We start from the raw sequence: 57,671 nt of genomic DNA, 5'->3' as shown, positions 1-57,671 counted from the left end.
TGTGGTGCGGGCGACTCCTGAGAAAATAAATCCGACGATGAAGTACGTGGTAAAAATAAGTGCCATCAACACGCCATGGGCGGTCAAAATTTGATAGTAATTTGTCCAGCTCGGCAGTTCCATGATTCCACCGCGAACCATGCCCTGTACCATCCCTGCCACTGCTGCCAATCCGAATGCAATATAAGCTACCCACACATAGGCCAAACTAAGTGTTGCCGCTGAACGCTGAACCGGAACATGGGGGAGTGTATCGTCGATCTTCCGTGCGATTACCATAGAATTCACCTACCTTTATTTCACAATAATTGTGGTCGCCATTACCTGATGACCTGCGCCACAGTATTCGTTACAAAGGATCAAATACTCGCCTGGCTTGTCAAACGTATGTGTCGCCGAACTGATGTGTCCAGGCAGAACCATGAAGTTAATGTTGGTCTCTGGAATCTGGAAACCGTGAATAACGTCTGGACTCGTGACGTGGAAATTCACCGTTGCGCCAACCGGTATTTCCATCTTGGTCGGAGCGAAGCCGAACGCAAATGCTGTCATGTAGGCGTCATATTCGTTGTCTCCTACCTGTTTCAAGCCTGGTTTATCAAAAGGAGGCGTCTCCGTAACCTTCTCCGGATCAATCATTTCCATATTACTTGGCGGAGCCATCCCCATGGCAAACGCATTGACGCACAACAATACAATAAATAAGGCCAAACCGCCTGCGCCGAGCATCAACCAGATTTTTTCATATCGATGCAAATGCATAAGTACCCTCCTTTACTTCCTTATTACGCCCTATCCAGAAAAAGCCCGAATACACCCAACCAACCGACTAAAATGATACCTCCGACGATCAGAACCGCGACAAACGTTCCCTTCAAGTCTTCCTGGTCCGTTTGCAGCTTGCTGGATTTAGATTTCTTGCCTTTCTCCGCCTTGTCAACTTGCGTCTCCATCGCGCTCATCTCCTTTCCTACGTGCCTCATGGGCGCGGTGTAGTTTTCACGCCTTCATTCTACCGCTGGAACCCCTTGGAAGTAATTCGGGGAAATCCCCTAAAATGTTCCGGGAAACCCCTGATTTCGACCGTTTTATGACCGTTTTTGGTCACAGGTTCGACACAAAAAAAGACGACCCCGTATTGGGATCGTCCTTATTCAAAATCCAGCCAGCCCTTCTTAATCGCATACCGCACCAAATCAGGCCTCGTACGCAGGTGGAGCTTTTCCATAATGTGCGCTTTATGCGATTCTACCGTCTTGACGGAAACAGTGAGCTGCTCGGCAATTTCCTTGTTGCTGAAGCCCTTTGCAATCAAGACCAGCACTTCTTTTTCCCGATCAGTCAGGATGTCGTACTTGGCCTGCTCCTCACCGTTCTTGACCATTTGCAAAAATTCCTCGATCAGAGATTTCGTCGCAGATGGATACAAATACGCCATGCCCTGATTGACCGAACGGATTGCCGTAATCAAATCGAGGTCAGGGGCGCTTTTTAATATATAGCCGGCAGCACCAGCTTGCAGTACCCGAAACAAGTATTCTTCGTCATCATGCATCGTAAGCACGAGCACCTGAATGTCTGGTGCAGTTTCCTTCAGTCTGGCCGTTGCCGTCAAGCCGTTTTCCCCAGGCGGCATGCTCAAATCCATCAGGACGACGTTGGGCCGGACTTCCAATGCTTTTTCACATGCCTCTTTTCCGTCAGCTGCATAACCGACGACTTCCATGTCCTCCTGGGCGTTGATCAGCATCCCCAGCCCAGAGCGTACAATCGCATGATCATCAGCGATCAAGACGCGAATGCTCATCCTCTACCCCCTCCTTCGGCACCGGAATTCGGACGATCACCGTCGTTCCTTCCTCGGGTGCGGAGCGAATATCAACGGTTCCACCAAGCAGTTGGGCACGCTCCTTCATGCCAAACACACCGAGACCTTTGCCGATTTTCAATGTTTTCTCTACTTCAAACCCTACTCCGTCATCCACAATCGTGACGACAATTTCCTTCTCCCGATTCTCAAACATGATTCCCAGATGGCTCGCCTTTGCGTATTTTGCCGTATTGGTCATAGCTTCCTGTACAATCCGGTACAACGCCGTTTCCATCGCAGCAGAGTATCTGCGTTTCTCCCCCTGAACATGCAGCTCCACCTGGATATGAAACGTCTTTTCTACCCGTTTCATCAACGAACGTAAGGCAGGCAGTAAACCGAGATCATCCAGTGCAGACGGACGCAGCTCCAGCGCCATGCGCTTCACTTCCTCCATCGCCTTGGAAGTCATATTTACCAATTCCGAGACATGCTGCATAACCGGCTCGCTCAATTCTCGTTGTCTGACTACGTTTAGTCCCACTAAAATACTATAAAGCGCCTGCCCTACGCCATCATGCAGCTCTCGGGCGATGCGCTTTCGTTCTTCTTCTTGTGCTTGGATTGCAAAATTCGTCAGCTTGTACTGGTAGCGCTCTTTTTCCACTCGCTGTTGCGCCGACATATCACGCAAAATCATGACCAGCTTCCCCTGCGAATCATCCTCTAGTCTCGCAGAGCTGGCAGCGACAGGGTAATCCACACCTGATTTCGTTCGGAGCCTCATCTCGAATGAAGGCATTTGCACACGCTTAAAAAAGCAATCCGTGCAGCTCGTTTCTTCCATACACGTTGCCATTCCGAGACACAGCTCGCAAATATGTTTATCTCGAATCAGCTCTTCTTCCGTCCAGCCCGTCATCTGCTCCAACGCAGCATTGGCCTTTACGATTCGTCCCTCCTGATCAATCACCAGGATCGCATCGCTGACGTTGGCAAAGATGGACTGCATCAGGGAAAGCACTTCACTCGACGTACCCATGGCTCCTCCTTTTGAGACAATCATCCTAACGTTATTGTAAAGTTTCCATAAAAGAAAGTGTATCAGGGAATTCCCTGAACATCATGAAAGGAACATAAGAAAACGGGACAGCAAATGCCATCCCGTTCTTTCTCTTACTCTACTACGATTTTCTCAGCTGTGCCGATAGGCGGCAGGCTCTTCGTCATCATTGGACCATAGAAGGCCACTACTTGCATATCCTCTTTCAGCTCAGCTGGAGAGAGTACTTTGTTATTTCGTGCATTGATGATCACCGTTTTCTCGGTAATGTTCAGGTTGATTTTTTCTTGGGAGGTGGCGGTAATACCGCGACCCTCTACGAGCATCTTGTAGTTGCCATCTTTATCAGCAGAGATGCTCGCTACTTTTCCCGCTGTTCCCAGGACGTCCTGAGTCTCCAGACCGCCTTTTACCGTGATGCTGAGCACACTCGTTTGTGGCGGCAAGCTCATCGCCATGAATTTTTCGGTTGTAGCATCTACCGCCATACCCAGCTTCAAGTCTTCTGGCTTCAGCACTTTACCAGCTTCATCCGTAATTTTTGTGTCTTCTGTCAGGTGCAGGATGATGCCAGACTCATAGATGTTCAGTGTAACCGAGTAGCCTTTATCGGATTTATTGATGTTCGTAATGGTACCCGTGCGCATAGGAGCGATTTCGTCCTCCACTACAGTCACTGTATCATCGGTTACATTCACGTCTGCTTGCAGGATTTCGTCTACGAATTTAACTGGTACATAGGTGCTGCCATTCAGTACGCGCGGCTCTGCTCCCAGCGTTTTGTACATTTTTGCGAAAGGATAGCGATCCTCTCCTTCTTTTGCAAAGCTGGTGATCGCGCCTCTTTGCACCTCTGCTGCTTTTTCCTTGTCGTTCCAGCTTACTTTGAAACCGAGGGCTTCAGCTACGGGACGAAGTGGAACCAGTACGGTTTGTTGGCCTTTATCGAAGATCGCATCTTGTGCGATTGCTTGACCGTTAATGTTAACGGAAAGTTCTTTTACTGGTTCGGAGGTTGCAGATACTACGCTAGTTCCCAAAACGGCCAGTGCCGCGATTGTCATCATGCCTGTACGAATTGCTTTCATATTGTTTATGCCTCCAATGTTCTTGCTTGTTTTTGTGTGTCTCTATTCATTGGACGGCACCCTTTCAGAAACGTTTCAAAAAAATTTTCATAGATGTGTAAATCGTTCGCGTATATACGAGAAACATCACGGCTGGCTGGGGATTTCGTTGTTTTGCAGCATCGGCACATCAGGCTTTCCTGACGGGTTATCGTACAAATAAGTCGGTACCTTGCCGACGATCAGGGCTTCGGAGACCGGGATTTGTGTGGTGACCGTCTGTTGCTTGGTCGCAAACGGGATAATGACCCGCAAATCGACCTCGACGTAGATGTAGACAGTCACCAGCACCATGTTGATCCCGGCTTGCTTCAGACCTGTTTCCAGCTTCGTTTTGACGGCTCCAATCGGAACGAACGACACCGGAATTTCAGGCCCAAAGTGCTCCAGAAAGACGTTTTTGGTAGCCAAGCCTAGTGGTATGCTTGTCTGGACGTGCTCCTGCTCGAATTCCTTCAGGCGATTTTGAATACGAGCTGTCGTTTCCCCCACAATCCGGGAGTACTCTTTGAAATTAAAATTCACCGCTTTGATGCTGCCATTCTCGTCCTTCTCCATGATGACAACTTCGTTGACGTCGACACCCTGCTGGGTCATCCGTTTGGTGACTGCATCGGTAATGGCGAGCTTGGCGACCTGCTCTGCCTTGGCCTGGGCAATCACCATCAACGTCGGCTCTACCCTGCGTTCCACAACGATAAACAAAACGATCAACACGACAATCATCATCAGTGTCCATGCAAAAATTCGCCTACTGCGTCTTTTCCATCCACCCCTTCTCAAGCGCACGATGGCTCCCTCTCCCCTTTGGCGACTCGGTTAGTCAGGTCGAACCGTACGCATAGCTGGGCGTTTCTCTTTGCCTGTGCGCTGTCTGCCGCTGGTAAGCACCCCACCGATGCCTGCGACAAACGTAGGAACTCCCGCTGCGACCAAAATTAATGCCCAATCGCGCAGATTTAGATCCGTTGTTTTGAAGATTGGCTGAAGCGCCTCCATGTATACGACACCGATCACGAGCACGATCGACGAAAGCACGGCCCAGACGAGGTATTTGTTTTCAAATACATTCCGATGAAAAACGCTGTATTGACTCCGGCAATCGAAAACGTGAATCAGCTGCGCCATAACCAACGTGACGAAAGCGACAGTCTGGGCGTGCACCAAGTCATTCGGATTATCTTTGAGAGTCAGCCAGAAAGCCAAGAGCGTCATGGCCCCGATGAGAAAGCCGCGGCTAATAATCTTCCAGCCCAACCCTCGGCTGAATATGTTCTCTGCCTTGTTGCGCGGCTTCTGATACATCGTATCTTTCTCCGCCGGATCGATGCCCAGCGCCATGGCCGGCAAACCATCCGTCACGAGATTGACCCACAAGATCTGGATCGGAACCAAAGGCAAAGGAAGCCCGAGGAGCATTGCAAAAAACATGACGAGAATCTCGCCTACGTTGGACGCCAGCAAATAACGGATGAATTTTCGAATGTTGTCATAGATGTTGCGCCCTTCCTCGACAGCAGCGACAATCGTAGCGAAGTTATCGTCTCGGAGCACGAGATCGGCCGCTTCCTTCGTCACATCCGTACCGGTAATCCCCATCGCGATCCCAATGTCTGAGGTCTTGATCGCAGGAGCATCATTGACACCGTCTCCGGTCATGGCGACAACATGTCCTTGGCTTTGCAGGGCACGGACGATCCGCAGCTTGTGCTCAGGAGACACACGGGCATAGACAGTGACGCGCTCCGCATACTCTGCGAGCTGCTCATCTGACATACTATCCAGCTCCCGCCCCTCCAATACTTCACCGTATCCACGCATCAAACCAATCTGCCGGGCGATTGCTTCTGCTGTTACCTTGTGGTCGCCTGTAATCATGACCGTCTTGATTCCTGCTTGATGGCACAGATTGATCGCTGGACGCACCTCTTCACGCGGCGGATCGATCATCCCGGCCAATCCGACAAAGACGAGATTGTTTTCGAGGGAGCCGATTGGCTGTCCTGGGCGATAGCCTTGCAGCGTCTTATACGCGAAGCCCAGTACGCGCAGCGCTTTGCCTGCCATCCGCTCCGTTTGCTCCAGTACTTGGTGACGAAGCGTCGCGGAGAGTGGTATGAGCTCTCCTTTCCACAAAATGTGCGTCGATCTAGCCAGCAATGCCTCCGCCGCGCCTTTGGTCAGCAGGGAATACACACCGTCTGTCCCCTTTTCGACGACCGACATCATTTTGCGGTCAGAATCAAAGGGGAGCTCCTCCACACGCTGTCCCTGACTCTTTTGGTTGCTACGCTCTGTATTGCCGCCCAATGCCTTTGCGGCAAGCACCTTGAGAGCACCTTCTGTCGGGTCGCCTATGACTTGCCAAAAGCGTGACGTCTTGCCCATCCCGAGCAGATTGCGCGTGCTTTGCTCCTCGCAAGTCAAACGGGCGTTGTTGCATCTGTCTGCGATTCGGATAATTTGCGTAAGCGCTCCGTCACGGGAAGGAGATACCATTTTCCCTAGGTAGTGAAAGGATCCCTCCGGTGCGTAGCCGCTACCGCTCACCTCATACGTGGAATCGCTGTGCCAAACTTGGGTAACGGTCATTTTATTTTGAGTCAGAGTCCCTGTTTTATCAGAGCAAATAACAGAGGCGCAGCCCAATGTCTCGACTGATGGGAGCTTGCGTACGATCGCATTGCGGCGGATCATCCGCTGGACGCCGAGCGCTAGCGCGACAGTCACAATCGCCGGCAAGCCTTCCGGAATTGCCGCAACTGCGAGGCTCACCCCGGCGAGGAACATCGTAAACAGCTCATGACCATGCCAGACACCAGCGGCAATGACTACAATCGTCAACAGCAGTGCAACGACCACGAGAATTTTGCCCATTTGCTCCAATCTCAGCTGCAAAGGGGTTTCTGCTTCTTCTGCTGTATTCATCAGGTGCGCGATTTTCCCAATTTCCGTGCTCATCCCTGTCGCTACGACGATACCGCTCCCTGTTCCTCCGGTCACCATCGTGCCCATGAACGCGAGATTTTTTTGGTCGCCAAGCGGTACAGTGGAGGCCTGGGCTGTCTCCAGTTTTTTCACGTTTTTTCCGACGGGGACAGACTCCCCTGTTAACGCAGACTCCTCTACCTCTAGCCGATTGGCCGAAAGCAAACGTAAATCTGCGGGAACACGGTCCCCGGCCTCCAATTGCACCAGATCACCAGGTACCAGCCGCGAAGCCGGTATCATGGAAATGTGCCCACCCCGGATGACGCGCGCCATCGGGGATGCCAGCTCCTTTAGCGCCTGCAAGGATCGCTCAGCCTTGGCCTCCTGAATAAATCCGAGGATCCCGTTAATAAGGATGATCGCGATAATCGCAATCGCATCCAGGTACTCTCCGAGGAAGTACGAGATCAGTGTTGCAATGAACAGGATGAGTACCATAAAATCCTTGAACTGATCAACAAAGACCGAGTAGAGAGGCTTTCGCTTCTGTTCAGCCAACTGGTTGGCACCTTGTTTAGCCAGTCGCCGCTCCGCCTCCTGCTGAGTCAACCCTTGCGCAGCATCACTATGAAGGGCTTCGGTCACGTCGGCCGCCGCCAGCGTGTACCATTTTCGAATTGGCTGTGTATCCACCTACATCTCCTCCATCCACATCTCACTCATTTTCATGTGTATGCAGACGAGCTAGAAAATAAAACAACCCGTCCATTTATCTGGACGGGTTCCATATTTTTGGTATAAATCACTACTTCAAGCTTTTGGCTACGCCAATGCAAATCAACAAAATCGGCGGCAGCCAGGTGAGTCGCGTCAGCCATCTGGCCTTTCCGGCGCGCCTGCCGAGGGCAATTCCTATCACAAGAAGCAAGGCGCTCATCACCGCAATACAGAGAGCGACGAGCAATGGCGAGTATCCCAAAAATGTAAGGCTAATGCCTGCCCCGAAAGCATCCAATGACAGGGCAAGCCCCAACATGACGGCCTCCCAGCCCATAATATGCCCAGAACGGTCAGCATCGGCTTTGGACGGATCTTTTAAAATCTGAATCATGACACCAAAAATACGGAACTGCGACAATAATACGATGGGTTCCTGCTCTTCCTGTTTTTCTGTGGCTACAACGGCGTTGCTGCTGTCAGCAGTAGACTCCTGAGCCTCTGTTCCCGACCTTGTCGCAATGAGCCGCCACAAAGTAAACAACCCCATGAGAATCAAGACAGCAGCACCAATATACTTGCCGATTTCGGGTGTTAACCATTCAGTGAGGGATGAGCCTACGAGCATGACACCATAGACAACAGCAAACGAACAACCAGAAACGACGACGAGCGACAAAAAGGGCATCTTCATGTTCCGTAAACCATACGTCAATCCTACACTGACACTGTCCATGCTGATGGCCAGGGAAACGAGCAGGAGTGCGAGCCATCCGCTCATATGTGGTCACCTCTTTCCCATTGCCTATTAGGTATACGCGAAAAGCTCCGCTGATGTGCAAAAACGAATCATTGCCATCTCGATTGGAGAATGCTACCATTAAATTAAACAACGTTTAAAACGATGTTTAACAAAACGTTTTTGCTTCCAAGAAAAAGGAGGTTGGTCATGTCACAGGTAGATAAAAACAGCGAAACGAAAGCGAAAATTTTGCAATCGACACTGGATTTGATCAAGATGGAAGGCTTCGAGAGTGTGACGGTGCGGAAAATCGCAGCGGATTCCGGTACCAACGTAGCTTTGGTTAACTACTATTTCGGTTCCAAGGATAAGCTCATTAATGAAGCCCTCAGTGCTTTTCTAGGCAGCTTTACAGCTACATTTGATCTCTTGGATAACACATCTCTACTTCCCCAAGAACGACTCAAGCAGTTTTTAATGAGTTACGTGCAGATCATCCAGCAATATCCCGAGCTGGTTTCACGAATCTTTTCGCTGGGTGGCGCTGTATTTACCTCGCAATATGAGTACGGCCAATTTCTCAAAAGCATTGGGTTTGTGAAAATTGAGGGAGTTTTGAAGGAAATTACCCACGAAGAAGACCATGAGGTTCTCATGATGATGATCATGCAGCTGTTTGGAGCGATTTTTCTGCCAGCCTTGCTCAAGTCGATATTGTCTACAGGCGCTGGCATCGAGGTCGCTTCCGTCGAGCAACAGATTGATTTGTTATTCGCACGCTATTTTCATGAAAAATAGGAAATAGGGGGAGACACAAATGGACTTTTTGCGAAAATATTGGTCAGACCTTGGTGTGTTGGTGGCAGTCGGCGTAGGGCTGTATCTCATGCTGCAATGGAGTACCATTCCTGCTATTGAGCGGCTATTGTGGCTAAGCTTCATCGCCATCCTTGTTCATCAATATGAAGAGTACCGTTGGCCGGGATATTTTGCCGGACTGTTTAATGGTTTGATTTTCAAAAGCAGCCATCCAGAACGATTCCCGCTGAATCCACAGTCTGCGATGATCATCAACCTCGTCATTGCCTATGTCTTTTATCTGGTTCCCCTCTTGTTCCCAACGGTCGTCTGGCTCGGCTTAGCACCGATTCTCATGGGCTTCTTCCAGTTTATCTGGCATGGAATTTTTGCGAATCTGAAAGCAAAAACCTTCTACAATCCGGGCTTATTCGCCGTTATCCTTTTCCACCTCCCAATCGGGGTATGGTATATCCGGCATATCATCTCCACTGGCATGGTAACCACATCAGACTGGATCATTGGGACGGGCTACTTCATCGTTGCGGTGTACATTCTCATTGTGAAGGGGAATATGTGGCTAAAGGACGAAAATTCCCGTTATACCTTTACTCGTCAACAGTTAGGGCCTTACGCTCACAAATCATAAAAGAACTAGCTCCTGTAACAAAAAAGAAGAGGCCCCTGTCGGCCTCTTCCTTTTCTTTGTACTATTTGATTTCAAAAGGTACTTCCCACTTCACGTCGTGTTCCACCATATAGGTAGCGTAGGATACCGTGAGCTTTTTCGGTTGTTGCTTCAAGCGCGGAATCGTGATCTCACCTTTGATCTGTACCCGCCCGTCCTTGTCTCTGGTGCTTTCCGTACTCACTGACGCAGGGTAAGTCTTCCCATTTTCATCCTTTACAGACCAATCGCGGTTCTCGACTATGCCTTTTCCTAATGTCCCCTCTATGGTCATTACGGCCTCACCTAGATCTTCGCCGTTACCTGGCTCCCATGCAAAAGAAGAGAATGTAAAGGTACTGCCTGTCTCATCCTTGAAAGTCGCAGCTTTCTTGTCTAGTTCTGTTGGAACCAGATCAAATTTAGGCGAAGCCAGCTTTTTCTCATAAATTTTCTTTAGCTCAAGCTTTAATTTTTGTTCTCCCTGTATCGGGCCAAATGTATGCCACCAATTCAAGACATAGCCTTCTGGTCTTTCTTCCGCTTCTTCTTCTGTTCTTGGTGTGAAAAGAACATTCTCCTTTTTATCAAGCCCATCATCCAATGATTTCATATCCCAAGCTGCTACCACTTCCCCTTTTTCATTGGTGATTTCGTACATCATATTCTCTCCCGAAAAAGCAGGATCACGCTCTTTTTCTGTGATAATGGCCCCTTGCGGATTTTTCCGATCGTACAGGATCGACGTTCGTTCAACCTCCAAATAAGCTGATTTTGGGAAAGTGGTATCCAGCATGACCCGGGTCGCACTCGGGGAAAATTCGATATTTTTCAGCTCAATCCCGAGCCCTTGCGGCGATTGAAAAGCCGTATCCTTGAAGGCAACCGTTTTCGTCGCTTCCTTGGCTTTCTTCATATCAATCGGAACTTCAAATGACCATTTTCCTGTCTTATCAGCGATTTCTGTCTGTTCTAAATGTAAGGTCAGTTGGTCAGGAGTCGCCTCAGTTGATTCGAAGATTTCGTTCAAAAATCGCTCTGTGATAAAAAACTCTCCATGACTTCCCGAATTATCTCCTCCATCATCCTCGAACCAATCTTTTCCGTTCTGATCAATCAGCTTCGCATTCAAAACATTGTCTTCAATCTTCTTGCCGCTCTCGTCGTACACATCATAGATGACGGCGATCCTCATCGAGTCAGCCAACAGCTCTTTTAACTCGACAGTAATTCCTTGATCGGTCGCCTTTTGCTCCAGCTTTTGAACAAGGCCTTTATGGACGGCGTTTTTCATACCGCTATCCGCATCCTTTTCAATCTGGAACATGCTATTCACATAATTCGCAAACGTAGGTGATACAACCGTTCCTGTCACCACCAACGCCGTAAGTCCTGCTACTACCAATCCTGTCTTCTTCACAATATCCCAACCCCTTTGTCTTCTAGTTAGGGAGGAGCGCTTTCGCTTAGAACGTGGAGGAATTGCATCAGACAGCTTATCCATGACCTCATCTGTAAACGCATCGGATACAGGAGCCTCCAGAATGGTGGAAAAATCCTCTTCCTGAATGCCTTCTACCCACTCTTGCAGTTGCTTCTGGCATTGTGGGCAATTTTCCACATGTTGCTCCAATCCTTTGCTCTCGGCAGGGGCCAGCTCATCGTTTACGTATAGCTTCAATTGATTAAACATGAAGCATTTCATAAATAGCTCCCCCTCCCATCGTTTTCGCCAGGCTGTCTCTCATCTTTTTGCGGGCGCGGAATAAACGCATCTGAATGGAACTCTCCGAGAGAGACAGTTGCTCGCTGATTTCCCGATACGACAGACGATGGATGTAAAACAGGACGAATACTTCGCGATACTCCTCATCCAGCAGCATGATGCTGCGTTCCAGCTCGGTGTCCCGTTCCTTTTTCAACAAAGTCGTCTCAGGCGTGTCTAGATCAATCAGCTGCTCCTCATCGATTTCTACTTGCTCTGTCCGTTTGCGTTTTCGCATTTCATCGAAACAATGATTGCTCGCAATTCGATACAGCCACGACGAAAACCTGTACTCAGGCCGATAGTCATGTAAACGATAAAAGGTTTTGATAAACACGTCTTGAGCCAAATCCTGTGCGTCTGGCATGTTGCCGATCATCCTGTACAAATAGCCAACGATCTTGCCCTTATACCTGTCAACAATTTGTCTGTACTGCTCATGATCGCCAGCCAGGATTTGCTCGATTAGTTCCTGATCGTCCGGCATTTTGCTACTCCTCCATCTATCACAGATCAAGCCAGCGGGGAATGCTGCGCAGCTTCCGTTTTGGTTGATTCATAAGCTATTACGGATTTTCTGGAAAAACCTTTCTCTACTTTTAAAAAATTCTATAATCACTTTTCGAAATAAAAAAGAAGAGGCCTCTGTCAGCCTCTTCCTTTTTCTGTGTTTCATCTATTTGATTTCAAATGGCACTTCCCAATTTACGTGGTGCTCTACCGTATATTCAGGATAGCAAATAGTAAGCCTTTTCGGTGCTTGCTCCAATTTCGGAATGACCAGCTCACCTTTGAAATGTACACGTCCATCTTTGTCTCTGGTGCTTTCTGGATTCAATGTCGCGTAGTAAGTCTTCCCATTTTCATCCTTTACATACCAATATCTGATGGAGACCACGTCTTTTCCTAGTGTACCTTCTACAATTATCACAGCCTTACCTTTTTCCTCCCCGCTAGCAGGTGTCCACGAAAAAGAGGAGAATGTAAACGAACTGCCTGTCTCATCCTTGAAAGTCGCTGCCTTCTTGTTTAAGTCTTCTGGAATGAGGTCGAATTTGGGAGAAGCCAGTTTGTTCTCATAAACTTTTTGGAGCTGAAACTTTAACTTTTGTTCACCCTGTAGCGGGCCAAATGTATGCCACCACTTCGTGATATCGCCTTCTTGTTTACTGGACAGTCCAGAGACGTAAAGAACATTCTTCTTTTTCGCGATTCCTTTATCTAATCCAAACATATCCCGAGCTGCCACGACCTCACCTTTCTCGTTGGTAATTTCGTACGCGATATCACCTCCTGATAGAGTAGGTTCGACTTTTTTGTTTGTGATGTGGACTCCTTCCGGATGATCCTTATCATACATGAGCACTGCCCGTTCAAACTCTACGTAAGCTGATTTTGGAACCGTTGAATCCAGCATAACCCGTGTCGCACTTGGGGAAAATTCGATTTGTTTCAGTTTAAGCTCAAGCCCTTGTGGTGATTGATACACGGCGTCTTTGAACGCAACCGTTTTGGTCGCTTCTTTCGCTTTCTTCATATCGACCAGAATTTCCAATTCCCACTTCCCTGTCTTGCCTTCGATGTCTGTTGGTACGATTTTCAAGGTCAGTTGGTCAGGAGTAGCCTCCGCCGATTCGAAAATATCGTTCAAGCTCAGCTCAGTGATGAAAAACTGCCCATGACTACTCCCAGACTCCTCTCTTCCATCCTCCGCCAACCAATCTTTTCCGTTGGAATCAATTAACTGAAGCTTCATAGAGTGGTCTTCTATTTGCTTGCCATTCTGGTCGTACATATCAAAGATAATTGCAATCCTCATCGAGTCAGCCATCAACTCTTTTGCTTCGAAAGTAATCCCTTGATCGGTTACCTTCTGCTCCAGCTTTTGGACAAGGCCTTTATTGACAGCATTTTTCATACCGCTATCCGCATCCTTTTCAATCTGGAACAAGCTATTCACATAATTCGCAAACGTCGGCGATACAGCGGTTCCTGTCACTACCAACGCAGTAAGTCCTGCTACTACCAGTCCTGTCTTCTTCACAATATCCCAACCCCTTTGTCTTCTGGTTCGGGAGGAGCGCTTCCGTGCCGTACGTACGGGAACCTCTTCGAACAGTTTACTCATGACCTCGTCCGTAAAGGTATCGGGTACAGGAACTTCCGGATAGGCGGAGAATTCCTCTTCCAGCATGTAATCTACCCACTCTTGCAGCTTGATTTGACATTGTGGGCATTCTACTGCATGCTGCTCCAGTCCTTTGCTTTCGGCAGGGGGGAGCTCGCCATTTGCATAGAGCTTCCATTGATTAAACATGAAGCATGTCATAAATATCTCCCCCTCCCATTGTTTTCATCAGGCTTTTCTTCATCTCTTTACGAGCACGGAACAAACGCATTTGAACAGCGCTCTCCGTAAGAGACAGTCGCTCGCTGATTTCCCGATACGACAGACGCTTCAAGTAATGCAGAACGAACACCTCGCGATACTCCTCATCCAGCAGCATGATACTGCGCTCCAGCTGGGCGTCTCGCTCCTTTTTTAACAGAGTGGTTTCTGGTGTCTCTGGATCAACGATCTGTTCCTCCACAATTGCGGTCTGCTCCGTCCTTTTGCGTCTTCGTATTTCATCGAGACAATGATTGCTCGCGATTCGATACAGCCATGAAGAAAACTTGTGCTCAGGCCGATAGTCTTTCAATAGGTAAAAGGTTTTGGTAAACACGTCTTGAGCCAAATCCTGTGCGTCAGGCATGTTACCGATCATTTTGTACAAGTAGGTCACGATCTTGCCCTTGTACCTGTCGATAATCTGACTGTATAGCTGGTGATTGCCAGCCAGGATTTGCTCGATCAATTCCCGATCGTCCGGCATTTTTGCTACTCCTCCGTCTATCAGCGATCAGCCTTTGGGGAATGCTGCGCAGCTTCCGTTTTGGGTGATTCAACACTAATACGAATTTGCTGGAGAATCCTTTCTCCTTATTTTTGAAAAATTTATTTTTCTGTCAAAAGAGGGGCTTCAAAGCTATTTGTTTGAGTCAACATTGTGGAGGAGAAGAAAAAGCACAGTTCTCTTCGACTCTGACACGCCAGCAGGGGGGATTGACTGTCCGTCTCCACTTTAAAAAGAGGAGCGTCGAGCCAAAGCCACCCTACGGGCGGATGTTTCTCAGGGAAGAAGTGTTCGACAAGCGTGGTCCTCTTTTTAAAGTGGAGACTGGGTAGGCGTTGTCAAGGTCTGCGAGCCCTGTGCTTTTTCTTCTCACCGGCTTTCTTGGCTAATCGGTACCTTTTAAAACTTAGGAAGATCCCCAAAAAAGAGCTCGACAGCCTGAACGAATCAGAACTGTCGAGCTCACTCGCTATCGAAACTATTTGATAGATGGGAGGGCTTTAGCACGTGCAGCTAGTGCCCGGGCCAGCAACTCTACCAGCTTCTGCGCATACTCGCCAGTAGTATCCCTTGCTCCTGAGAATTCCGTCACTTCCATACTTGTCACGCGCGAATCTCGCAAGACAGTTGCTAGTAATGCCTCCGCTTCGGACAGCGACAATCCTGTCTCGCTTGGCGAATAGGCAGCTGCCATCGCGTCTTTGTGCATGATATCTACGTCGAAATGAACGAGGATTTTGGCATCAGGCGGGATCGATTGGAGCATATGAGAAACTCGTTCCACTAGGCTTCCCTCTGTGAGCTGAGCCAAGGTCATGACGTCAACGCCGAAAGTCTCTGCTGGCATCTGCTGGCAGCCGACAAGGCGGATTCGCTCTGCATTCCAGCCGCTTGGCTCGATCCATTGTCCGCGATCCTGAAGCAAAAACCACAATCCCATCCCTGCCGCACCAATACAGCGAGAAGCCGATGGAACTACTGCATCGAGATGACCGTCAAGCACGAGCAGATACGCTTTTTCGTGATACCGAGACTGATGAGCCTGTGCCGTTGCAACGACCAAGCTGCAATCGCCGCCGAGCATCAAGACAAAGTCGTCTGTATCGAGCCACTCTTGCGCGTCCTTTTGCAGCAAATCCCAGAACATGCGCGGTGCCGGCCAGTTGCGAACTGGTGGAATATTGTGGCGAGGCAAATCATCCGGAAGCTTCAGATTCCCTACGTCCTGCACGCTCAGACCACGCTGCCGCAACTGCTCGATCAATCCTGCGCTCCGCAATGCATCTGGAGCAAGCTCTGTGCCCGAAATGTAAGCCCCTGTGAAATGCGGGATACCAGCTACTTTTACTTTGATAAAAAGTCCCTCCCAAGGAAATTCATCGTATGACCATCCCTAAAAGTATATCACAGCTTGGCTTGCAATAATTGGATGAGATCATTGACGGACGGCCGCAGCCAACGATCCGGCAAGGAAGCTTTTTCCCCGCGCAGCAATTGGCAAGCAAGCGCATTCGGATGGACATCCGCACTTAAAAAATACACTTGGTGCACAGGCTGCGGGAGAGCGTCCATGACCTCCACACATTTGCTGACATACGTTTGCAGCGCGTCCCGATAAGCGGGAGTCGTTAATGCCGCACCACACCACACATCAATTCCGGTTAACGCCTTGGCATGAGCTGCATCCAAGCTTTTCGCGAGCGAGCAGACAACGAACAGCAGCTTCTCTGGCGCCAGCTGGAACCGCTTCTGATACTGCTTGGCAAAACGGGCAAGCGTTGCATTCCAGGACGGAGTATCGTAGCTGCCGAGATCAGGGATGCATTTGAGTGCCCCGACTAGCTGCTCTTCCCTCTTTATAAACAAGAGACCGTCAATCACTTGAAACGAAAGCCCGGTCAACTGCCTGGACAAAAAATCACCCACCCGCTCATGCATGACGCGAGAGATTCGCTGTGAGGATTTGCGCTTTAGCTTTTGCCGTATGCGTACCTCTTCTTCCTCCAGGTAGACCCGTATCAGCCTGGAAAACAAATCTGCCTCCGTAGTTGGCTCTAGTATCAGGCACTCCAAACGGCTATAGGCGTCTGCCACGCTTTGATCCCATTGCCCTTCTTTTTCTGTGCCCATCATTACCCTCCCTCACATCATATCGGGTGCGTGATCAGCCACGACCAGCACATCCATGTGTCGGACCTCCCGCAATAATCGCTGGATGACCGAGCCTTCGAGAATTTCCTTCCAGCGGGTCCGCGCCGACTGCCCGATGACGACCTGCGTCGTTCCTTTTTCGTTCATATGCCAAACCAGCCGGGTAAAAACCTTGCGTCGGGAAGGGGCTTCGTACCGTTCGAAGCTGCCACCGAGCCTCTCTGTCAGTGCCTTCAGCTTCGCCAGCTGTGTCTCTTCCTCTTCCGTCAGCGACAGATGATCCTGCACGTAAGCTACATGCCACGACGCCTTCAGCCGATAGGCAATTCGAAACCCTCGGCGAATCAATCGTTCACTGTCTGCGCGCAAATTCACACAGACAAAAATAACTTCCTGCTGCCGCCAAGGCCCGCGCAGCGTTCGTCGTTCCCATGCCTCCAAGCGTTCGTCGACGTCGTCCGCCACTTCCCGCAAGGCCAGCTCTCTTAATGCGATCAAATTCCCTGTTTTGAAAAAGTTGGTCAGCGATTGCTCCACCTTTTCCATCGCGTAAATATTGCCCTCCCGCATCCGCTGACGCAGTGCTCTGGGTGAAATGTCAATCAGCTCTACCTCATCTGCCTGATGCAGAATATGGTCCGGCACCGTCTCTCGCACGCGAATTCCCGTGATTTGCTCGACGCTGTCGTTTAGGCTCTCGAGGTGCTGAATGTTCATCGTAGATATGACAGAAATACCCGCAGCCAAAATCTTCTCCACATCGTGGTAGCGCTTCTCATAGGCGCTCCCCGGCACGTTCGTATGTGCCAGCTCATCCACCAGTACGACCTCCGGATTTCGCCGGATAATTTCGTCCGTGTCCATTTCTTCTAGCGTCACATTTTTATACGGAATGCGCTTGCGCGGAATAAGAGGAAGTCCCCCTACCTGCTCAATGGTTTCTTTTCGTCCATGCGTTTCCAAAAGCCCAATCACCACGTCGATGCCATTTTCAGCGAGCTCGTTGCCTTCGCGGAGCATCGTGTACGTCTTGCCGACACCAGGTGCGGCTCCTACATATACTTTTAGCGTCCCGCGCTTGATTTTACCGATTTCTTGCTGCATCTCCTCATCGGAGAGCCGTCGGTACGGATTGGGCGTTTTCGCTTTTTCTCGTTTGGTCGGCATGACGCGCTCACCGTCCCGCTCGGAACGATCTGCCACGATCAAGATATCAATATTTTTCGTTTGCCGAAGAATCTTATGGACGATGGAGCCATACCATATCTCTTCCCAGCGCGTACGCTTGGACTGCCCCATGACGATTCGGGTCACATTATTCTCCATCGCATAGGCGACGAGCTCGTTTGCTACGTCCTTTTCACGTGCAAGCATCTGCTCTTCAAAGGTACCTCCGACTTTGTCCACGAGCTTTCCGATGGCTCTCTTAAAAGTCACTTCTTCCTTCGTCAGTTTCTTGGATAAAGGGAGGAAACAGACGACCAAGAGCTCTCCGCCGAGCCGCTTGGCAACCTGTTGTCCGCGCCGTACCAATATCGAGCCGTTCCAATGATACTGAGCAGAAACCAGCACCTTTTCTGTGGCTCCTGAAGCCCCTACCATGCCGTGCTTCTCCCGATAATCCTCCAAATCCTCGTTTACGCCCGTAGCTACGAACCGAAGAGCGAGTTCCCGCAGCACATGAAGATTGTCTCTGCGAAACAACGGATGCTTGGTTCGAATCGGGTTGCGATCGTCTTCTTGCAGCCTCTTGAGAATGGCTTCTGGCGTGACGTCGAGCAATTTCACCTCGTCAGCCATGGCAAGCGTATCCTCAGGGACACACTGGTCAATCCGCACTTCTGCCTTCGTCAGTCGCTCCGCCATTTCTTTCATCCCGGCCAATTCGTAAATGTTGACCGTCGCAATCACACTAATATTGTGGTTCAGCAAATACTGAACATCGTCCAGGCTAGTTGGACGCGGGGCATCTGGACGATTGCGATGAGCCAAACCGTCTACGAGCACGACTTCCGGATCTCGCTCGATAATAGCTGCAACGTCCAGATCATGCCTCGCTTCCCCGAGGGAATACCAGATGATTGGCTGGATTTGCTCCAAGCCCTCCCTCTTTTGCGCCAGCTTGGGATGAGCCGCCTCACCTGAGCCAGCTACGACCACATCAATCCTTTTTTTCTTGAGCGACTGCCCTTCCATGAGCAGGTGATAGGTTTTACCTGAACCACTGACAGCCCCCAGAATGATTTTCAGCCTGCCCCGGTGCATTCTGGAGATGGACTGCAAGATTTCCTCCGGGGACTTTCGCCGATACTGCTCTACCATCTCGCAGCCCTCCTTCATTCTTTACTTCTTCAATGTGTCCAAAGCTATATTCAGCTTCACTACATTGACACGCGGCTCTCCGAATACCCCTAAGCTTCTTCCCTCTGTATTTGCTTCAATCAGAGCCTGTAGTTGTACCGGTTCGAGATTACGCGCCTTCGCTACACGCTCTACTTGTATCTGGGCAGCCTTTGGCGAGATATGCGGGTCCAGACCGGAAGCAGAGTTGGTCAGCAAATCAGCCGGGATGTCTTCCTGCTTCACGCCAGGATTCGCTGCCAGAAATGCGGCAATATCCTTTTGCGTACGTTCGATCAGGGCCGGGTTGGATGGCGCGTAGTTGTTCGAGCCGGAGCCTGACGCATTGTTATCAATAGAAGAAATGCGTCCCCAGAAGTACTTCGGATCAGTGAAGGTTTGCCCAATCAGCTCGGAGCCAACCACCTTGCCGCTTGCATCCGTGATGAGACTACCGCTTGCTTGTGCAGGCATGACAACCTGTGAAATTCCTGTCATCGCCAGCGGATAGGCGAGGCCGCAAATCAGCAGCAAAACGAGGCTGAGACGCAAATTTTTTAAGATCATATCGATTCACCTGAGCTTTCTTTTTTCAATATGAATTACACCAGATTCAATCCAGCCAAAATCAGGTCGATCAGCTTGATACCCACGAACGGAACGATAATTCCTCCCAGACCATAGATCACCAGATTGCGGCTAAGCAGCTTTGTCGCGCTCATTGGCGTGTATTTCACACCTTTCATCGCCAACGGAATCAGGATTGGGATGATGATCGCATTGAAGATCAACGCGGACAAAATCGCACTTTGCGGTGTAGCCAGACCCATGATGTTGAGCGCACTCATTTGCGGGATCGCCAGCATGAACATCGCTGGAATGATCGCGAAGTATTTCGCTACGTCATTGGCGATACTGAACGTCGTCAATGCCCCGCGTGTCATCAAAAGCTGCTTGCCAATCGCCACGACCTCGATGATTTTGGTCGGGTCAGAATCCAGATCGACCATGTTCGCTGCTTCCTTCGCCGCTACCGTACCCGTGTTCATTGCCAAACCAACGTCGGCTTGTGCGAGAGCTGGCGCGTCATTCGTACCGTCACCTGTCATGGCGACCAGCTTGCCTGCCGCTTGTTCTTTGCGGATCAGCGCAATCTTATCCTCCGGCTTGGCTTCCGCTACGAAATCATCTACACCAGCTTCACGGGCAATTGTCGCTGCTGTCAGCGGGTTATCTCCCGTGCACATGACCGTACGAATTCCCATGCGCCGCAGCTCTTCAAAGCGTTCGCGCATCCCTGGCTTTACGGTATCCTTCAAGTAAATCAGACCGAGAATCGTATTGCCTTCTGCTACAGCCAATGGCGTGCCGCCCGCCGTTGCAATCCGGTTTGCTTTTTCATCCAAGTCAGCAGGGATGTTGCCCCCTTGCTCTGCCACGTATTTTTTGATGGCGTCGACGGCCCCTTTGCGGATGAGGACACCGCCTGCCAGATTCGTCCCGCTCATTCTTGTTTCAGCGCGGAACTCTACACCTTCGGAACCGGGTAATTCCAGTTCAGCAGGTGCCAGCCCTTGTTTTTTCGCCAGCTCTACAACAGAGCGTCCTTCCGGTGTTTCGTCATGGACCGAGCTTTGTGCAGCTACTCGGTTCAATTCCGTGCTTTTGCTGTTGCCTACCGTGACAAACTCGGCAGCCATCCGGTTACCATGCGTGATCGTTCCCGTTTTATCCAAAATAATGGTGTTGATGTCGCCAGATGCCTCAACCGCTTTACCAGACATGGCGATGACGTTAAACTGCGTGACCCTGTCCATACCCGCAATCCCAATCGCTGACAAGAGTCCGCCAATCGTAGTCGGAATCAAGCAAACGAGCAATGCAATCAGTGTCGCAACCGGAATGGCTGCATTTACATAGTTGGCAATAGGCAGCAAGGTCGTGCAGACGATCAGGAAAATCAGCGTCAAGCTGACCAACAGCGTATTCAACGCGATTTCATTCGGGGTCTTCTGTCTTTTCGCGCCCTCTACCAACGAAATCATCCGATCCAAAAACGATTCGCCGGGATCAGTCGTCACCCGGACGCGGATGCGGTCACTGACTACACGTGTGCCTCCCGTGACAGAGCTGAAATCTCCACCTGCTTCTTTAATAACCGGAGCAGATTCACCCGTAATCGCTGATTCGTCCACAGAGGCGACACCCTCGACGATTTCCCCGTCGGATGGAATCAGCTCGCCTGCTTCCACGATAACCAGATCTCCTTTTCGCAGTTCTGTGGAACTGACGACCTGAATGCGGCCATCCTTCCCCACTTTTTTTGCTTGCGTGTCCTGCTTCGTTTTTTTCAAGCTCTCTGCCTGTGCTTTGCCGCGCCCTTCTGCCAAGGCTTCTGCGAAGTTGGCGAACAAAATCGTCACGAACAGGATCAAGCTGACGATACCGTTGTAAAACGGGTCCGAAGCTCCCCCAAATAAATTGGGCACAAACGTCAGGAGAAGCGTAATGAAGAACCCGATCTCTACCACGAACATGACAGGATTTTTCATCATTACACGCGGGTCCAGTTTTTTGAAAGACTCGACAAAGGCCCGCTGGTACAAATCTTTAGGAAGCGCAACCGTGCGCGTTCTACTCATGGAAAATTACTCCTTTGCCTCTAGTATTCATGTTCATATCGATGTTCAAAAAGTCGGCTTTTGAACTTTCTCTTATCATCGGATTGTGAGCCACTCGGCGATTGGACCGAGAGCAAGCACTGGCAGGAATGTCAATGCACCTACGATCACCACAGTCGCAATCAAAATCACCGTGAATACACTATTGTCTGTGCGCAGTGTACCCATCGTTTCCGGTACTGGCGTTTTTGCGAGCAAGGAGCCTGCTACCGCCAGCATCGTAATGATCGAAACGTATCGACCGAACAGCATGACGAGTCCCGTAGAAATGTTCCAGAATGGCGTGTTGTCGCCCAATCCTTCAAAACCGGAACCGTTGTTGGCTGCCGAAGAAGTGTACTCGTACAGCACTTGTGAAATGCCGTGGAAGCCTGGGTTCGATACTGCGGACGATCCCATATCTGTTGCCAATGCAATGGCGGTTGGCGCCAAAATAATCAGGGGATGAACGAGAATCGCGATGGCGATCAGTTTCATCTCTTTTCCTTCGATCTTGCGGCCGAGGAATTCAGGCGTACGCCCTACCATCAGGCCCGCCAAGAATACAGCCAAAATCGCATACATCAAAATGTTAATCGTTCCGACGCCATCTCCGCCGAATACGCAGTTGAGCATCATTTCACCGAGCGGAACCAAGCCGCCAAGCGGTGTCAATGTATCGTGCATGTTGTTCACGGTTCCTGTCGTTGCCGCTGTTGTCACGGCGGTGAACAAGGCGCTTTGTGCGATGCCAAATCGAACTTCTTTCCCTTCCATGCTGCCCATTTCTTGTGACAGGCCAGCTCGGCCCAGCGCCGGGTTACCGTTTGCTTCATTGGCATATGCCGTGATCAGGAACGCCAGAAACATCACGAACATCGCTCCAAAAATAACCCAGCCTTGCTTGCGGCTCTTCGCCATGAAGCCGAATGCGAATGGCAGTGCCGCCGGGATCAAGAACATCGACAAAATTTCGATCACGTTCGTAAGCGGTGTCGGGTTTTCAAACGGATGCGAAGAGTTTACCCCGAAGAATCCTCCTCCGTTTGTTCCGAGATGCTTGATTGATACGAGTGAAGCGACCGGACCGCGAGCGATTTGTTGCTCCGTTCCGCTAATCGTTGTTGCTGTCGCTGTCGGCTCCATCGTCTGCGGGACGCCTTGGGACACCAAGAGCAGTGTCACAACAATTGCCAGTGGAATCAACACCCGTATATGAGCACGCACCAGGTCAACGTAGTAGTTACCGATGCTGCGCTGCCCTGTCAGCCCGCGCATGAAGGCCATTACGACCGCGATCCCTGTCGCTGGCGTCGTAAACATCAGGTAAATAATGACCAGCATCTGCGATAGATACGACAATCCGCTCTCCCCGCTGTAATGCTGAAGATTCGTATTCGTCAAAAAGCTGACGGCTGTGTTAAAGGAAAGCAACGGCTCCATCGCCGCGATTCCACTCGGGTTTCCAGGCAGCATCCCTTGCAAACGAAGCAAGAGATACGCAATCGCTACCATTGAAATGTTGCTGACCAGAACAGCCATTGCGTACTGCTTCCAGGTCATATCTGCTACGCGGATGCCAGACAGCTTGTATATCGCTTTTTCCACCCCGCCAAAAACACGGTCCAGACGGGTCGCCTCCAGCGAAAAGGAGCGTGCCAAATATTTTCCCATCGGTATGGCGAGCACGAAAAGCACCACCAAAACCAACGCTATTTGTATAAAGTCCACGATAGTTCCTCCTACTCCCTCTAAAAAATAGCTCCAAATAATCGAATGATTCGGGTAACCTCTAGTACTTCTCCGGGTAAATCAATGCGTGGCACAGGTACACCGCAAGCCCTGCCATAATCAAAAGCAACCAGATCATTTCTCTTTCCCTCCCTGTTCTCTTACCACGGCGTCACAAAACTTGATGAGTGCAAAAAATACACCGAATGAAAGCGCCAAGAGCAGTATGGAAACCACGTCCATGCCATGTCCCTCCTTTTTTGCCGTACGAATTATTCCGTGAAGTCTGGCCGACTCGTCTCTCTCGCTATCCCCTGTACGAGCTTTCTTTTAAAGGTAGTTCAAAAAGTCGTCTTTTGATCACGTAGTAGTCCTGAGGGCTTATGCGGCATCGAAAGAGCCGTTCACCTTCAAAGTCCGGTGCTCATGTAGGTCCCCTACACTCCGCTCCTCCTTCTTCAGGTTCACGCCACTTTCTCGGTGCTGAAAAGCCAACTTTTTGAACACGCATTTTTTGAAGAAAACCTGCCATTTGGGATAAAAAAATAGACCAATGCTTACGATTTCCCCGAAAGATCGCCACATTTGACCGAACGAAAGATAAACAGACGAAACAAGTCGCCCGCCTTTTCGCGGCAAATAAAAACGATCCTTTGTATCGGAGAAAAAGTACTCATTGGTCTACCTAACGCCCAGCCGACTTGAAGTTGCCTTCTTTGCGTTTTGTCTCCCGTTTCCTTTTTCAAAAAAACAGCTATTTACTTGTAAGTAACAACGGTCATTGGCCGTTTTTGAGCAAAACGAAAAGACCTGCATTACGTTTTGAGTCACCCCTTGTCGTCCCTCCATGGAAAACAAAAAGGCCTCCTCAAATAGGCGGTCTTTAGACCTCCCTCGCTTTAGCCGACGAAGTTAGCTGACGGGTAGGATGGCGAAAGAGTGTCTCATCCCTCCCACGATTCATGCGTGGGATTAACCCCTACTGATTGGGTCCTCCGTTCCCGAGTGCCTCGGGATTTGGCCATATTTGCAATTGTTGGTTACGAATCTCATTATACGTCCGGCATAATCGAATGTTAATGTCCTATTTCAGTCTTTTTCACACGATTTTTGCATTCTTTATCCGTGTAAGCGATTTAAACCTATCAGGCCTCATCCGATCATGATATTTCATCGTTTCTCTTGCGTTTTCACATTATCAGCCTATTTGTTTGACAGCCTCTAGACAGCTGAGTAATATTAGGCACAATGATAAATTATGGGAGGTATGGCGTTTGGCCATCTCTAACAAAAAAAAGCTGGAAGCTGAAATCAGCGAAGCATTCATAAAATTTCAACGCGAGCTAATTGGACGAGGTCCACAGGAAGCCAAGACCTACATCGTCGGTGACATGGTCATCGCTAGATTCAAGGGCGTTCTCACCGTCGAAGAAAAGCATCTGTCCAGTCATGATAAAGGCCGCCGCATCGTCAAGGAAATGCGCGAGGTTCTCCGTGAAATGTACAGCGAAGAATCGGAAGAAATCGTAGAAAAGCTGACCAACTGCAAGGTACTATCGAGTCATAGCGACATCAGCACGAAGATGGGTGAACGGATCGAGGTTTATGTACTGGACAAGGACCTCGAAAAAATGTTGGGCTAATTTCATGCAAACAAGGCTCCGCCTCATTTTCAGGCGGAGCCTTTTCTATTCCTCTCTTTAGCCACTCATCTGTTCAGCCAACCATCCGTAGCCTTTATACCCGGGCTGGCTCACGATGACGTGATTTGCCCCGAGCGCCTTGTATAACATCGCGTTCCGATGCTCCTGCGTCATCACAAAAATCCGGCAGGTGCCCAGCTGCTTGAACAGTGTAAGCAAGTCGCGTCCCTCCGCCCACTCATCGGGAAAGATGTAAACGGAATGGTAGAGCAGCAAGGATTCCTGATCACGGTAGCACTCTTCAAATGAAATGGGCAAAAACCGCTGAATCGTCTTGTCTCCAGGCCCGACCGTGAATGAGAAGGCACCGGGATTCTCCACCCAAAAAGCAGGCAAACTGTCGCTGCATAGTGTCTGGACAAAAGAAGTGAATGCTTCTCCCTTGCCCATTACAAAATAATGCTTCATAGAGCACCTCCCCTTCCCTTATTTGAGGTCCTCAATGGACGAGATGTTCATGTACGTAGGAACCACGAGTCCGATTTTGGTTCCGTCGAGATTTGGACCCAAATCCTCGATTTGCCCAGCAAATTTTTTCAAATAGCTCGTATCTGTAGACGGCAGCCACGCCGCAACCATTCCATCTACATCCCCAATGGCCACTCCTGCCCACATCGGTCCAGTCTGCACCTGACTCAATTCGACCTCATACCCCAGCTTCTGCTCCAGCACATGCTCTACGACGTGCGTGCTGGCAATCTCGGAATCCCATGCTACATAGGCGAGAGACAGCTTCTCTTTTTGGACAGGCTGGATGCCCTCCACCCATTTCGCTACTTTGGCTTCGTTGTTTTTTACCCATTCCGCAGCGGCCACTTCCGGATCTTTTCCGTCAATCATTTGAACCATGACCGATTCCATATCAGCTGGCTCCCACCAGAACTTATCCAGAAATTGATAGGCAGCAGGCTGATCCTGTTTCAGCCCTTTGCGCACGATGGTATGGATTTGTTCCGCTCCGCCAAAGCCGTTCTTCGGGTCCGCCAAGTATTTCAAATCCATCTTTTTAAACATCCAATGCGGCGTCCAGCCCGTAATAATAATCGGCTCCTTCGCTTCGTACGCCTTGATCAAAGCTGCTGTCATCGCTGCATCTGAGCCTTCGACAAGCTGCCATTTATCCAAGCCATACAGGTTCATGACTTCCTCTGTCTTCACCATCGAGCCTGCTCCTGCGTCGATTCCGATGATTTTGTAGTCGAGCTTTTCTCCTAGCGCGTTGTCCGACGTCTCAGAAGCAATAGGACCGACCACCGTTGCTGTCGGTATTTGTGTGTTTGTGTTTTGACTGGAGCAGCCTGCAAGCCAAGCAGTCGCCCCCATCATCACTGCCAGTAAAGCTGGAACCATTTTGTTCATCATGTGTTTCGCTCCTTTTTTCCTGCATATTGGGTAAGCCGATCCAAGACGATAGCGATAATCACGATCGATAGCCCGGCCTCGAATCCTCTTCCTATATCCACTTGCGATACAGCTCGATATACGTCTGCCCCCAAGCCTTTCGCCCCGATCATAGCCGCTATGACCACCATCGACAGGGCGAGCATGATGCATTGATTGACCCCCGCCAAGATCGTCGATTTCGCATACGGCAGTTGCACTTTCACGAGCTTTTGCCACCCAGTTGCGCCAAAGGCGTCCGCCGCTTCCTCCAATTCCGCTGGGACCTGACGTATGCCTAAGTTCGTGAGACGCACGATTGGCGGCAAAGCAAAAATAATGGAGGCGATGACTCCCGGCACCTCGCCCAAGCCGAAGAAAAAGATCGCGGGAATCAAGTAAACGAACGCTGGCATCGTCTGCATCAAATCAAGTACTGGTGTGACTAGATTGCGAAACGTATCGTGTCTCGCGCAAAGAATGCCCACCGGAATCCCGATAACGATCGAAATCATGGTGGCAGTGAGGACGAGTCCTAATGTCTCAATCGTTTCATCCCAGTACCCCAAGTTGTGGATGAGAGAAAGTCCGATAACCGTAAAGACCATTGACGCTCTCCCTGCAAAAACCCACGCAGCGGCCCCTAGCAGCAAGATGAGAATCAACGAAGGTATCTCCGCCAAAACCGTGGAACAGTAAGTCACCATCGTGGAAATGACGATAGCCACTGGATCAAACAATACCCCTTTGTACTGTCCCAGCACCTCCACGAACCCTTCCATCCAACCGCCAATCGGTAGCTTAGGCACGGCGTCCATTACTCATCACCTCTGCTCTCTGGTGCTCTTGGACATTGACTTTGCCTACCAGCCCGCCTAGCACCGCTCCTTTTACGATGACACCCAACAAACGCTGCTGCTCGCCCACTACAGCAATCGGGACGTGCAGGTCTGCCATCATCGGGAACAAACTGTGCAGACGTGCGTCAGGTGGAATGGTAGGGAGGTCAGTTTTCATGATCTTCTCCAGCGAATCTCCCGTACCGATCGCGAGTGAAACGTCATACGCCGTAATCAAGCCGAGCAGTGTGCGCTTTTTGTCCACGACGTACAAGCTGGACACACCGTTATCCATCATGAGTTGCAGCGCCACTCGCGCTCCTTTGTCAGGCGTGATTGCTTCTGCCCGTTTCATCACATTTTCAGCAACGAGAACCCTGGACAGGTCAGCATCCTCTACGAACTTCCGCACGAATTCATCCGCTGGGTCTGCCATGATTTCTTCCGGGCGGCCGATCTGAATGATCTGTCCGTCTTTCATAAAGGCAATCCGATCTCCCAGCCGCAACGCCTCGTGCAAGTCATGCGTAATGAACAGGATCGTCTTTTTCATTGTCATCTGAAGCTCCAGCAGCTCATCCTGCATATCTTTTCGAATGAGCGGGTCCAGTGCACTGAACGCTTCGTCCATCAAGAGAATATCTGGATTATTAGCCAACGCCCGCGCCAATCCGACCCGCTGGCGCATCCCTCCGCTCAATTGATCCGGGTACGCATTTTCCCACTCGGTTAATCCAACGAGCGCGAGCGCTTCCCGTGCTTTTTCTTGCCGGAGCCCGGGTGGAACCTGTTGAATCTCCAATCCAAACTCGACGTTTTCTCGTACCGTCCGCTGCGGAAACAGGGCGAAATTTTGGAAAACCATCCCGAGCTTCTTCCTCCGTGCCTCGCGTAAAGCTGCCGCCTTCATGTCCACGATCTCTTCCCCATCGATCTCGATGCTTCCGCTCGTTGGGTCAATTAGTCGATTACACATTCGAATTAAGGTTGATTTGCCACTGCCGGACAGGCCCATGATGACGAAGATTTCACCTTCTTTGACTTCAAAGCTGACCTGATTGACCCCGATGGACTGGCCGGTTTGCTTGTAAATTTGTTCTTTTGTTCGTCCTTCTGCCAGCAGCTTCAAGGCCAGCTCGGGGTGCTTCCCGAACACTTTTGTCAGTTGATGGACTTTCATTTTGGACATGGTATCCCTCATCTTTCGTTTTTTCGTAAATGAAAAAAGCCCGCGAAATTTCCACACTCCAGCAAAACCAAGCATGCACGCTTGATTTTTACTCGTGTTGAAAATCCGCAGGCCTACGTAATACCTGGCGTCCATTTTCAGGACTCCCTGTACTCTGTCTTCCTGATTTTGATTGTCAGCAGTTTATGTCGTACCGACTGCCTCCCAGCGATCCACACTATTTCCTTCACGTCTGTATCGCATAAGCTGCTCATCGGTATTTCCATAAAAAATAGGCCGATCCATTCTTTTTCTCCAGAACAAAGGTCCCAAAGAAAAAGCCTGCATCGGCCTATCACACGCCCGCAAGGACCCCCCTTGTTGCGCATTATATGCCTAGACTTTATCCATCCATGACCTTCCCTGCTTTGGCCGACGAGGTTAGCTGACGGGTAGGATGGCAGAGAAGACATTTCCTCATCCCTCCTGATCACTCAGGATTAACCCCAAAAGATTGGTTCCCCCGCTTCCGAGAATCTCGGAACTAGGCCGTATGTGTTTTGCTGCTTATTTGATTGTGATTTTGATTTTGATTATACGCTCACTTCCAGTTATTGTGAACGTTTGTTTAGCACGGTTTTAACCGAATGACAGCTTTCTTTATGAGTCGGATTAGATTAGCTGTTAGTTGCTCACTCGATCAAGATATTAGTGCCTAATACTCGCTGTTGTGGTGGGGAGGAAACAGGAGAAAACGCTCAGATTCTTGGAACCCCTGCGCGGGAGCATGGAGTGCCCGGCTCCGTGAAAAAAAGAGAAACCGCGTCCAAAGTAGTTCATTCAAGATGCATTTCAGAGGTGGACGCTAAAATCAGTTTCTCTTTTTTTCACTACGCCTCGGTAGGTGTGTCCAAAGATCTTCGCTTATTTCTCCTGTTTCCTCTACGAACTGCTGAGTTTCTACATACATTTTAAAAGACAGCTTGAATGCTGCTTTCAAAATGTAGTAAAAAGCCGCTTGGGAAGAAGAACATTTCCAGTCCTAGCGCCTCTGGAGCCCTACCTAGCTCCGAAATGAATGGCGGGGGTTTTCAGCTTCAACCTCTGCGAATACATCTTCGAAACTCTACTTTTGAAGCGCTCCCGGCATTCATTTCGGAGCGGACAGTTTAACCCCTTGCGGGGCGTAGGCCGAAGCGTAGACTGGAAATGGGCTTCTTCCCCTCCACTACAGCCACTTTTATCTCAACACCAAAAAGCCCCTGCCTCATTGAATGAGGCAGGAGCTTTGCTTTTCAAAGACACGATGATTAAACGACGTCGTAACCTTGGTCTTCGATTGCTTCTTTCACTGCATCGAGAGTCAGGTTGCTCTCGTTGTAGGAAACCTCAACCTTTTTTTCAGCCAGGTTTACTTTGCCTTCTGCACCCAGCTCTTTCAATGTGTTCTCGATGCGCGCTACGCATTTGTTGCAAGACATGCCTTCTACATTCAATGTGATATTTGTCATGATCAATCTCTCCTTAAATGATAATTGTATAGATAAGGCGGACAAAGCCGCTTGTTGCTGTTGTTACAGCTTTACTCGTTGCAGTCTCAGTGCGTTGAGTACAACGGATACGGAGCTGAAGGCCATTGCGGCACCGGCAAGCCATGGAGCGAGGAAGCCGATTGCGGCAATCGGGATACCCAAGGTGTTGTAGGCTAATGCCCAGAACAGATTTTGCTTGATGTTGCGAATGGTGAGTTTGCTCATCTCGATGGCGTCTGCGACACTGGTCAGTTCGCCGCGCATCAGGGTAATATCGGCGGCTTCCATAGCCACATCTGTACCTGTACCGATTGCCATACCGACGTCAGCGGTAGCAAGTGCAGGAGCATCGTTGATACCATCGCCGACCATCGCGACTTTTTTGCCTTGTTCTTGCAGTTTTTTCACTTCTGCGGCTTTGCCTTCAGGCAGGACTTCTGCGATGACGTGATCGATTCCTGCTTCACGGGCAATGGCCTCGGCGGTTTGACGGTTGTCACCGGTCATCATGATCACAGTCAATCCCATCGCTTTCATGCGCTGAACAGCTTGCTTGGAGGTTGGCTTGATCGTATCCGCTACGGCAATCAGGCCAGCGAGCTTGCCTTCGACGACTGCGAGCATCGCCGTTTTACCGGAGCGCTCCAGTGCCAGCATGGTATCAGACACTGCTTGGTACGAGATTTGATGTTTTTCCAGCAAGCGGCGGGTACCGACGAGTACTTCTTTGCCAGCGACGGTTGCCCGGATACCGAACCCAGGAATCGCTTCAAATGAACCTGTATCCGACAGGGTGATTCCTTTATCTGCAATACCTCGAACGATGGCTTGAGCCAATGGGTGCTCGGAGTTTTTCTCAGCGGCGCCGACCAAAGAGAGCAGCTCTTGTTCTTCGATATCAATGGCGATGACGTCTGTCAGTTCTGGCTCACCTTTGGTTACAGTCCCTGTTTTATCGAGGACGATTGTATCCAGGTGGTGAGCAGTCTCAAGATGCTCGCCTCCTTTGAACAGGATGCCCAGCTCAGCTGCGCGTCCAGAGCCCGCCATGATCGATGTCGGTGTTGCCAAACCGAGGGCGCACGGGCAAGCGATTACGAGTACGGCAATTGCTTTTTCCAAAGCCTCACCGAAGTTGCCAGGTATAACGAAGAAGTACCAGATTAAGAAGGTAAGAATGGCAATCCCTACTACGATTGGGACAAAAATCCCGGAGATGCTGTCAGCTACTCGCTGAATCGGTGCTTTTGTTCCTTGTGCTTCTTCCACTACTTTAATGATTTGCGCCAGAGCTGTTTCTTTTCCGACTTTGGTTGCCTGGACCTTCAAAAAGCCGTTTTTGTTCAAAGTGGCGCCGATGACGGTATCACCTGCGGCTTTATCCACCGGAATACTTTCACCAGTCAGCATGGATTCATCAACTGCGGACTGCCCTTCCATGACGATGCCATCGACAGGTACTTTGTCGCCCGGCTTCACGTGAACGACATCGCCCAGTCTCACTTCTTCTACAGGAATGGTCATCTCGACGCCATCTCGTACGACTACTGCTGTTTTTGCTTGCAAGCCCATCAGCTTGCGGATCGCTTCCGAAGAGCGCCCCTTTGCTTTCATCTCAAACAGTTTACCCAAAACGATCAACGTGATCAGTACCGCACTGGTCTCAAAGTACAGCTCGAGCATGTGGCCGCCATGAGCACCGATGGAGTTGATCGCGACCCATAAACTGTAGAAATAAGCAGCCGATGTACCGAGAGCAACCAGCACATCCATGTTGGCACTCTTGTTGCGAAGGGCTTTGAAAGCTCCGACGTAAAATTGTGCTCCAATGATGAATTGTACCGGTGTGGCCAATGCGAGCTGTACCCACGGATTCATCAAGCTTTCAGGCAGCCAGATAAACGAGGTGAAGGAAAAGTGGCTTACCATCGACCAGAGAAGCGGGAGTGACAGAATCGCGGAAATCCAGAATTTGCGGGTCTGCCGTTTGATTTCTTCCTGGCGACGATCTACTTTTTCTTCTTCTTTTCCTTCTTCCTTGCGAGTGGCCTGATACCCTAGCTTCTCTACCTTTTGAATAATGTCCGTCACACTTACCTGTGAGGAATCGTACTCGACAGTGGCTGTTTCCATCGCCAGGTTCACGTTTGCCTTCAGAACCCCAGCTGTTTTGTTCAAGCCTTTTTCGATCCGTGTGGAGCAAGCCGCACATGTCATTCCCGAGATGTTTAGCTCCACCTTGTCAGTGACGACGCCATAGCCGAGCGATTCAATTTTGGAGCGGATGTCGTCTATGTTCGTTTTCGTTGGATCGAACACGACTGTGGATTTTTCCAAAGCCAGATTGACGTTGGCGGTCTCTACACCCTCCATTTTTCCCAAGCCCTTTTCGATGCGCAGTGCACAAGCTGCGCAAGTCATCCCTGAGATTGCGACTGTTGCCTCTGCTGTTTTAGCACTCATTTTAATCCCTCCAAATACCCTGTAGGGGTATAATATATCGTAACGTTTCCCTTACGTTGTTTCCTGATCACACCTTTACTATACAATACCCCCTCAGGGTATATCAAGTGCTTTTTTGAATTTTTTTCTAAATGGGCTTCAAATGCTAAAAACACAGGGAAAATCTTAGTTGTTATCAAGGATGTGACTAACAGCTAATCACTCACGTATTCATTCAGAGTAAAATCATTCAGACACAAATGGCTTTAAGGAGATTAAAATGATGGAAATGAAATCACGGAAAGTCATCTTAGTTGGCACCATATTCTATACGATTTTAATTTTATTTTTTATGTTCTTTGCGTTTAACAGGCTCGACGGCGCAGCCAGTGTAGAAGGGTACACCTTTATCCTTGTCCCAGAAGGAGTACCACTTAAATTTCCAGAACTAAATTATTCATGGATTGTTGATTTTGGAAACATCGCTGCTTTTATCCCTTTTGGAATACTGCTTCCCCTGTTGTATCGTGTAAGATTTGGGAAGTTCATATCCTTGTTTGTCTTAGCGATTCTTGTTCTAGAAACTTTTCAAACCTTAACATATCTTGGTAGCTTTGATGTAAATGATGTGATATCCAATACAATAGGGGCAGCGATTGGCTATGTTGCCTATCGAGTTGGATTTTCTTCAAATATTTCTTATAAAAAGCTCATGGCTTCGGCTCTATCTATTGTTGTACTTATATTTGGAGTCATGGTGGTCTCTGAAATCATCAAAAAAAGAGAAGGCCCTATTCAATCATTAACGGTTATGAAAGAAACGACGGGAACTACCCCTATGACTGAGAACCTCCCAAGTTTCACCGTAGCAGGTGAGCGAATAGAGCCGAAAATGAACGTGTATAGCAGTGAAGGGGAATCAACCAAAACATACAACTATATTCTGGGGAACCAAGAAAATGTCTGGCTTTCTTTCTATTTCGGCATTCCCGACAATGGAGACTCTAAGGGTGAAGCCAAAATCATCGTAGATGGACAAGAAATATCTCAGTTAAACGAACAATCCTTTCAAGGGACAGACGCTTTAAGGGAGATGCCTTTTAACGAGGTAAACGAAATTACCATTATCGTTTCCGGAAACGCTAAGCTGTGGGATGTTGGAATCCGTGGAATGCAACATTGGTGGGAGTGAGTAAAATAAACGAAACGAGCCCTAGAAGCGATTCTAGAGGCTCGTTTTTCTTTGACTGTTTTGTTGTTCAATCTCTCTTATTTACCTTGATTCGCTTCTTTCTGATAAGCTACCGCGATTTTCGCAGCTACTTCAGCATTGTGTTTCACCAGCGCGATGTTCGTTGCCAAGCTCTTGCCTTCTGTCAGCTTTTTCACTTTATCGAGCATGAATGGCGTTACCTGTTTCCCTGCAATGTTGTTTTCTTTTGCTTCCGCGAGTGCTTTTAGGATCACAGCTTCGATTTCCTCGTGGTTGAGTGCATCTGATTCTGGTACTGGGTTCGCGATAATCATACCGCCTTTGAGTCCCAGATCCCATTTGGTGTTCATCATCTTACCGACTTCTTCTGGTGTATCGATACGCATGTCTACACCAAAACCGCTTTCGCGAGCAAAGAAGGAAGGGAATTCATCTGTGCGGTAGCCCACAACTGGTACACCTTGCGTTTCCAAATATTCGAGTGTGCGGCCGATATCGAGAATCGATTTCGCACCTGCGCATACTACAGCTACATCTGTTTGCGCCAGCTCAGTCAGGTCAGCAGATACGTCCCAAGTGATTTCGCCTTCACGGTGTACCCCGCCGATACCGCCTGTTGCAAACATGTGGATGCCAGCCATCTCAGCTGCGATCATGGTAGCGGCTACTGTAGTCGCACCGATTTTACCGCTAGCCAAAATGTAAGCGAAGTCGCGACGGCTTACTTTTGCTACATTTTTGTTCGTCGCAAACTCCTCCAGCTCGCTGTCAGTCAAACCGATTTTGATTTTGCCGTCCATGATCCCGATCGTAGCTGGTACAGCACCGTTGTCTCGAATGATTTGCTCTACTTCTTTCGCCATCTCAATGTTTTGCGGGTATGGCATACCGTGCGAAATAATCGTCGTCTCCAGTGCAACTACCGGCAGATTGTTCTCCAGTGCGTGGCGTACTTCCTCAGTAAAGGTCAAATATTGTTTCATCTCTTATCGCTCCTTTTCGAATTGTTCTACGGCCAGTTCCAATTGTTCTGCTTTTAATAGAGGAGATACGGACTGCTCTGTTTGCAATGTCAGAGCGGATGCTGCCAATCCAAGGCGGCATGCTCTCTGGAAAGACTCTCCGTTTACAATGCCATACAAGAGTCCCGACGCGAACGCATCTCCCGCACCTGTTACATCTACCACTTCCGTTGGATACGGAGACATATGCTCCTCAACGTCCTCGGATTGGTAGTAAATGCCCTCTTCGCCCAAGGTAACAATGACGTGCTTGACGCCTCGTTCCCTGATCTTGCGGCAAGCCTCGGCGCATTCTTCGATCGTCGTGATCTTCATGCCAGCCATCAGCTCAGCTTCTTCGCGATTCGGCAAAATCGCTTCTACTCCGTCCAATTGCTGTGGGAGCTTCTTTGCTTTAATGGAAGAGACCGGGTCAACGAAGAGCAGGATGTTTTCCTCCCGGCAACGTTCGATGATGTAGGCCAAGCAGTCCGCCGGAATGTTTGTATCGATGAAAACCACGTGGGCTGCTGCTATGTGCGACCATTTCTCCGCGAACATCTCTGGTGTGAGAGCATCGTAAATATCCATGTTCGCCAAGGAAACAACCATCTCGCCATCAATATCAAGAAGCGCGGTATACGTTCCCGTCCGCTGTGTAGGAAGTCTCCACACTTGGCTGATGTGCACCCCGTGCTTTTTCGTCTCCTGCAAGAGCCATTCGCCTTCTTTGTCCTCACCAACGCTCGTAATGAGTGACGTATTGCAGCCAAGACGACCGAGGTTCTCCGCGATATTCCGTGCCACTCCTCCACACGATTCCATAATCGTTACGGGATTGGATGAGTGTAGACGCACCTGCTGCTTGCCGCGTGCTTTGCGGTCAAGGTTGGCCCCACCGATACAAGCAATCATTCCTTCATCACGCAGTACATAAGCCCGTCCTTTGATTTCCCCGCGCTTGGTCAACTGTGCGATGTAGCCAGCTACCGCTGAACGTGAGATGCCAATCAGATCAGCCAGCTCCTGTTGCGTGATAAAAGGATTTTGCCGGATATGATGAAGGATCTGCATGTCTTTTTCCACGGTCATCCTCCTTTCTTCTGTTACGCTTTCACAGCTCGTTTACAAACAAAAGTTTATCACGAGGACAATTGTTTGTATAGATATGTTTTGCATTTTATTTTTTATCTCAATTTGACAAATAGGAATACGATCATGTAGGATTATCTTAAATTAAAGATATCTAAATTTCGATATAAAGGAGGGTCCGTATGTCTGACAAACCACTGCGAAATGATCCCCTCGATCTTTTTGTCGTTTTATCAAGGTCATACAACTGGGTTACAGCTCACTCCAATCGTCACATTCGCGAGCATGGACTTAATCCAACTGAATTCGGGGTACTAGAGGTATTATTTCATAAAGGTCCTCAACCATTGCAGCAAATTGGCGAAAAAATCTTGATCTCCAGCGGAAACATCACATACGTTGTGGACAAACTCGAAAAGAAGCAACTGCTCATTCGCAAGCCCTGTTCGGAGGACCGCCGCGTCATTTTTGCGGAACTCACTGAAAAAGGGCATCAATTTTTGTCTGAAATCTTCCCTCCTCATCAACGTGCCATTGAGAAAGCGATGGAAGGTCTCACACCAGAAGAACAGCGTCAAGCAATCGAGCTGCTAAAAAAGCTGGGACGCACTGCTCAGGCTACTTATTAGATGAGTAGCCCCCTTCTCTTCACCACAATCGTTTAAAAAAAGTGTTGACAAAAGATCTGATACGTAATAATCTTAAAATCAAGATTTACACATTAAAAGTTAGTGACTTACTAAATGGAAGGGGAATAAGATTTTCATGAGTAAAGTACTTTTTATTAAAGCAAACGATCGCCCAGTTGAGCAGGCTACAAGTGTAAAGCTGTACGAAGCTTTCACGAAAGCATACAGAGAAACACATCCAAATGACGAAATCGTTGAGCTGGATCTGTTTGCTGAGAACCTCCCTTATTACGGTAACGACATGCTGACTGCTATGTGGAAAGCAGGAAACGGAATCGAGCTGTCTGCTGATGAGCAAAAACGTGCTGACTTGGTTAACAAATACCTGAACCAATTTACAGCAGCAGACAAAATCGTATTTGCTTTCCCAATGTGGAACTTCACTGTTCCGGCAGTTCTGCATTCGTACATGGATTACCTCTCCCAAGCAGGCAAAACATTCAAGTACACAGCTGAAGGTCCAGTTGGTCTGATGGGCGACAAAAAAGTAGCTCTGTTGAGCGCACGCGGTGGCGTTTATTCCGAAGGGCCTATGGCTGAAATCGAAATGGCAAACAAATACGTTCGCACGCTCCTCGGCTTCTGGGGCATCAGCAATGTATCGGAAGTGATTGTAGAAGGTCACAACCAATTCCAAGACAAAGCAGCTGAGCTCGTTGCAGCTGGTGTAGAAAAAGCAGTAAAACTGGCGGAATCCTTCTAAGGCCCGCCAGCCTTTTTGGACAAATATCTTAAAATAAAGATATACTAATTAAAAGTAATTAAGGAGAGATGAAAAGTGTTGGATACTGGATTGTTGTTAATTCGTTTGGTCATTGGTTTGACGTTTGCAGGTCATGGTACGCAGAAGTTGTTTGGTTGGTTTGGCGGTTATGGTTTGAAAGGAACAGGCGGCTGGCTGGAGTCCATTGGAGTGAAACCTGGCGTAATGATGGCCTTTGTCGCTGGATTGTCTGAGCTCGTTGGCGGTCTGATGTTTGCGGCAGGCGTAGGTATCTGGCCAAGTGCTATTCTGCTTGCTTTCACAATGCTGGTTGCCATTCTGAAGGTACACGGGCAAAATGGATATTGGGTCACACAAAACGGATACGAATACAACCTGACATTAATCGCAGTTGTTATTGGTGTGGCGTTGATCGGTCCGGGCGCATACATTTTGTTTTAATAGTAACTCCTTACAACCCGTAAGCCAGCAATCGTACTAAGGGAGGAACATCAGATGGAAATCCGCGTCTATACACAGAACGAGCAAGCAAAAGGACATTTTGGCGACGGTGAAATCGTAGAGAATAAACCAATTGGCTTCCCTCATGAAGGCTCCGTTGTCAAACGGGTAGGACCACTTTTTTACTGGGCATGGGCAAAATCATTGAAGACATTTGAGATTCCGCTGCACCCTCACTCCGGCTTTGAAATTTTGTCATACGTCCTCACAGGGACAGTCGGACATCGGGACACGCTTGGAAATCTTCAAGAGGTGTCAACAGGCGGCGCGCAGATTATGCAAACCGGTTCAGGCGCGTACCATGCAGAAGAACTTGGCAAGGATACAGAAATGTTTCAAATCTGGTTTGAACCGCATCTCGCGCAAACAACAAAGCAACCGCCGACTTACAATCAGTATGATCATGAGGAGTTTCCGTCTGAGGATGTTGATGGAGTGCAAGTGAAACACATCATCGGATCGTCTGCGCCCATTCAGCTGGTTACGGATTCCTCGATGAGCGACATCACGATTCCCGCTGGAAAATCGTATGAAAAAGAACTCCCGGCTGGTTATGCTCATGCAGTCGTTATAGTGGAAGGGAACGGAAGCGTTGCAGAGAAAGCAACTGTCAGCGAGAATCACACCCCGGCAACCAAAGGTGACTTTGTCGTTCTCTCCTCCGAGGAAAGCAGCACAGCCATCTACACAGCATCAACGGATGCTCCGCTCCGCCTGGTGTTGATTCAAGTACCAACTGAGGTTGATTATCCACTTTATCGTAAATAATCTACTCTTCCAAACGCCCTTATCCTATCATCAAGCCCGGCCGTCACATTTTTGTGACGGTCTTTTTCGTATAAACTCCGCCTCCTCATGGGACATTAACGAGGAAATCGTTAACAATTTTTGGTGCCGATCAGAAAGGAAGTTGAACGTGGAAGATATCGTGATGACCAGAGCCATATTCGGGACGACTATGGCCTTTCACATTATTTTTGCGACCATGGGCGTTGGTCTCCCACTCATGATCTTGCTGGTGGAGCTCCTCTTTTGGCGGACGCGTGACCGCGATTACGAGATCATGGCCAAACGCTGGACAAAAGCCCAGGCGATCTTGCTAGGTGTCGCAATCCCCTCGGGAACGATTGCTGGAGTCCAGCTGTCCCTGTTATGGCCTGGGTTCATGGAGATTGTTGGCAAGGTGATTTCGCTGCCTTTTCAGATCGAAATATTCGCTTTCTTCGTGGAAGCTTTATTTATGTCCATCTACGTCTACGCGGCTCATCGCCTCTCCCGCAACATGCGTTTGCTGAGCTTGTTCATGGTTTTGCTTGGTGCAACAGCCTCCGCGATCCTGATTACGAATGTCCACGCCTTTGAAGGCACGCCAACTGGCTTTCGGATGGTCGATGGACAGATCGTCGACGTGGACCCGTGGAAAGCTTTTTTCAATCCCAGCTTTTTCGTGACGGCAGGTCATGTAACTGTCTCTGCTTATATGACGGGGGCATTCATCGTCGCAGGAGTAGCAGCGTGGAAAATGCTGCGCGCCGAAAAAGGCAGTCGGGTTTATTTGTATCATCAAAAGGCACTTTTGGCCGGTTTAATCGTGGGCGGCACCTTTTCCCTTTTAACCGCCTTGAACGGTCATGAATCTGCGCAGCTTTTGCATAAATACCAGCCGGAAAAGCTGGCCGCTGCCGAAGGACTGTTTGAAACACAAGCCTATGCCCCACTCGCAATTGGCGGCTTTACCGATCCCGAGACGAAAGAAGTCAAATACGCCATCGAGATTCCATGGGCGCTCAGCTTCCTTGCAGCCAACCGCTTTGACGAGGTCGTGGTCGGTCTGGACGACTTTCCAAAGGAGCTGTGGCCTCCACTCTACATCCATACACTATTTAACGGGATGGTCATCATCGGTAGCTTGTTGATCTTCGTTGGTTTCATCGGCTTCGCTTGGAAGAAGCTCCTAAAGCGCTCTCAGTTTCCCCGTTGGGTTCTCTGGGTCTTTGTCGCGAGTGGGCCGCTCGCCTTATTAGGCATCGAATTCGGCTGGATTTTTGCCTGCACAGGACGCCAGCCTTGGGTGGTTTATCGGGTGATGAAAACAGTAGATGCCGCTACCCAAGCAGCAGGCATCTCTACCCTGTTCTGGATTTTCCTCTCGGTGTACGTATTTTTCGCGATCGTCACCCTGCTCGTATTCCGCAGCTATTTTGGCCGCCATCCCTTGGAGCTCGATCCGCCAGAACAGCCGAAAGTGGATGGAGGAACGCCATGACCGACACGATTATTGCCATTACGCTGCTCTGGATTTTCGTCGTCATCTATTCCGTCGCGGCCTCCTTCGACTTCGGTGCTGGTTTTTGGTCGATGATCTATTTGAATCGAGAAAAAACCAAAGCCACCCAAATCGCCAATCGCTACCTCTCGCCCTCCTGGGAGGTCGTGAACGTCTTTATCGTGTTAATTGTTGTCGCCCTCGTTACCTTTTTCCCTGGCGCGACCTACACGCTGGCGAGCCTGCTGCTGGTTCCCGGATGTCTCGTGGTGTTATTGATCCTGATCCGCAGTACATTCATGGTGTTTTCGCATCTGATTTACAAGTATGACAAGATGCTCAGCATCGTCTCCGGCGTTACCGGGATATTGGTGCCAGCTCTGTTAATCAGCGTGCTTCCTGTGACGCAGGGCGGGTTGTCTCGGACGATCAATGGTGTAGAGTATCTCGACTGGGGACTGTTTTTGACCAGCCCGCACGTCTATTCTTTCATTGGTCTTGCCATCAGCAGCACACTCTACCTCTCGTCGCTGCTTCTCGCGGACTACTCCTTCGTCGCTGGTGAAAAGCAAGCCTTCGCTGTTTACCGCAGAGATGCGGTGCTACTGGGGCCAATTACGCTGCTTGCGGCATTGGTTACCGTGCTCACGATGCAGATAGAGGCAAAATGGCTATATGACCGTATTCTCGACTATTTGCCTTGGCTTATTGCATCGGCCGTCTGCTTTTTCATTAGTTATATATCTCTCATGCTGCCCCAAGACCGCCGATACTTCGGCATCCATCTGCCGCGGATTGCGGTCATTGTCGCCACGATGCAATACCTGCTCGCTAGCTATGCGTACGGTGCAGCGCGCCTCCCCTATATCATCTATCCCCAAGTGACGATTGAATCCAGCTTTACACATCCGGATACGTTCCACGCTCTGTTCATTTGTTATATGGTCGGCTTTGCGATTCTCGTACCCGGTTTTATTTATTTCTGGCGTCTGTTCATGAGGGACGAGCAGTATGTACGGCAAAAATAGCAATTTCGCGATACACAAAAGTAAGAGGCTTCGCCCTGATACGGCGGAGCCTCTTTTTTTCGGTCAAAAACACGATCAAAAGATTTTCTCTTCATCCAGCATCATTTTTTGCTCAAACGGCGCCGTTAGCATGATCAATGTATAGGAAAAGCCGAAATCCCCAGTGCGTTCCGAGAAGGCAACCAATTCCTCGGTCGACCTTGTTACCACTTTCAGCATGTAGTTATACTCCCCACTGATCCGGTACATGTCTGTCACTTCCGGCGATTGCTTGCAGAAATCGATGAACGCCGCACATTGCTTGGTGCGGAACATGACAAAAGCAGTCGTGTGCTTACCCAGCTTTTCCTGAGAGATCGATGCGTGGTAACCCGTAATGATTCCCTGCTCCTCCAGACGACGGACCCGCTCCTTCACGGCAGGCTGCGTCATCCCGATGATTCTCCCCAGCTCCGCGAATGGTATCCGGGAATTTTCGTGCAACAAGCTCATGATTTTGTAATCAATTTGATCCACGCAGATCATCCTTTCAAATCCACAAGTGTTTCCTGCCAAATAACTTGCATATAGGATTCAACTTACCGAAAACACCTTGGTTCCTGTATGTAAATTATAGAAATCGTTTTGTAAAATGTCACTACATCAATCTTGTTAGCCCGAGGAGTGAACCACCTTGCCTAAAAAATTTTTAATCCTATTGCTGGCCGTAGGAGAATTCATGATTGGCACAGCTGAGTCAATCGTGACCGGAATCATTGGCATGATCTCAGATGACACCCATGTCTCCCTCTCCCTCGCTGGTCAGTTAGTGACTGTCTTTTCCCTTGCCTTTGCCTTTGGAGCTCCGGTCTTGATCGCGCTCACCGCAGGAGTAGAACGAAAAAAACTCATCCTTTGGACGCTGTTTTCATTCATAGTGGCAAACTTGCTCGCATCCATAAGCCCAAGCTTCTCCCTATTGATGGTATCCCGCATTCTGCTGGGGCTTTGCGGAGGTATCTACACCGTGGTAGCTCTCGCGCAAGCTGCCAACATGGCCTCCCCAGAGAAAAAAGGAAGCTCCATCGCGATCATCCTCATGGGCTTCAGCCTATCGCTCGTGCTTGGTGTTCCAATTGGCACCATGCTGGGAGACATCTGGGGATGGCGTCCTGTTTTCGCGCACATTGCCGTCCTTACACTGATTCCCTTCTTCGCCATCTTGGCCTATTTGCCGAAGCAACAGGGGGAAGAAGCCGTCCCGCTACGCAAACAATTGGCCGCACTCCGCAACAAACGGGTGATTCATGCACTATTCATCTCTTTGTTCTTTGTCACAGGGTATTCCACCGTCTATACCTACATTACTCCGCTTCTACAGAGCACCGCCGCCATGACGACTGCTTGGGTAAGCACCACGCTTTTCTTGGCAGGCCTCGCTAGTGTGGCTGGCTCGCGGATCGGAGGCGTCTCCACCGACAAATGGGGGATTCGCCCTACGCTGTATGTCAGCTTGCTTCTCCATGCTGTCATTCTGCTGATCCTGCCGCTGTCTTCGCAACTGTTCATGGGGGCAATCATCACCGTTATGTTCTGGGTCGCTGCCGTGCAAACCACCGTTCCAGCGCAGCAGTATTATTTGATCACGCTGTCCCCTCACTCTTCGCAGGTGGCCCTCAGCATGAACACCTCGGTTTTTCAGCTTGGGCTGGCACTGGGTGCAGGTCTTGGTGGAGTGATCGTAGACCATGTAGGTATTGTTCACATCAGCTGGGTCGGCGGACTGCTCGTCCTCGTCGGCTTTGGCTTTGCATGGGCTTCGTTTGCTCAGGAAAAAAGGCAGGAAAGCTTGCAAACGTAAAACGCAAACATTGCACTGGAGACGTGAAAAACCCGCCAAGGCTTTAACGCCCGAGCGGGTTTGCTTTTTTCATCATTCCATCGCCTAAACCAACACTGGCTTTTTCGCAAGCATCGTGCCTTCCTGCGCGTAACGTACGTGCCAGGAGAATGCCTTTTCCAGTACATGCGGGATATGCCCGCCGCGTGTGAGTGCTTCCTCATAGTACGCCATCAATTGATCGCGGTACATCGGATGCGCACAATTCTCGATAATTTTGATAGCTCTTTGACGTGGAGCCAAGCCTCTCAGGTCTGCCAGGCCTTGCTCGGTGACGATAATATCTACATCGTGCTCGGTATGGTCCACATGGGAGGCAAACGGTACGATGCTCGAGATGTTTCCACCTTTGGCAATCGACTTGGTAACGAAGATGCCCAGACGTGCGTTACGCGCAAAATCACCAGAGCCGCCGATGCCATTCATCATTCGCGTACCCGATACATTGGTCGAGTTGACGTTACCGTAGATGTCCGCTTCAATCGCGGTATTGATCGCAATCAGACCCAGGCGGCGAATCAGCTCCGGATGATTCGTGATCTCTTGCGGACGCAACAGCAGCTTGTCACGGTATTGGGCAAAATTTTCGGTGACATGCTTCATCTTGTCAGCCGTCAGCGTGATCGAACAGCCTGAGGCAAACGAAATTTTACCTGCATCAAGCAAATCAAACACCGCATCCTGCAACACTTCCGAAAAGACAGTCAGATCGGTGAATTCCGAATCCAAAAATCCGTTGAAAACCGCATTCGCTACCGATCCAATACCCGATTGCAATGGCGCGAGATTGTTCGGCAAGCGGCCCTCTTTTACCTCCTGACGCAAAAACTCGATCAGATGTGCAGCAATCTGCGCCGTTTCTTCGTCCGGCTCCACAATCGTCGACGGAGAATCCAACTGATTCGTCAGGACAATCCCTTTTACTTTATCTGGATCGACGGGAATCCCTGCTGTGCCCATTCGCTGATCCACGGACGTGAGCGGAATCGGTTCACGCTCTCCTTGTTTTGCGGGTGTATAAATATCATGGATTCCTTCCAACTCTACCGATTGAGCCATATTCAACTCAATGATGACATGCTTGGCATTTTCCACGAAAATATTAGAGTTCCCCACGGACGTAGCCGGAATGATCATGCCCTCTTCTGTAATTGCAACCGCTTCCACAATCGCATAATCGATAGCGTCTATCGCTCCCTGGCGAATCGCTTCCGCTGTATGCGACAAATGCTGGTCAACGAACATCATGCTGCCATCGTTGATTTTTTTGCGCATGACCGGATCTGCTTGAAAAGGCAATCGCTTGTTGATGATCCCTGCTTCCGCCATCACGGCATCTACATCGGAGCCGAGTGAAGCTCCTGTATATACGTTTACGCCAAAAGGCTTGTTCTCTTTTTTCGCCAGCTCAGCCAATGCGAGCGGCACGACCTTGGCATCACCAGCACGCGTGAAACCACTTAACCCGATCGTCATGCCATCCTCAATCCATCCTGCTGCTACCTCAGCCGTCACGATTTTATCTGCCAGTCGTTTATCGCGTAAGCGCTCCCACATCATTGTGACCTCCCATGCCATCTTTGTTGTCTTTACACTAGCACACGGATTCTGAGCGGGCACTCGATTTCCAACAAAACAGAATTTTTACGCGGCTATCAAGAAAAAACGACAGCGAACCATTCTCATTTATCAGATATTTCAGAAGCGGAGCAATTGCCGAAACGAGCTGGCGTACGACTGACTCACAGGAACTCTCGTCTTTTGCTTGTCCTTCATCTCCAATAAAAACGTCGAATGAAAATGCGGGTGAATAAAGCCGATCGATTCCATATTGACGAAATACGAACGATGACAACGAACAAATCGCTCTTGCGGGAGCATGTACTCTAGTTCAGCCATGTTGTATTTGTTCGCATATGCTCCACTAGCCGTATGCAGAAGCGTTTTTCCTTCATGAGAGCTGATATAAACGACCTCCGTTAACGGAATGGGCAGCCAGCCGTCCTCCCCTTTTCCGACCAAAAACGATAGACGCGGCTCCGGATTTGTGAGCGGAACGTTTTGAGGCGGATAGATGGCGGTAATACAGCCCACGACCTGACCATTTCGCACCAATGGAAGCGAGAGTCCATAGTAAGGCACGCCAAAAATACGGCTCTCCACCTGATGCCCCACTTTTCCCATTTCCATAAGTGCTTGATGTGTAGCCGAGCCAATGGGAACGAGATCCCCTGGCGTAATTTTCAAGTCAATATTGGAACTCGGTTGATAGTACAAGTATTGTGAGCCGTCCGAGATTGCAATCGATACCCCGTCTGGCACGACTTCCCCAATCATTTGCAGCACCTCTGGAACCAATCTGTCCTCCATGCTGATTCCTCCTGCTCCTGTTATTGCTTTTTCTATCTTCTAGCTTCTATTAAAACACATTTCCCCACCCGCAAATCAATCCTTGTCTTTCCTCTCTATACATGCGAATCCATCCGATTACAGCCAGGCATTGTGCTATCATGAGATTACAAAACATTCACGATTGTTTGAGCAAAGGCGGTGCAGCATGGACCACACCATTGTCTTGATTGCAAAAGGAACGGACACTCTCGAATTTTTGCTAAAAGAACTGCGGGCTTATTTCGAACCGTATTGCAAAGTCATCGGTTACGCTAGCCATGAGCACATTCCCGATTTGAGCGGAGTCGATCATGTCTTTATTACAACCAAATCCCCGGAGCTGTACACAGTTGCCCGTCAAGCTGTTGCTGACTCCGTACCCATCACGGTTTTAAACCGTTTTTTCGAGCTGCGCAAAATGAAAGCGCTGATGCAGATTCCTCCGGGGACGACCGTCCCTGTCATGAACAATTCGCCCGTGACGGCACAAGAGGTCATCCAAAATTTAATAGAAGCGAACGTCGATCATATCAATTACGTTCCTTTTCACCCTGGCTGTACATTTGATGATCTCGAATTTCAGTACGCAATCATTATGAGCATCGCTGATGTACCACTGCCTCCTCACGTGGAGGTTATCGATCTCGGATTTCGCAAAATCAATATTCATGACTTGATTGATATCGGTCGCAAGGTAGGCGTGCCCAGTGAATGGGAACGTGAGTACTTGTCTTCCTTCATTTTAGAAATGTCTGAGCTCGCAAAAATGCTAGGCACCTCCTACGCAGAAGTACAGAAGCTCAACAGCCAGCTGCAATCTACCTTTCAGGCAGTCAAAGACCCCGTGATCGCCTGCAACGAACAAGGTCTGATCACGTTTATAAACGACGTCGCCGTTGAGCTGTTTTGTCCACACGCATCCTCTATTGTTGGACAACTGTACACGGTGATGAAGGAGCACAGCTTGCTGCAGCCCTTTTTTGAGCAGGAAGCTCAGGAGGACGCCCTCGTAACCATTGATCACAAGCAATTTATCGTCAGCAGTCAAAGCATCCGCCGCAGGCATGAGCATTTAGGCTTCGTTTGTACGTTAAAAGACGTGACCGAAATCCAACGCTTGCGAACCACGCTTACGTTGCGCGGCCATACAGCCACCTACTCCTTTTCCGATATTAAAGGACAAAGCCAACCGCTGCTCCAAGCTATCGAGCTCGGCAAAAAAATGGCAAAAAACAATCAAACGATTCTGCTGACAGGCGAAAATGGGACGGGAAAAGAGCTGTTTGCCCATGCTATTCATCAACACTCCCTGCGCAAAAACGGCCCCTTTGTCGCAATCAACTGTGCCTCCCTGCCGGAAAACCTGCTGGAGAGCGAGCTGTTCGGCTACGAAGACGGTGCCTTTACTGGAGCACGAAAAGGCGGAAAGCCCGGCCTGTTTGAGCAAGCTGACGGCGGGACGATTTTTCTCGATGAGGTGGGGGACATCTCTGGAGCCATTCAGGTCAAGCTGCTTCGCGTGCTGCAAGAAAAGCAGGTTATCCGCGTGGGCGGTACAGGCATTCTCTCTGTGGATTGCCGTATCATCGCTGCTACCAATCGCGATTTGGAAGACGCTGTTTCCCAAGGAGGCTTTCGTGAGGACCTGTTCTATCGTTTGGCTGTCCTGCCGATCCAGATTCCTGCTTTGCGCGAGCGAATCAGCGATATTCCCCTTCTTATCGACGAGCATCTGGAGCAGCAAGGCATTCGCAAAACATGGTCGCCAGAAGTCATGGAGCTATTCTATCGCCATGACTGGCGGGGGAACATTCGCGAACTGAAAAATGTCGTCGACTATGCCATTACGGTAAGCGAGCATCCTGTCATCGGTATCCAGGATCTCCCCAAACGTTTGACGGATAGCCTGTTTCAAAGGCAGCAGACGGCTTCGATCCCCCAATTGGACGACAACCGCGACCTGGATATTTTGTATTGCTTGCATCATTATTACGTGTCCAACAAACCAGTGGGGCGTTATCAATTGGCGCACTCTCCTGAACTGCAATCCGTAGGCTGGACAGAGAGCGCACTGCGACACAAGCTGAAACTGTTAGAGCAGCAAGGTTTGGTGCGTTCAGGAACAACCCGACAAGGAACCTCCATCACCCTCGCGGGTATCGAATTGTTGCGAAAACACGGGCGGATTTAGCTTCCGCCCAATGAATAATAGGATGTATTAGGCTGCATAAAACCTAATAAACATTCCTAAAGCTCATTTTCTTCCCTTATCTAGCCTATGAAAATCTACTAAAAACGCTTATATTCGGGAAATTTCGACACTTGGCACGACCCTTGCTTGTCATAAGCAAAAAAAAGCGAGGTGACCTCATGTCTACACATCCATTGAAACCTGCAAAGAAACGTTTTTCTGTACCGCATACCTATGCCATCCTCTTTATCATCATCATTTTGGCAGCCCTAGCTTCCTACGTGCTCCCCGCAGGTGAGTTCGATCGCGTCAAGGACGCTGCCTCAGGCAAAACCATCGTCGTCAACGGCAGCTACCATTCTGTAGAAAGTGATCCGGTCTCGTTCTTTGACATGTTCAAAGCGATTCCAGAAGGGATGCAAAAAGGCGCGCAAATCATTTTCTACATCTTTATTGTAAGCGGTGTATTCGGAATCATCCGCCAGACCGGAGCGATTGAAGCCGGGATCAATAAAGGTGTCCGACACTTGGAGGGTCGGGAAAAGCTGCTCATTCCTGCTTCCATGTTCCTCTTCTCCATTGGTGGCTTTACGATGGGAATGGCAGAAGAAAGCATCATCTTCGTTCCGATCGGTATCGCGCTGGCTCGTGCAATGGGCTTTGATGCCGTAACAGGTACGGCCATGATCACCATGGGGGCGGCAGCTGGCTTCATGGGCGGGATGATCAATCCATTTACGGTTGGGGTGGCGCAGTCGCTCGCGCAATTGCCGCTCTTCTCTGGTCTTACCTTCCGCGCTGTTGTGTATGTCTTCGTGCTTGCTTTTGCCATCTGGTACGTCATGCGGTATGCGTATCGTGTCAAAGCAGACCCGACCAAGAGTGTGCTTTATGGCGTAGAGAATCACGCTAGTCAAGAACAGCCAACAGTAGACATCCCAGATCTGAATGCGCGTCACAAGCTCGTGTTCCTGGTAATGGTCTGTGGCCTCGCCTTCAACGTATACGGTGTATTCAAGTACGAATGGTTCCTGACCGAGCTTACGGCTTCCTTCCTGATCATGGGCCTTGTTGCTGGTCTCGTCGGAGGTTTGTCAGTCAATACGCTGTTTGATTCCTTCGTCGCCGGTGCGAGAGCCGTTACGTTTGGCGCGCTGATCGTCGGTTTTGCCCGCGCGATCACGGTCGTCCTGGAAGACGGAAAAATTATCGATACGATGATTAACAGTCTGACTTCGGCGATTGGTCATTTGCCAGATGCCGTAAACGTCTTGGCCATGTTTGTGATTCAAGCCTTTCTCAATCTCTTCATTTCTTCCGGCAGTGGACAGGCAGCAACTACGATGCCGATCATGGTGCCGATTGCGGATCTGCTCGGCATCCAACGTCAGATAGCGGTCCTTGCGTTCCAATACGGCGATGCGGTAACCAACTCCATTATCCCGACTTCGTCCGCGTTAATGGGCTATCTGGCTGTTGCAGGCATTCCGTATGAGAAATGGGTCAAATTCATTTGGAAGCTGCTTGCTGGTTGGGCCATAATCGCTTCGATCGCGCTCATTGTAGCAGTGACAATCGGCGTTTCGTAACAAAAGAGCTTTTCTTAAAATTGGCTGCGTCAAGTGGATTGGCGTAGCCTTCGCTTCACTTTTCGACTACTCACGAACAAACCGATGGAGGAACCATGCGCACAACGATCAAACAATTGCAGCCCGCCATTTTTTCTCTATACGAGCATTTACACCAGCATCCAGAGATAAGCTGGGAGGAAGTACAGACCACCTCGTTTATCGCTGACTTCTTGAAAAAACACCATTGCCGTGTCACTACCTTTGACGACGTGACGGGAGTTGTTGGCGAATGGGGCGATCTGACGCCTGGAAAATTGACTGTTGGCGTACGGGCAGACATGGACGCACTCTGGCAAGAAGTAAACGGCGTCTTTACCGCAAACCATTCCTGCGGACACGATGCGCATATGACCATGGCATTAGGCGTCCTCATGGTATTGCAAGCAATGGATGTCCAGCTCCCTGGTCGCCTAAAGCTCATTTTCCAACCAGCAGAAGAAAGCGGAAATGGCGCACTTGCGATGGTGAACAAGCAAGTAGTGGACGATATTGATTTTCTGTACGGTGTCCATCTTCGTCCCATTCAGGAAATCCCGCGCGGCACAGCTGCTTCTGCTATCCTGCACGGGGCGGCAGGCACAGTATTCGGGCAAATCAAGGGTGCTGATGCTCATGGCGCCCGGCCTCACCTCGGAGTTAACGCTATCGAGGTAGCCGCAGCAATAGTCGAGCAATTAAAAGGCATTCATCTCGATCCTCTCGTCCCTTATTCCGTCAAAATGACGCAGCTTGCAGCCGGCAGCAAAAGCAGCAATATCATTCCGGGCTCAGCACAGTTCCACTTGGACCTGCGGGCACAGACGAATGAAGTCATTCACGCCCTATTTGCCCGTGTCGAGCACATTTTGCAGCACGTTTCCCGTCTGTATGAAGTAGAGCTGTCTTACGAGATCACCGAACGCGTCTATGCGGCGGAAGTGAACGAAGAAGCGAGACTGATCATGGCGGATGCCATTACCCAAGCCTTGGGGGCAGAGAAGCTCGAACCGCCGATTCAGACACCGGGCGCGGAAGACTTCCACTACTATACCAAGGAACGTCCACAGCTTCGGGCGACCATGCTTGGCTTAGGCTGTGGTCTAACACCAGGACTTCATCATCCGCAGATGACTTTTGAAAAAGAAGCACTGCTAGACGGCATTGAGATTTTGGCAAGAACGGTATTGAAAACGTTTGAGCAACAATCCAAATGAACGGTTAAGGAGAGATGAACATGAAAATCGAACGCGTGGACCTGCAACGAATCAAAATTCCGTTGAACTCCCCCTTTGAAACGAGCATGGGAGTCGAGACCCACAAGGAATGCATTCTGGTGCGTGCGTATAGCGGTGCCCATGTCGGCTTCGGCGAAAGCGTCGCAATGGACGTCCCTGTTTACAACGAGGAGGATGTCGATACGGTCTGGTACATGCTCGAAAAGTATTTGATCCCGCAGCTGTTTTCACGGGAGATCGAGCATCCTGATGATGTATCCCGCCTCTTCTCCTGGATGCGCCGCAACCACATGGCTAAAGCCGCTTTGGAAGGTGCCGTCTGGGATTTGTACGCCAAAATGAACGGCATCTCCCTCTCTCAAGCATTGGGCGGAACTCGTACGACGATTGACGTCGGTGTAAGTATCGGAATCGAGCCGACCATCGAAAAACTGCTACAACGCGTAGAAGGCTTCATCCGTGACGGCTACAAAAAGATCAAAGTGAAAATCAAGCCGGGCTTTGATGTCGAGCCAATGCGTGCAATCCGCAACACATTTGGACCAGACGTTCCGCTGATGGCGGACGCAAACTCTGCGTATACGCTGGCAGACATGGAGATGCTGAAGGCTTTAGATGGCTTCGGTTTGATCATGATTGAACAGCCGTTGGCCCATGACGACATCATCGACCATGCGACCTTGCAAAGAGAGCTGAAAACGCCAATCTGCCTCGACGAAAGTATCCATACGGTGGAAGATGCCCGCAAAGCACTCGAGCTCGGCAGTTGCCGGATAATCAACATCAAGATCGGTCGCGTAGGCGGTCTGACCGACGCCAAGAAGATTCATGACCTGTGTGCGACACGCGGCGTACCTGTATGGTGCGGAGGAATGCTGGAGGCAGGAATTGGACGAGCGCACAACATCGCGATGGCCTCACTTAGCAACTTCACAATTGCTGGCGACACATCCCCTTCACATCGTTACTTTGCGGAGGATATCGTGACACCTGTCATCGATTTTGCAGCACCTGGTATGCTGGCTGTACCGACAACGCCAGGGATCGGTTTTGACATCAATGAGTCTGCCATTCGCAATGCCCTGATCGAGCATAAAAGCTATTTGGCAAACCGTGAGTCGACGACTACCCTGATCCCTTCCTGGTAGTCGAGTTCCTGAAAGGAAACAGGGAGCGCCCCTTTGGCCTCCCTGTTTTTTATGTTCTTATACCATGATAGTCAACAGCTTGCATACGCTGCGCTCTGCTGCCGGTCGCTTTTCTGCTGGAAGCCGCTTGAGCAAATCAAGTGCAGCATAAGGAACTTTCAATGCATGTGGGTCGGTGTATGTTTTCTCCCAGTATGCAGGTGAGAAGATTTCGGTAAACGCGGGCTCCCTTACTTCATCCTCCAACACAAACTCGGGCATTTGTCGATCGAGGTACATTTGGATGCGATGGTTTGCCATCCCTGCCTGCACCAAATCGTGGTATCCGAACCGTTCTAAATCGGTCAACGCATGACCATGCGTCACATTATGCTCGACTTCACCTGCAAAGAAATAGTGTACCCCTTCAATTGTACGTCCTGGCACGATGGTATCCAGCTCATCAAAAATTCTTTTTGTCATTTCGAGCGTCGTATCGTATGGGGCTACTTCCGCTTTTACATCCTCTACGGTGATTTCAAAATAATTGGGAATGCCCCAGTAACGATTCGGTCGATCCTCTGTCGTCTTCTGCAGCAGTGTCACGAGTCCGTCCACCACACTCGGTCTGATCAAATCAGGTCGTTGCCGCAATGCTTTTAATGCCATCACACCTAATGCGAAGCCATGTCCCGATGTCCGGAGCTGTTTCACATTATTCCGTAGCCCGGCGATGACAAGCTGTAATAAGGAGGGGTCTGCTTGCTCTTCTTGATCCAAAGGAACAAACCATTCCGGCTTTAATTCGCGGTATGCTTCGCAGGTCCGCTCTATACCTTCTTTTACATGCTCTGGCAGATCGTGCTCCTGATTCATGTAGTATCCGGCCAGAAGAGCTGCCCCGTAGTGCCCTCCGAACCATCCCGATGCACCTGCACGTGCCATACCCACAACTCCAAGCTCTAAATACGAATCGAGTAACCGCATATCCCTTCCTCCTTTTTCGATTTGGTATGTATTCATAATATAACAAACATTTTTATTTGTTAAGTATAAAATGAAAGATATCCCAGATCCTCTTTTTCCCGAATGCGGCCGATCCAAATGGCTGTTCCAGATGCAAAAGGGGCGTCTCTAAGCCGAAAAATCGACTTATGAGACAGCCCCTCTTCGTAATTCGAGTGGTTTGTGCCTTATACAGCTGGATCCCGTTTCAAGGCATGGTTAGCTGCAATCATTTGTTTAGAATCCCCACCAGTAACGGTGCATCCCGGTAGCGTATTGGGTGGCAAGCGTTTGACGGAAGGAACTTTGCGCAAGCTGGGATGCGTCACTCGCATTCGTAATAAATCCAGTCTCTCCTAAAGATGCCGGCATGTTGGTGTATTTTAATACGTAAAACTCTGCTTCTTTGACTCCCCTGTCATTTGAAAACGAATTTCTTAATTGGTTGTACGTTTCCGTTGCCAATCGCCTTCCGGTTGTCGATCCGGGGTAATTGTAAGTTTCTACTCCATTGGCCGAGGAAAGGGATGCGGCATTGATATGCATGGAGACAAAAAAATTGGCGTTTTTGGAATTGGCATAAGAGGCTCGGGTAGACAGAGCAACCGTTGTATCAGAGCTTCGCGTCATGTAAACCGTAGCCGGATAGTTGGCAACGATGTAATTTTTGGATCGAAGGCCTATGTCCAAAGTCAGGTCTTTTTCTTTCAAACCGTTGCCCAATGCTCCTGGATCATCTCCACCGTGTCCAGGGTCGATAACGATGATTGGATTCGCTGCAAGAGTGAAAGATTTTTGGTTAATAACCATCTCTTCGGCTGCTTTCTTCTTTTCCGGGCTGTAATTTTTTGGTGCGGGTGCGCTGTCCCACATAGGCTCGTCGGCAATTTCCTTCTCCGCAAATGCGGGAGCGGCCATCCCCGTCAAGCTACAGCAAATGAGTGCAGTCAACAACAGTTTTCCTACTTTCATGGTAATTTCTCCTTTATCATTTTTATTTATTCGAAAGACTTACGAATTAAAAAGAAGGCGTAAGTCACTCCAAAACGCCAAAAATTTATTCCTTTGCAAATTCTCAGGCAAAAACAGGTAATTGTTAGATTTCTTCTGTGACTCGAGCCACTTACGGTACACCACGGATTCTTTCTCTAGATAAATGATTTGCTGTATCTTTTGGCTTACTTCCAGGAGGGTCTGTGTTCTTGGCGGCATGACTTCAGCAGGGAAAAACCAATAGGTCCACTGTTGGCTCTCAAAAGGGCCAACAATCCGCATTACGGGAGAGTGAAACACGGCCTTCGCGATCATCTCGTTATAATGCTCGGACATTTGAGACTGAGCGACCAGTTCATGCAATCCGGCACGCCCCTCGGGATCTTCGCTATATTGCTTCAGCAGGGATTGAAAACGTTCCGCTGATGCTGCTTTCAGCTTGTCCAACAAGAGCTTGTCGCCATTTTTAGCCCGTACATAATAAATGGTTCGCAGTTCGGGAATGCGAAAAGACTCGATTTGTTCCCGGTAAAATCTTTCTACTTCTTCTTGTGTCACCACAACATCCCGAGTCACGATCTTTTTCACTTCAAAACCAATCATCGCCCGTCTTATGTTTTGAATGCTGTCCTCTTCTGTCATGTTCATCTGGCGCAACGTTTCTTCACGCTCCGCTTTCGTGCTGCCCAGTTGTTTTAATTGTTCTTCAATCAGACGCTCATCCGTCTTTACCCCCATCTGTTTTCCAATATCAAGGATCAATTCTTCCAAGCTCAGTTGTTCCAGCAGCCTTACCTCCTCGTCCGCTGAGTAGGCTACCCCTTGGAAATACTTAGGCTTAATTCTTTCCCAATCGTCTCTGCGGAAAAATTGATCGCCGAAAACAAAAAGAAGGGGCTGGTACATCAAAGCCGCATACAGAGAAATGACTCCCAGAAAACCAATCGGTACAAATAAATAAAGCCATTTTCTTCGTTTTTTCATGTGTTCAAGCCATCCTCTCGTAAAACAGATGAGGCCAAGTAGATATCCAGCTAGAATTCACTAGATAGTTTGGAAGATAATATTACTACCTTGAATATATTTCCAATAGATAAATATATCTACATGCCTTAGTGCCGTTTTCCCTGGTTTTTTCATAGGTCTTAGGAAGTGATTATCGTCGATTGTTGTCAACAACGATGGTTCTTTCACACCACAAGCCGCAGTCATCCAAGAGGACAGCGATACCTTTCGAGGAGTGAAAGATGGTTGGCCAGCCAAATAAGAGGGGGCTGTCCCAAAAGGGCAAATCCGCTGAAATTTAAACATCAGGAACATGGATATATCAACGTTTGTGAAATGCAAAAGGGGCGTCTCTAAGCCGAAAAACCGACTTATGAGACAGCCCCTTTTTGTGAGCCATTCTAAATTCTCGAAGCAGCACCCTGATTCCTATTAGCGTTTTTTGTAAAGCCTTGAAACTACAGACTGTTGAGCTTCTCCAGGCGCCAGTTATCTACTCCATAGAGGCTTTTAATACGGAGTATGTTCTACCATTTTCTTTGCTCAATCCAGCTTAAAATCTACTTCGTCTGTCTCTGGTCGATAATCGACATTCAACCCTTTTCCATTCATATACCACAGCTCATCTTTTTCCATATAAAATGTGATGCCATCCGCTACTGTCGAAATTCCGATTTCATTCGGCAACTCTTTGGCAATCCCCATCGAGAATGAATCCTGAACCGTACTAACGCCTCCGTACCGGACAAAAAAACGAATGCTGTCTCCTTCTTTGCATCCCCATTCTTCCCGAAACCATGCTACCGCTGCTTTAGTGATCGTCATGTTCATTCGTACAACCACTCCTCTCTGCTTATAGTTTACCTCAATTTAGAGATATTTGAAACATAAAAGTATGTTAAATGGAATTGCTCCACTATTTGAAAAAAAAACCGATTCCCTACGTTGGGAAAACGGTTCTTTCCTTCTGTTTAAGACTTTATTGGAAGTGTAACCAAAAAACTCGTTCCAATACCTACCTCACTGCTGACCTGAATTTTTCCGTGGTGAGCATCCACGATCCATTTGGCAATGGAAAGCCCCAAGCCTGTTCCTTCTGTCGCACGAGAGCGCATTTTATCCACCCGATAGAAGCGATCAAACAAATACGGAATATCCTCCTTGGAAATCCCGATCCCACTGTCTTTTACGAGAATCGAAACACGGCCGCCTTCCTTTTTGCAAGAGACATAAATCCGCCCATCTTCGTTCGTGTACTTCAAGGCATTGTCCAGCAAGATGACCATGAGCTGATGCAGACGTTCTTGGTCCCCCACCATCTCAATGGGTTGCTGGATGTCTGTTTCGAGACGAATTTCCCGTGCGATGGCAAGTTGTGCAAAAACCTGGGTGCATTTGATCGCTACCTCGTCTAAGCGCAGCGTCTGATTCATGATCTGCAGCTCGTTAGAATCACTGCGAGCCAGTGTGAGCAAATCCGAGACGAGCTTGCTCAAGCGCTTGGCCTCCTGCATCCCAATCATGATTTTTTCGCTTTCCTGCTCAATCGTATGGTCCGGGTGTCTAAAAAGCCTTTCCAAATTGACCATGATGGCCGTGAGCGGCGTCCTCAGCTCATGAGAAGCATCAGCAATAAACTGCTGTTGTTTTTCCCACGAGACTTGGATCGGAATTAGTGCCCTTCTCGCCAAAAACCACCCAACCACGATCGCAATGACAATACTGATAACGTCACCAATCATGACGACGTACAGCAAGCTGTCCAGCATGTTTTGCTCAGGTGCCAGATTGTAAATCAGTTGAAACTGGTACGCGGTCTGTATCCGATTGCCTACAATAACCTTTTTCGGAACAGTAACTGTCTGCACGCGGTAAACTTGTCCATTCACTGTTTCCGTTTCGATTCCGTCTGCTTTTCCGTTATGCTGGAATTTTGCATAATCCTCTTGCTCCAGCCTATCACCAAATGCGGTCCCGATGACACGACCAAAGCTATCCCAAACGAGCAAAACATATCGGCGATCCAGATCGTTAAATTTTTTCCTCTCCTGACGGTTGTAGGGAAAAGGGTCGTCTTCAATTCGATGGAGTCGAGGCAAAGAATCAACTGCCAGTCTTTGACTGACTTTGGTCATTTCTCGGTCCACCTGCGAATAGAGTCGATACTTCATCGTGTAGTATACTGCGCTCCCCAGCCCGTTGAGCAAGAGAAGCACCACTACTACGTTCAACGTTACGAGGCGAATCCTCGTTTTTCGAAACATCATTTATCTTCCTTTTTCAAAATATAGCCCACATTGCGGATCGTTCGGATGAAGCCTTCGTAAGCACCCAGCTTCTTGCGCAGGTAGTGGACATACAAATCGACCACTCCGTAATTCGCTTCTGAATCAATTCCCCATACGCGGTCAAAAATTTGTTGGCGCGTCAATATTTGCTCCCGATTTTGCAAGAAGTACTTAAGTAGCTCGTACTCCTTCGTGGTTAACTTCATCGGCTCATCATCAACAAAACCGTCATATTCATTTATCTTCAGCGACAGAGGACCGTATGCCAGCTCGCCTTCTGGGTTTTGTTTCCCTTGTCGGCGTAAGAGGGCTCTCACTCTCGCCGTCAATTCTTCGGCCGCAAAAGGCTTGACCAAATAATCGTCTGCTCCGGCATCCAATCCCTCGACTCTTGACTCCACGCTATCTTTTGCCGTTAAAAATAAAACCGGCGTCATTATACCTTTTGTACGCAACGTTCTCACCAGTGAAAGGCCATCCATTCCTGGCATCATAATGTCCAGGACCAACAAATCGTAGATGCCGCGTTCCGCCAATAACAAGCCGTCATCTCCGCGCTCTGCCGTATCCACCTGATATCCTTCATCGGTCAGGACTCCTGCAATTGTCTGAAGCAGCGCTTTTTCATCCTCCACTGCAAGAATAAGCATATTGATCCCTCTTTCATTTGAACAAGCTGTATGTCATTCAGCATAGCATAATCGACTGGAATCACAATCATGACCACACTCGCCGATCTCGGCTGTGCACCCGCTCCTTTTATTAGAGCACGTATTTTTTTGAATCAGATTTGTATGTACTGGCGGAAATACAAAAAAGCTGCATTCTCCATTACTTTTACAAGTAATCGGGAATACAGCTTTTCGCCTCATTCCTTCAAAACTGAATACGCATGATTGCTAAGAGTGTGTGGATAAGTCCTCGACCGATTAGTATTCGTCAGCTCCACGCGTTACCGCGCTTCCACACC

At 49.2% G+C, this 57,671-nt stretch carries 52 protein-coding genes and 2 riboswitches (1 of these 54 running past the window's edge); of the genes, 15 read left to right on the top strand and 37 right to left on the bottom strand.

Annotated features, from left to right (window positions below; all coding sequences use genetic code 11):
- The 9 genes from C7R94_RS00575 to ytaF all read right to left on the bottom strand — a co-directional run.
- Positions 1-279, bottom strand: the 5' end (the start) of a protein-coding gene (locus tag C7R94_RS00575) for a b(o/a)3-type cytochrome-c oxidase subunit 1 (protein WP_106778023.1). 1,395 nt of this gene lie to the left of the window's left edge; 279 of the gene's 1,674 nt are visible here — the first part of the coding sequence; the start codon lies at positions 277-279; its stop codon lies beyond the left edge, outside the window.
- Between the two features lie 15 nt (positions 280-294).
- Positions 295-762, bottom strand: a complete 468-nt coding sequence (locus C7R94_RS00570; protein ID WP_047073857.1) for a cytochrome c oxidase subunit II — start codon at positions 760-762, stop codon at positions 295-297.
- Positions 763-785: 23 nt separating this feature from the next.
- Positions 786-953, bottom strand: a complete 168-nt coding sequence (locus C7R94_RS00565) for a cytochrome c oxidase subunit 2A (RefSeq protein WP_087345710.1) — start codon at positions 951-953, stop codon at positions 786-788.
- Positions 954-1,150: 197 nt separating this feature from the next.
- Entirely contained in the window at positions 1,151-1,807 is a 657-nt protein-coding gene (locus C7R94_RS00560; RefSeq protein WP_047073854.1) for a response regulator transcription factor, read from the bottom strand.
- Positions 1,782-2,852 carry a PAS domain-containing sensor histidine kinase gene (locus C7R94_RS00555; RefSeq protein WP_233220433.1) on the bottom strand — a complete coding sequence of 357 codons (1,071 nt, stop codon included), beginning with the start codon at positions 2,850-2,852 and terminating at the stop codon, positions 1,782-1,784. The genes C7R94_RS00560 and C7R94_RS00555 overlap by 26 nt, the downstream gene beginning before the upstream one ends.
- Before the next feature lie 134 nt (positions 2,853-2,986).
- Positions 2,987-3,961, bottom strand: coding sequence for a copper amine oxidase N-terminal domain-containing protein (locus tag C7R94_RS00550; protein WP_106778021.1), 975 nt, complete (start codon positions 3,959-3,961; stop codon positions 2,987-2,989).
- A gap of 126 nt (positions 3,962-4,087) precedes the next feature.
- Positions 4,088-4,789: a sporulation protein YunB gene (gene yunB, locus C7R94_RS00545; RefSeq protein ID WP_106778020.1), complete on the bottom strand. Its 702-nt coding sequence runs from the start codon at positions 4,787-4,789 to the stop codon at positions 4,088-4,090.
- A gap of 30 nt (positions 4,790-4,819) precedes the next feature.
- Positions 4,820-7,624, bottom strand: coding sequence for a calcium-translocating P-type ATPase, SERCA-type (locus C7R94_RS00540; RefSeq protein ID WP_106778019.1), 2,805 nt, complete (start codon positions 7,622-7,624; stop codon positions 4,820-4,822).
- A 112-nt stretch (positions 7,625-7,736) separates the two neighbouring features.
- The gene (gene ytaF / locus C7R94_RS00535) at positions 7,737-8,429 is read right to left on the bottom strand and encodes a sporulation membrane protein YtaF (protein ID WP_106778018.1); all 693 of its coding nucleotides are present in this window, start codon (positions 8,427-8,429) and stop codon (positions 7,737-7,739) included.
- 168 nt (positions 8,430-8,597) lie between these two features.
- On the opposite strand from ytaF, the gene C7R94_RS00530 reads away from it, so the two are divergent.
- On the top strand, positions 8,598-9,188 hold the full coding sequence (locus tag C7R94_RS00530) for a TetR/AcrR family transcriptional regulator (protein WP_106778017.1): 591 nt from the start codon (positions 8,598-8,600) through the stop codon (positions 9,186-9,188).
- Positions 9,189-9,207: 19 nt separating this feature from the next.
- A complete protein-coding gene (locus tag C7R94_RS00525; protein WP_106778016.1) occupies positions 9,208-9,837 on the top strand; it encodes an HXXEE domain-containing protein in 630 nt (209 codons plus the stop codon).
- 61 nt (positions 9,838-9,898) lie between these two features.
- Here C7R94_RS00525 and C7R94_RS00520 read toward each other — a convergent pair whose 3' ends face one another.
- The 11 genes from C7R94_RS00520 to kdpF all read right to left on the bottom strand — a co-directional run bounded on the left by C7R94_RS00520 (position 9,899) and on the right by kdpF (position 23,538).
- Positions 9,899-11,560: a DUF4179 domain-containing protein gene (locus C7R94_RS00520; RefSeq protein WP_106778015.1), complete on the bottom strand. Its 1,662-nt coding sequence runs from the start codon at positions 11,558-11,560 to the stop codon at positions 9,899-9,901.
- Positions 11,541-12,107 (bottom strand): RNA polymerase sigma factor, encoded by a 567-nt coding sequence (locus C7R94_RS00515; RefSeq protein WP_047073840.1) that lies wholly within the window; start codon positions 12,105-12,107, stop codon positions 11,541-11,543. Before C7R94_RS00515 ends, C7R94_RS00520 begins: the two co-directional genes overlap by 20 nt.
- 189 nt (positions 12,108-12,296) lie before the next feature.
- Positions 12,297-13,949 carry a DUF4179 domain-containing protein gene (locus C7R94_RS00510; protein WP_106778014.1) on the bottom strand — a complete coding sequence of 551 codons (1,653 nt, stop codon included), beginning with the start codon at positions 13,947-13,949 and terminating at the stop codon, positions 12,297-12,299.
- Positions 13,930-14,496 (bottom strand): RNA polymerase sigma factor, encoded by a 567-nt coding sequence (locus C7R94_RS00505; protein WP_047073838.1) that lies wholly within the window; start codon positions 14,494-14,496, stop codon positions 13,930-13,932. Before C7R94_RS00505 ends, C7R94_RS00510 begins: the two co-directional genes overlap by 20 nt.
- A gap of 499 nt (positions 14,497-14,995) precedes the next feature.
- Positions 14,996-15,871, bottom strand: coding sequence for an arginase family protein (locus tag C7R94_RS00495; protein WP_106778013.1), 876 nt, complete (start codon positions 15,869-15,871; stop codon positions 14,996-14,998).
- Between the two features lie 50 nt (positions 15,872-15,921).
- A complete protein-coding gene (locus C7R94_RS00490) occupies positions 15,922-16,647 on the bottom strand; it encodes a hypothetical protein (protein WP_106778012.1) in 726 nt (241 codons plus the stop codon).
- A gap of 12 nt (positions 16,648-16,659) precedes the next feature.
- Positions 16,660-18,990, bottom strand: a complete 2,331-nt coding sequence (locus C7R94_RS00485; RefSeq protein ID WP_106778011.1) for a universal stress protein — start codon at positions 18,988-18,990, stop codon at positions 16,660-16,662.
- A 21-nt stretch (positions 18,991-19,011) separates the two neighbouring features.
- The gene (gene kdpC / locus C7R94_RS00480; protein WP_106778010.1) at positions 19,012-19,575 is read right to left on the bottom strand and encodes a potassium-transporting ATPase subunit KdpC; all 564 of its coding nucleotides are present in this window, start codon (positions 19,573-19,575) and stop codon (positions 19,012-19,014) included.
- A gap of 35 nt (positions 19,576-19,610) precedes the next feature.
- The gene (gene kdpB / locus C7R94_RS00475) at positions 19,611-21,650 is read right to left on the bottom strand and encodes a potassium-transporting ATPase subunit KdpB (RefSeq protein ID WP_106778009.1); all 2,040 of its coding nucleotides are present in this window, start codon (positions 21,648-21,650) and stop codon (positions 19,611-19,613) included.
- A gap of 75 nt (positions 21,651-21,725) precedes the next feature.
- On the bottom strand, positions 21,726-23,399 hold the full coding sequence (gene kdpA / locus C7R94_RS00470; protein ID WP_106778008.1) for a potassium-transporting ATPase subunit KdpA: 1,674 nt from the start codon (positions 23,397-23,399) through the stop codon (positions 21,726-21,728).
- 61 nt (positions 23,400-23,460) lie between these two features.
- Positions 23,461-23,538 (bottom strand): K(+)-transporting ATPase subunit F, encoded by a 78-nt coding sequence (gene kdpF, locus C7R94_RS30925; RefSeq protein ID WP_106778068.1) that lies wholly within the window; start codon positions 23,536-23,538, stop codon positions 23,461-23,463.
- 747 nt (positions 23,539-24,285) lie between these two features.
- A riboswitch (cyclic di-AMP (ydaO/yuaA leader) is annotated at positions 24,286-24,432 on the bottom strand.
- A gap of 241 nt (positions 24,433-24,673) precedes the next feature.
- Here kdpF and C7R94_RS00455 point away from each other — a divergent pair.
- Positions 24,674-25,042 (top strand): Na-translocating system protein MpsC family protein, encoded by a 369-nt coding sequence (locus C7R94_RS00455; RefSeq protein ID WP_047073825.1) that lies wholly within the window; start codon positions 24,674-24,676, stop codon positions 25,040-25,042.
- Between the two features lie 57 nt (positions 25,043-25,099).
- Here C7R94_RS00455 and C7R94_RS00450 read toward each other — a convergent pair whose 3' ends face one another.
- From C7R94_RS00450 to C7R94_RS00420, 6 genes are all read right to left on the bottom strand, one after another.
- The gene (locus tag C7R94_RS00450; protein ID WP_106778007.1) at positions 25,100-25,510 is read right to left on the bottom strand and encodes a hypothetical protein; all 411 of its coding nucleotides are present in this window, start codon (positions 25,508-25,510) and stop codon (positions 25,100-25,102) included.
- An 18-nt stretch (positions 25,511-25,528) separates the two neighbouring features.
- Entirely contained in the window at positions 25,529-26,464 is a 936-nt protein-coding gene (locus tag C7R94_RS00445) for a glycine betaine ABC transporter substrate-binding protein (RefSeq protein WP_106778006.1), read from the bottom strand.
- Entirely contained in the window at positions 26,461-27,300 is an 840-nt protein-coding gene (locus tag C7R94_RS00440) for an ABC transporter permease (protein WP_106778005.1), read from the bottom strand. The genes C7R94_RS00445 and C7R94_RS00440 overlap by 4 nt, the downstream gene beginning before the upstream one ends.
- Positions 27,284-28,510: a quaternary amine ABC transporter ATP-binding protein gene (locus C7R94_RS00435; RefSeq protein WP_106778067.1), complete on the bottom strand. Its 1,227-nt coding sequence runs from the start codon at positions 28,508-28,510 to the stop codon at positions 27,284-27,286. Before C7R94_RS00435 ends, C7R94_RS00440 begins: the two co-directional genes overlap by 17 nt.
- 393 nt (positions 28,511-28,903) lie before the next feature.
- A riboswitch (cyclic di-AMP (ydaO/yuaA leader) is annotated at positions 28,904-29,050 on the bottom strand.
- Positions 29,051-29,799: 749 nt separating this feature from the next.
- Positions 29,800-30,000, bottom strand: coding sequence for a copper ion binding protein (locus C7R94_RS00425; RefSeq protein ID WP_047073809.1), 201 nt, complete (start codon positions 29,998-30,000; stop codon positions 29,800-29,802).
- Between the two features lie 63 nt (positions 30,001-30,063).
- Positions 30,064-32,484, bottom strand: a complete 2,421-nt coding sequence (locus C7R94_RS00420) for a heavy metal translocating P-type ATPase (protein ID WP_106778004.1) — start codon at positions 32,482-32,484, stop codon at positions 30,064-30,066.
- Positions 32,485-32,743: 259 nt separating this feature from the next.
- Between C7R94_RS00420 and C7R94_RS00415 the strand changes: the two genes are divergently transcribed.
- A complete protein-coding gene (locus tag C7R94_RS00415) occupies positions 32,744-33,655 on the top strand; it encodes a VanZ family protein (protein ID WP_233220431.1) in 912 nt (303 codons plus the stop codon).
- Between the two features lie 77 nt (positions 33,656-33,732).
- Here C7R94_RS00415 and C7R94_RS00410 read toward each other — a convergent pair whose 3' ends face one another.
- On the bottom strand, positions 33,733-34,659 hold the full coding sequence (locus tag C7R94_RS00410) for a pseudouridine-5'-phosphate glycosidase (protein WP_106778002.1): 927 nt from the start codon (positions 34,657-34,659) through the stop codon (positions 33,733-33,735).
- Positions 34,660-34,662: 3 nt separating this feature from the next.
- Positions 34,663-35,763 carry a carbohydrate kinase gene (locus tag C7R94_RS00405; RefSeq protein WP_047073804.1) on the bottom strand — a complete coding sequence of 367 codons (1,101 nt, stop codon included), beginning with the start codon at positions 35,761-35,763 and terminating at the stop codon, positions 34,663-34,665.
- 188 nt (positions 35,764-35,951) lie between these two features.
- Between C7R94_RS00405 and C7R94_RS00400 the strand changes: the two genes are divergently transcribed.
- The 6 genes from C7R94_RS00400 (at position 35,952) to C7R94_RS00375 (ending at position 40,977) form a co-directional block, all read left to right on the top strand.
- Positions 35,952-36,398 carry a MarR family winged helix-turn-helix transcriptional regulator gene (locus C7R94_RS00400; RefSeq protein ID WP_047073802.1) on the top strand — a complete coding sequence of 149 codons (447 nt, stop codon included), beginning with the start codon at positions 35,952-35,954 and terminating at the stop codon, positions 36,396-36,398.
- Between the two features lie 136 nt (positions 36,399-36,534).
- Positions 36,535-37,161 (top strand): FMN-dependent NADH-azoreductase, encoded by a 627-nt coding sequence (locus tag C7R94_RS00395; protein WP_106778001.1) that lies wholly within the window; start codon positions 36,535-36,537, stop codon positions 37,159-37,161.
- 75 nt (positions 37,162-37,236) lie between these two features.
- Positions 37,237-37,623 carry a DoxX family protein gene (locus tag C7R94_RS00390; RefSeq protein WP_047073798.1) on the top strand — a complete coding sequence of 129 codons (387 nt, stop codon included), beginning with the start codon at positions 37,237-37,239 and terminating at the stop codon, positions 37,621-37,623.
- A 54-nt stretch (positions 37,624-37,677) separates the two neighbouring features.
- Entirely contained in the window at positions 37,678-38,451 is a 774-nt protein-coding gene (locus tag C7R94_RS00385) for a pirin family protein (RefSeq protein WP_047073796.1), read from the top strand.
- A 163-nt stretch (positions 38,452-38,614) separates the two neighbouring features.
- A complete protein-coding gene (locus C7R94_RS00380) occupies positions 38,615-39,949 on the top strand; it encodes a cytochrome ubiquinol oxidase subunit I (RefSeq protein ID WP_106778066.1) in 1,335 nt (444 codons plus the stop codon).
- Positions 39,946-40,977, top strand: coding sequence for a cytochrome d ubiquinol oxidase subunit II (locus C7R94_RS00375; RefSeq protein WP_106778000.1), 1,032 nt, complete (start codon positions 39,946-39,948; stop codon positions 40,975-40,977). Before C7R94_RS00380 ends, C7R94_RS00375 begins: the two co-directional genes overlap by 4 nt.
- A gap of 75 nt (positions 40,978-41,052) precedes the next feature.
- On the opposite strand, the gene C7R94_RS00370 is transcribed toward C7R94_RS00375, so the two are convergent.
- The gene (locus C7R94_RS00370; protein WP_106777999.1) at positions 41,053-41,493 is read right to left on the bottom strand and encodes an Lrp/AsnC family transcriptional regulator; all 441 of its coding nucleotides are present in this window, start codon (positions 41,491-41,493) and stop codon (positions 41,053-41,055) included.
- Between the two features lie 157 nt (positions 41,494-41,650).
- On the opposite strand from C7R94_RS00370, the gene C7R94_RS00365 reads away from it, so the two are divergent.
- A complete protein-coding gene (locus C7R94_RS00365; protein WP_106777998.1) occupies positions 41,651-42,817 on the top strand; it encodes an MFS transporter in 1,167 nt (388 codons plus the stop codon).
- Between the two features lie 84 nt (positions 42,818-42,901).
- Here the strand turns inward: C7R94_RS00365 and C7R94_RS00360 are convergent, their stop codons facing one another.
- Both C7R94_RS00360 and C7R94_RS00355 read right to left on the bottom strand, forming a co-directional pair.
- On the bottom strand, positions 42,902-44,413 hold the full coding sequence (locus C7R94_RS00360) for a succinyl-CoA:acetate CoA-transferase ScpC (RefSeq protein ID WP_106777997.1): 1,512 nt from the start codon (positions 44,411-44,413) through the stop codon (positions 42,902-42,904).
- Between the two features lie 141 nt (positions 44,414-44,554).
- Positions 44,555-45,226 (bottom strand): LytTR family DNA-binding domain-containing protein, encoded by a 672-nt coding sequence (locus C7R94_RS00355; RefSeq protein ID WP_106777996.1) that lies wholly within the window; start codon positions 45,224-45,226, stop codon positions 44,555-44,557.
- Positions 45,227-45,413: 187 nt separating this feature from the next.
- On the opposite strand from C7R94_RS00355, the gene C7R94_RS00350 reads away from it, so the two are divergent.
- From C7R94_RS00350 to menC, 4 genes are all read left to right on the top strand, one after another.
- On the top strand, positions 45,414-47,438 hold the full coding sequence (locus tag C7R94_RS00350; protein WP_106777995.1) for a sigma 54-interacting transcriptional regulator: 2,025 nt from the start codon (positions 45,414-45,416) through the stop codon (positions 47,436-47,438).
- A gap of 179 nt (positions 47,439-47,617) precedes the next feature.
- Complete coding sequence (locus C7R94_RS00345; RefSeq protein ID WP_106777994.1) at positions 47,618-49,027, top strand: YfcC family protein; 1,410 nt, start codon at positions 47,618-47,620, stop codon at positions 49,025-49,027.
- 95 nt (positions 49,028-49,122) lie between these two features.
- On the top strand, positions 49,123-50,262 hold the full coding sequence (locus C7R94_RS00340) for a M20 peptidase aminoacylase family protein (protein WP_047073786.1): 1,140 nt from the start codon (positions 49,123-49,125) through the stop codon (positions 50,260-50,262).
- A gap of 20 nt (positions 50,263-50,282) precedes the next feature.
- The gene (menC, locus tag C7R94_RS00335) at positions 50,283-51,431 is read left to right on the top strand and encodes an o-succinylbenzoate synthase (protein ID WP_106777993.1); all 1,149 of its coding nucleotides are present in this window, start codon (positions 50,283-50,285) and stop codon (positions 51,429-51,431) included.
- 57 nt (positions 51,432-51,488) lie between these two features.
- Here menC and C7R94_RS00330 read toward each other — a convergent pair whose 3' ends face one another.
- The 6 genes from C7R94_RS00330 to C7R94_RS00305 form a co-directional block, all read right to left on the bottom strand.
- Positions 51,489-52,397 carry a hypothetical protein gene (locus C7R94_RS00330; RefSeq protein WP_106777992.1) on the bottom strand — a complete coding sequence of 303 codons (909 nt, stop codon included), beginning with the start codon at positions 52,395-52,397 and terminating at the stop codon, positions 51,489-51,491.
- Positions 52,398-52,652: 255 nt separating this feature from the next.
- A complete protein-coding gene (locus C7R94_RS00325) occupies positions 52,653-53,387 on the bottom strand; it encodes an N-acetylmuramoyl-L-alanine amidase family protein (RefSeq protein ID WP_047073781.1) in 735 nt (244 codons plus the stop codon).
- 39 nt (positions 53,388-53,426) lie between these two features.
- Positions 53,427-54,392: a peptidyl-prolyl cis-trans isomerase gene (locus C7R94_RS00320; RefSeq protein WP_106777991.1), complete on the bottom strand. Its 966-nt coding sequence runs from the start codon at positions 54,390-54,392 to the stop codon at positions 53,427-53,429.
- Positions 54,393-54,956: 564 nt separating this feature from the next.
- The gene (locus C7R94_RS00315) at positions 54,957-55,244 is read right to left on the bottom strand and encodes a HesB/YadR/YfhF family protein (RefSeq protein ID WP_106777990.1); all 288 of its coding nucleotides are present in this window, start codon (positions 55,242-55,244) and stop codon (positions 54,957-54,959) included.
- A gap of 140 nt (positions 55,245-55,384) precedes the next feature.
- Entirely contained in the window at positions 55,385-56,680 is a 1,296-nt protein-coding gene (locus C7R94_RS00310) for a sensor histidine kinase (RefSeq protein WP_106777989.1), read from the bottom strand.
- Complete coding sequence (locus C7R94_RS00305; RefSeq protein ID WP_047073774.1) at positions 56,677-57,351, bottom strand: response regulator transcription factor; 675 nt, start codon at positions 57,349-57,351, stop codon at positions 56,677-56,679. The genes C7R94_RS00310 and C7R94_RS00305 overlap by 4 nt, the downstream gene beginning before the upstream one ends.
- Between the last annotated feature and the right edge of the window lie 320 nt (positions 57,352-57,671).

Origin of the sequence: Brevibacillus sp. NRRL NRS-603 (assembly GCF_003013445.1) — a bacterium.
Classification (GTDB): Bacteria; Bacillota; Bacilli; order Brevibacillales; family Brevibacillaceae; genus Brevibacillus; species Brevibacillus formosus.
This window is presented reverse-complemented; position numbering and strand designations above follow the sequence as displayed.

Excerpts from the sequence above, each read along its gene's own strand:
- C7R94_RS00415 (WP_233220431.1), top strand. The coding sequence starts at position 32,744 with ATGATGGAAATGAAATCACGGAAAGTCATCTTAGTTGGCACCATATTC.
- C7R94_RS00305 (WP_047073774.1), bottom strand. The coding sequence starts at position 57,351 with ATGCTTATTCTTGCAGTGGAGGATGAAAAAGCGCTGCTTCAGACAATT.
- C7R94_RS00395 (WP_106778001.1), top strand. The coding sequence starts at position 36,535 with ATGAGTAAAGTACTTTTTATTAAAGCAAACGATCGCCCAGTTGAGCAG.
- C7R94_RS00560 (WP_047073854.1), bottom strand. The coding sequence starts at position 1,807 with ATGAGCATTCGCGTCTTGATCGCTGATGATCATGCGATTGTACGCTCT.
- ytaF (WP_106778018.1), bottom strand. The coding sequence starts at position 8,429 with ATGAGCGGATGGCTCGCACTCCTGCTCGTTTCCCTGGCCATCAGCATG.
- C7R94_RS00445 (WP_106778006.1), bottom strand. The coding sequence starts at position 26,464 with ATGATGAACAAAATGGTTCCAGCTTTACTGGCAGTGATGATGGGGGCG.
- C7R94_RS00320 (WP_106777991.1), bottom strand. The coding sequence starts at position 54,392 with ATGAAAAAACGAAGAAAATGGCTTTATTTATTTGTACCGATTGGTTTT.
- C7R94_RS00485 (WP_106778011.1), bottom strand. The coding sequence starts at position 18,990 with ATGGTAGAGCAGTATCGGCGAAAGTCCCCGGAGGAAATCTTGCAGTCC.
- C7R94_RS00505 (WP_047073838.1), bottom strand. The coding sequence starts at position 14,496 with ATGCCGGACGATCGGGAATTGATCGAGCAAATCCTGGCTGGCAATCAC.
- kdpC (WP_106778010.1), bottom strand. The coding sequence starts at position 19,575 with ATGATCTTAAAAAATTTGCGTCTCAGCCTCGTTTTGCTGCTGATTTGC.
- C7R94_RS00355 (WP_106777996.1), bottom strand. The coding sequence starts at position 45,226 with ATGGAGGACAGATTGGTTCCAGAGGTGCTGCAAATGATTGGGGAAGTC.
- C7R94_RS00555 (WP_233220433.1), bottom strand. The coding sequence starts at position 2,852 with ATGGGTACGTCGAGTGAAGTGCTTTCCCTGATGCAGTCCATCTTTGCC.
- C7R94_RS00310 (WP_106777989.1), bottom strand. The coding sequence starts at position 56,680 with ATGATGTTTCGAAAAACGAGGATTCGCCTCGTAACGTTGAACGTAGTA.
- C7R94_RS00325 (WP_047073781.1), bottom strand. The coding sequence starts at position 53,387 with ATGAAAGTAGGAAAACTGTTGTTGACTGCACTCATTTGCTGTAGCTTG.
- C7R94_RS00565 (WP_087345710.1), bottom strand. The coding sequence starts at position 953 with ATGGAGACGCAAGTTGACAAGGCGGAGAAAGGCAAGAAATCTAAATCC.
- C7R94_RS00570 (WP_047073857.1), bottom strand. The coding sequence starts at position 762 with ATGCATTTGCATCGATATGAAAAAATCTGGTTGATGCTCGGCGCAGGC.
- kdpF (WP_106778068.1), bottom strand. The coding sequence starts at position 23,538 with ATGATCTGGTTGCTTTTGATTATGGCAGGGCTTGCGGTGTACCTGTGC.
- C7R94_RS00350 (WP_106777995.1), top strand. The coding sequence starts at position 45,414 with ATGGACCACACCATTGTCTTGATTGCAAAAGGAACGGACACTCTCGAA.
- C7R94_RS00530 (WP_106778017.1), top strand. The coding sequence starts at position 8,598 with ATGTCACAGGTAGATAAAAACAGCGAAACGAAAGCGAAAATTTTGCAA.
- C7R94_RS00380 (WP_106778066.1), top strand. The coding sequence starts at position 38,615 with ATGACCAGAGCCATATTCGGGACGACTATGGCCTTTCACATTATTTTT.
- C7R94_RS00435 (WP_106778067.1), bottom strand. The coding sequence starts at position 28,510 with ATGTCCAAAATGAAAGTCCATCAACTGACAAAAGTGTTCGGGAAGCAC.
- C7R94_RS00360 (WP_106777997.1), bottom strand. The coding sequence starts at position 44,413 with ATGTGGGAGCGCTTACGCGATAAACGACTGGCAGATAAAATCGTGACG.
- C7R94_RS00550 (WP_106778021.1), bottom strand. The coding sequence starts at position 3,961 with ATGAAAGCAATTCGTACAGGCATGATGACAATCGCGGCACTGGCCGTT.
- C7R94_RS00420 (WP_106778004.1), bottom strand. The coding sequence starts at position 32,484 with ATGAGTGCTAAAACAGCAGAGGCAACAGTCGCAATCTCAGGGATGACT.
- C7R94_RS00345 (WP_106777994.1), top strand. The coding sequence starts at position 47,618 with ATGTCTACACATCCATTGAAACCTGCAAAGAAACGTTTTTCTGTACCG.
- C7R94_RS00525 (WP_106778016.1), top strand. The coding sequence starts at position 9,208 with ATGGACTTTTTGCGAAAATATTGGTCAGACCTTGGTGTGTTGGTGGCA.
- C7R94_RS00375 (WP_106778000.1), top strand. The coding sequence starts at position 39,946 with ATGACCGACACGATTATTGCCATTACGCTGCTCTGGATTTTCGTCGTC.
- C7R94_RS00520 (WP_106778015.1), bottom strand. The coding sequence starts at position 11,560 with ATGAAATGCTTCATGTTTAATCAATTGAAGCTATACGTAAACGATGAG.
- C7R94_RS00425 (WP_047073809.1), bottom strand. The coding sequence starts at position 30,000 with ATGACAAATATCACATTGAATGTAGAAGGCATGTCTTGCAACAAATGC.
- C7R94_RS00330 (WP_106777992.1), bottom strand. The coding sequence starts at position 52,397 with ATGCGGTTACTCGATTCGTATTTAGAGCTTGGAGTTGTGGGTATGGCA.
- C7R94_RS00515 (WP_047073840.1), bottom strand. The coding sequence starts at position 12,107 with ATGCCGGACGATCAGGAACTAATCGAGCAAATCCTGGCTGGCGATCAT.
- C7R94_RS00385 (WP_047073796.1), top strand. The coding sequence starts at position 37,678 with ATGGAAATCCGCGTCTATACACAGAACGAGCAAGCAAAAGGACATTTT.
- C7R94_RS00490 (WP_106778012.1), bottom strand. The coding sequence starts at position 16,647 with ATGGGCACAGAAAAAGAAGGGCAATGGGATCAAAGCGTGGCAGACGCC.
- kdpB (WP_106778009.1), bottom strand. The coding sequence starts at position 21,650 with ATGAGTAGAACGCGCACGGTTGCGCTTCCTAAAGATTTGTACCAGCGG.
- C7R94_RS00340 (WP_047073786.1), top strand. The coding sequence starts at position 49,123 with ATGCGCACAACGATCAAACAATTGCAGCCCGCCATTTTTTCTCTATAC.
- C7R94_RS00510 (WP_106778014.1), bottom strand. The coding sequence starts at position 13,949 with ATGACATGCTTCATGTTTAATCAATGGAAGCTCTATGCAAATGGCGAG.
- C7R94_RS00400 (WP_047073802.1), top strand. The coding sequence starts at position 35,952 with ATGTCTGACAAACCACTGCGAAATGATCCCCTCGATCTTTTTGTCGTT.
- menC (WP_106777993.1), top strand. The coding sequence starts at position 50,283 with ATGAAAATCGAACGCGTGGACCTGCAACGAATCAAAATTCCGTTGAAC.
- C7R94_RS00315 (WP_106777990.1), bottom strand. The coding sequence starts at position 55,244 with ATGAACATGACGATCACTAAAGCAGCGGTAGCATGGTTTCGGGAAGAA.
- C7R94_RS00440 (WP_106778005.1), bottom strand. The coding sequence starts at position 27,300 with ATGGACGCCGTGCCTAAGCTACCGATTGGCGGTTGGATGGAAGGGTTC.
- C7R94_RS00410 (WP_106778002.1), bottom strand. The coding sequence starts at position 34,659 with ATGAAACAATATTTGACCTTTACTGAGGAAGTACGCCACGCACTGGAG.
- C7R94_RS00450 (WP_106778007.1), bottom strand. The coding sequence starts at position 25,510 with ATGAAGCATTATTTTGTAATGGGCAAGGGAGAAGCATTCACTTCTTTT.